37 protein-coding genes (1 of these 37 running past the window's edge) are annotated in these 57,671 nt (G+C 40.5%); 18 read left to right on the forward strand and 19 right to left on the reverse strand.

Translation table 11 applies throughout. From position 1 onward, the window contains the following. On the reverse strand, positions 1 to 527 hold the start of the coding sequence (locus DW640_RS03335) for a DUF3874 domain-containing protein (RefSeq protein ID WP_008766174.1). 769 nt of this gene lie to the left of the window's left edge; only the first 527 of its 1,296 coding nucleotides appear in the window; the start codon lies at positions 525 to 527; its stop codon lies beyond the left edge, outside the window. Between the two features lie 301 nt (positions 528 to 828). On the opposite strand from DW640_RS03335, the gene DW640_RS03340 reads away from it, so the two are divergent. Then, complete coding sequence (locus DW640_RS03340) at positions 829 to 1,470, forward strand: HU family DNA-binding protein (RefSeq protein WP_008760576.1); 642 nt, start codon at positions 829 to 831, stop codon at positions 1,468 to 1,470. Between the two features lie 105 nt (positions 1,471 to 1,575). Here DW640_RS03340 and DW640_RS03345 read toward each other — a convergent pair whose 3' ends face one another. The 14 genes from DW640_RS03345 to DW640_RS03410 form a co-directional block, all read right to left on the reverse strand. Beyond that, positions 1,576 to 2,328 (reverse strand): hypothetical protein, encoded by a 753-nt coding sequence (locus DW640_RS03345; protein WP_074858595.1) that lies wholly within the window; start codon positions 2,326 to 2,328, stop codon positions 1,576 to 1,578. A gap of 146 nt (positions 2,329 to 2,474) precedes the next feature. Beyond that, positions 2,475 to 4,247, reverse strand: coding sequence for an alkaline phosphatase family protein (locus DW640_RS03350; protein ID WP_022471869.1), 1,773 nt, complete (start codon positions 4,245 to 4,247; stop codon positions 2,475 to 2,477). 11 nt (positions 4,248 to 4,258) lie between these two features. Beyond that, positions 4,259 to 6,376 (reverse strand): M60 family peptidase N-terminal accessory domain-containing protein, encoded by a 2,118-nt coding sequence (locus DW640_RS03355; RefSeq protein WP_117577344.1) that lies wholly within the window; start codon positions 6,374 to 6,376, stop codon positions 4,259 to 4,261. A gap of 13 nt (positions 6,377 to 6,389) precedes the next feature. Beyond that, a complete protein-coding gene (locus tag DW640_RS03360) occupies positions 6,390 to 8,219 on the reverse strand; it encodes a LamG-like jellyroll fold domain-containing protein (protein ID WP_229072567.1) in 1,830 nt (609 codons plus the stop codon). A gap of 16 nt (positions 8,220 to 8,235) precedes the next feature. Beyond that, entirely contained in the window at positions 8,236 to 9,921 is a 1,686-nt protein-coding gene (locus DW640_RS03365; protein WP_117577345.1) for a DUF5124 domain-containing protein, read from the reverse strand. 20 nt (positions 9,922 to 9,941) lie between these two features. Continuing rightward, positions 9,942 to 10,664, reverse strand: a complete 723-nt coding sequence (locus DW640_RS03370) for a fasciclin domain-containing protein (protein ID WP_008766181.1) — start codon at positions 10,662 to 10,664, stop codon at positions 9,942 to 9,944. A 26-nt stretch (positions 10,665 to 10,690) separates the two neighbouring features. Further along, positions 10,691 to 12,202 (reverse strand): RagB/SusD family nutrient uptake outer membrane protein, encoded by a 1,512-nt coding sequence (locus DW640_RS03375; protein ID WP_055217368.1) that lies wholly within the window; start codon positions 12,200 to 12,202, stop codon positions 10,691 to 10,693. Positions 12,203 to 12,226: 24 nt separating this feature from the next. Next, a complete protein-coding gene (locus DW640_RS03380; RefSeq protein WP_117577347.1) occupies positions 12,227 to 15,397 on the reverse strand; it encodes a TonB-dependent receptor in 3,171 nt (1,056 codons plus the stop codon). A 23-nt stretch (positions 15,398 to 15,420) separates the two neighbouring features. Beyond that, positions 15,421 to 16,455, reverse strand: coding sequence for a DUF5007 domain-containing protein (locus tag DW640_RS03385; protein ID WP_016267929.1), 1,035 nt, complete (start codon positions 16,453 to 16,455; stop codon positions 15,421 to 15,423). After that, positions 16,439 to 17,233 (reverse strand): hypothetical protein, encoded by a 795-nt coding sequence (locus DW640_RS03390; protein WP_055299636.1) that lies wholly within the window; start codon positions 17,231 to 17,233, stop codon positions 16,439 to 16,441. Before DW640_RS03390 ends, DW640_RS03385 begins: the two co-directional genes overlap by 17 nt. A 13-nt stretch (positions 17,234 to 17,246) precedes the next feature. Beyond that, positions 17,247 to 18,806 carry a RagB/SusD family nutrient uptake outer membrane protein gene (locus DW640_RS03395; RefSeq protein WP_074858601.1) on the reverse strand — a complete coding sequence of 520 codons (1,560 nt, stop codon included), beginning with the start codon at positions 18,804 to 18,806 and terminating at the stop codon, positions 17,247 to 17,249. 131 nt (positions 18,807 to 18,937) lie between these two features. Then, positions 18,938 to 19,522, reverse strand: coding sequence for a hypothetical protein (locus DW640_RS03400; RefSeq protein ID WP_016267932.1), 585 nt, complete (start codon positions 19,520 to 19,522; stop codon positions 18,938 to 18,940). Between the two features lie 26 nt (positions 19,523 to 19,548). Next, complete coding sequence (locus DW640_RS03405; RefSeq protein ID WP_117577349.1) at positions 19,549 to 22,482, reverse strand: SusC/RagA family TonB-linked outer membrane protein; 2,934 nt, start codon at positions 22,480 to 22,482, stop codon at positions 19,549 to 19,551. A gap of 275 nt (positions 22,483 to 22,757) precedes the next feature. Beyond that, positions 22,758 to 26,810: a hybrid sensor histidine kinase/response regulator transcription factor gene (locus DW640_RS03410; protein WP_117577351.1), complete on the reverse strand. Its 4,053-nt coding sequence runs from the start codon at positions 26,808 to 26,810 to the stop codon at positions 22,758 to 22,760. Positions 26,811 to 27,105: 295 nt separating this feature from the next. Between DW640_RS03410 and DW640_RS03415 the strand changes: the two genes are divergently transcribed. The 3 genes from DW640_RS03415 to DW640_RS03425 are packed head-to-tail and all read left to right on the forward strand — an operon-like array spanning position 27,106 to position 31,850. Next, a complete protein-coding gene (locus tag DW640_RS03415; RefSeq protein ID WP_022471875.1) occupies positions 27,106 to 28,566 on the forward strand; it encodes a hypothetical protein in 1,461 nt (486 codons plus the stop codon). 12 nt (positions 28,567 to 28,578) lie between these two features. After that, on the forward strand, positions 28,579 to 30,060 hold the full coding sequence (locus DW640_RS03420; protein WP_117577353.1) for a family 43 glycosylhydrolase: 1,482 nt from the start codon (positions 28,579 to 28,581) through the stop codon (positions 30,058 to 30,060). Positions 30,061 to 30,101: 41 nt separating this feature from the next. Continuing rightward, positions 30,102 to 31,850, forward strand: coding sequence for a family 43 glycosylhydrolase (locus DW640_RS03425; protein ID WP_117577355.1), 1,749 nt, complete (start codon positions 30,102 to 30,104; stop codon positions 31,848 to 31,850). Positions 31,851 to 31,974: 124 nt separating this feature from the next. Here DW640_RS03425 and DW640_RS03430 read toward each other — a convergent pair whose 3' ends face one another. After that, a complete protein-coding gene (locus DW640_RS03430; protein WP_187323714.1) occupies positions 31,975 to 34,059 on the reverse strand; it encodes a six-hairpin glycosidase in 2,085 nt (694 codons plus the stop codon). Positions 34,060 to 34,478: 419 nt separating this feature from the next. Between DW640_RS03430 and DW640_RS03440 the strand changes: the two genes are divergently transcribed. From DW640_RS03440 to DW640_RS03475, 8 genes are all read left to right on the forward strand, one after another. After that, positions 34,479 to 34,748, forward strand: coding sequence for a hypothetical protein (locus tag DW640_RS03440; RefSeq protein WP_008766192.1), 270 nt, complete (start codon positions 34,479 to 34,481; stop codon positions 34,746 to 34,748). An 8-nt stretch (positions 34,749 to 34,756) separates the two neighbouring features. Then, a complete protein-coding gene (locus tag DW640_RS03445; RefSeq protein WP_008760558.1) occupies positions 34,757 to 35,311 on the forward strand; it encodes a 1-acyl-sn-glycerol-3-phosphate acyltransferase in 555 nt (184 codons plus the stop codon). 115 nt (positions 35,312 to 35,426) lie between these two features. Next, positions 35,427 to 36,212 carry an amidohydrolase gene (locus tag DW640_RS03450; RefSeq protein ID WP_117577357.1) on the forward strand — a complete coding sequence of 262 codons (786 nt, stop codon included), beginning with the start codon at positions 35,427 to 35,429 and terminating at the stop codon, positions 36,210 to 36,212. A 139-nt stretch (positions 36,213 to 36,351) separates the two neighbouring features. Then, positions 36,352 to 38,343: a glucosamine-6-phosphate deaminase gene (locus DW640_RS03455; RefSeq protein ID WP_008766195.1), complete on the forward strand. Its 1,992-nt coding sequence runs from the start codon at positions 36,352 to 36,354 to the stop codon at positions 38,341 to 38,343. Positions 38,344 to 38,571: 228 nt separating this feature from the next. Continuing rightward, positions 38,572 to 41,484: a xanthan lyase gene (locus DW640_RS03460; protein ID WP_117577359.1), complete on the forward strand. Its 2,913-nt coding sequence runs from the start codon at positions 38,572 to 38,574 to the stop codon at positions 41,482 to 41,484. 124 nt (positions 41,485 to 41,608) lie between these two features. Beyond that, positions 41,609 to 41,926: a hypothetical protein gene (locus DW640_RS03465; protein ID WP_008760554.1), complete on the forward strand. Its 318-nt coding sequence runs from the start codon at positions 41,609 to 41,611 to the stop codon at positions 41,924 to 41,926. Continuing rightward, positions 41,926 to 42,150, forward strand: coding sequence for a sulfurtransferase TusA family protein (locus tag DW640_RS03470; protein WP_008760553.1), 225 nt, complete (start codon positions 41,926 to 41,928; stop codon positions 42,148 to 42,150). Before DW640_RS03465 ends, DW640_RS03470 begins: the two co-directional genes overlap by 1 nt. Positions 42,151 to 42,233: 83 nt before the next feature. Beyond that, on the forward strand, positions 42,234 to 44,096 hold the full coding sequence (locus DW640_RS03475; RefSeq protein ID WP_117577361.1) for a YgiQ family radical SAM protein: 1,863 nt from the start codon (positions 42,234 to 42,236) through the stop codon (positions 44,094 to 44,096). Positions 44,097 to 44,521: 425 nt separating this feature from the next. Here the strand turns inward: DW640_RS03475 and mfd are convergent, their stop codons facing one another. Next, complete coding sequence (gene mfd, locus DW640_RS03480) at positions 44,522 to 47,905, reverse strand: transcription-repair coupling factor (RefSeq protein WP_072066560.1); 3,384 nt, start codon at positions 47,903 to 47,905, stop codon at positions 44,522 to 44,524. 244 nt (positions 47,906 to 48,149) lie between these two features. Between mfd and DW640_RS03485 the strand changes: the two genes are divergently transcribed. The 6 genes from DW640_RS03485 to DW640_RS03510 all read left to right on the forward strand — a co-directional run bounded on the left by DW640_RS03485 (position 48,150) and on the right by DW640_RS03510 (position 53,539). After that, positions 48,150 to 48,893: a polyprenol monophosphomannose synthase gene (locus tag DW640_RS03485; protein WP_008760550.1), complete on the forward strand. Its 744-nt coding sequence runs from the start codon at positions 48,150 to 48,152 to the stop codon at positions 48,891 to 48,893. Further along, a complete protein-coding gene (locus tag DW640_RS03490) occupies positions 48,890 to 50,227 on the forward strand; it encodes a dihydroorotase (RefSeq protein ID WP_117577363.1) in 1,338 nt (445 codons plus the stop codon). Before DW640_RS03485 ends, DW640_RS03490 begins: the two co-directional genes overlap by 4 nt. A gap of 25 nt (positions 50,228 to 50,252) precedes the next feature. Beyond that, positions 50,253 to 51,155, forward strand: coding sequence for a vitamin B12 dependent-methionine synthase activation domain-containing protein (locus DW640_RS03495; RefSeq protein ID WP_022471886.1), 903 nt, complete (start codon positions 50,253 to 50,255; stop codon positions 51,153 to 51,155). Between the two features lie 69 nt (positions 51,156 to 51,224). Further along, entirely contained in the window at positions 51,225 to 51,734 is a 510-nt protein-coding gene (locus tag DW640_RS03500; protein WP_008760547.1) for an RNA polymerase sigma factor, read from the forward strand. 6 nt (positions 51,735 to 51,740) lie between these two features. After that, complete coding sequence (locus tag DW640_RS03505; RefSeq protein ID WP_008760546.1) at positions 51,741 to 52,319, forward strand: membrane protein; 579 nt, start codon at positions 51,741 to 51,743, stop codon at positions 52,317 to 52,319. 53 nt (positions 52,320 to 52,372) lie between these two features. Next, complete coding sequence (locus DW640_RS03510; protein ID WP_117577365.1) at positions 52,373 to 53,539, forward strand: metallophosphoesterase; 1,167 nt, start codon at positions 52,373 to 52,375, stop codon at positions 53,537 to 53,539. Here the strand turns inward: DW640_RS03510 and DW640_RS03515 are convergent. Then, entirely contained in the window at positions 53,523 to 56,387 is a 2,865-nt protein-coding gene (locus tag DW640_RS03515; RefSeq protein WP_117577367.1) for an AAA family ATPase, read from the reverse strand. The two genes, DW640_RS03510 and DW640_RS03515, sit on opposite strands and share 17 nt — an antisense overlap. Then, the gene (locus DW640_RS03520; RefSeq protein ID WP_117577369.1) at positions 56,384 to 57,634 is read right to left on the reverse strand and encodes an exonuclease SbcCD subunit D C-terminal domain-containing protein; all 1,251 of its coding nucleotides are present in this window, start codon (positions 57,632 to 57,634) and stop codon (positions 56,384 to 56,386) included. The genes DW640_RS03515 and DW640_RS03520 overlap by 4 nt, the downstream gene beginning before the upstream one ends. Positions 57,635 to 57,671 lie beyond the last annotated feature (37 nt).

Consider the following 57,671-nt stretch of genomic DNA (forward strand, 5'->3'; position numbering starts at 1 on the left):
ATACCCCGCATCCATATATGGAATTCTTTCACCCACAATTGGTCTCTCGAAACTCTGCGTGCCAAAGCCGCCAAACGGTCCACTCCATCCCATACCGGCAATTCTTCCAAATAAAGTTTGAAAGGATGATACTCTGCAATACGGGTGGAGAAAATACAGCGTGAAAGATCACGATCCCAACAAGAAATACCTGATTCGTGAGCTTCCAGGCAGAATGTATTTAAGACACGCTGATTCACAGGTGCAAATCCTTCCTCCATTCGTTCCAACAAACGATATTCCGTTTCTTCTGTCAGCACATTGTAGCGGAAATCATAGCGGGATTTTAAAAAAGTATCTACGCTCTCAGTTAGTGACTTCACTTTCGATGAGTCTTTTTCTTTAGACGATGATACCCCCTTAATCGACTGAATAATAGTATTGACAGGTGCTACACTTTTTGTATCCCCTACTCCCGTTTCATCTTGTTTTGAAAGACACTTCATCAATTTTTGCCAAAAGGCAAACCAACCATTTTTTTGTTCCATTTTCTTCTTTTTTTTATGATTAATGGATGCGAATATAATATCAAAAAAAAGCCATTTGCAACTTTTCATCCTATTCATTTTTTGAAAACCAGACTTATCATTAATATCCTATCATTTCTTGTTTATCATACTATTAAACCTTATCTTTGTCACCGACAAATTATATTTATCACCAATGTGATAAGATATTATCACTACTATGATAAAATAACATCATTATTGTGATAAGATCTTATCATAGTAATGATAAGTATAAAATATCAGCACTAAAAACAAGAAATCATTTAAAGATAAAGCAGAAATGGCAGTACAATTTGAATTATATAAGACTCCGATGCCAAAGGAGAAAAAGAACAAGACGCGTTATCATGCCCGTCCGGTAAGTTTTGAGACCGTCAATACCGAGAAACTGGCTTATCGCATCCATGATCGCTCCACATTAAGAGTATCGGACATTATTTCAACCTTGGAAGAACTGAAAAATGAAGTAGCTCAGTGCCTCCTGGAAGGTAAAAAGGTGCATGTCGATGGATTAGGATTCTTTCAGGTCACTCTTTCCTGCGAAGAAGAAATACGTAACCCGAAAGACAAACGTGTGCACCGGGTAAAATTGAAAGCTATAAAGTTTAAAGCTGATAAAGAATTGAAAGGGGAATTGTGTCACATGAAATTCCAGCGTTCTAAAATCAGACCGCACTCCGCCAATTTATCAGAAGTAGAAATAGACATGAAACTAACTGAATATTTTGCTGAAAATCAGATTATCACCCGGAAAGATTTTCAATATCTCTGCGGAATGACACAAATCACTGCATATCGCCATATCAAGAGGTTAATGGCAGAAAAGAAATTGCAAAATAAAGGGACGATCTATCAACCGATATATACTCCGGTTCCGGGTAATTACAGGGTGTCGGTGGATTTAAAATATAAAGAACGATGAAAGAGCCATGAAACAGGAAGCCCTTCACCCGCTCTTCCCCATTTGATAAGGGATGTAGAGAGAAGGTGAAGGGCTGATAAATTATACAGAACTATTCCGTATTAACTATGGTTTCAAATAATTTTCCAAAGGTTCCATAGACAATTCATCTTGATTTGCTCCCCAACAATAATAAGGCTTTTTATCCTTAAAGAAACATATATGAGGATAAGTATTTTCTCGAGTTAAAATAAAAAATGTCCCATCATCAGAATGCTCTCTAGCATATTCAAACTTCTTTGTTTCATTTTTCTGCGGTGTAAACGACATAATTTCCCATCTTTCCGCTTCTGTCCTCTTTATACTACTTTCTACCATCTTGTCCGCAGCTTCCTTCCCAAACACTTCAACATATCCTTGATAATAACTTTTCGGATTCGTGTCTTTCATAAAGTTTTCAGCATGATATATAGCATAAAAATATATTGTTTCCCCATTATCATTCTGCCCATAAAAACAAGCAAACTTTTCTGGAATTCTAAATACCTTTTCTGAATCGTTCACTAAATATAATCTTGAAGGCGAATCAATAACCGGTACAAACTTTATAGTGGACTTCATCAAAGTTAAGGACAAGGATGAATCATTCCATCTCCCTGCAATATTCATGTTTAATCGTTCAAGTATGGTATCCTGAACATTTTTATTAATCTCCTCTACAAGCAGTTTGTTTTGGGGTGTAAGTTGGCTGATAGCCTGAGTAATCATCTTATATCTTTTTATAACTTGCTTGGAAGTACCATCGACATACACTTGTTCGCTACATGAAAGTAATAGTATCTGGACAAGAAATAGGATTGATAATTTAATTGTTTTCATAATATTTCTTACAGATGTCTTTTATGATTGATAAAAAACTATAATCACAACTTTATTAATTGAGTGAGAAGAGTACCGACATAAATATTTAATCGATACTCCTCCATTAATTCCAGCATCAAACAAAGTTTTCTTTTTTCGTCAAATTATTCCGTATCCACCTCTTCGCGCCATTCTTCTGAAAGCGCATAGTTATTGATAAACACGTATCCATCTAATGTGGATGGCACCGAGATGCCTAACCAATAGAGAATTTGCGGTACTATCAGCGTATTCTCAACACAGATTCTTTCAGCATTGACATTGGTAGGCAATGTATTTGCAAACATGGCAGAAGCTTTCTGTTCGATATCCGGAGAACTGCTTGTTTTATCTTTAATATAATACATATTGAGTCCACCTTGTATCTGATTTTTAATTACTAATGTATCCTCCTCTAATTTCTCAAGTTGCTCTGTTGGCTTGAATTTCCAATAGCCGAGCATATCACTAGAAGGTTCAATATCAATTTCTCCCGATAGTTGCAAAAATTCTCTTTCAGCAAGATCCTTTTTCCATAGACGTACTTCCGATATATAATAGGAAGTTGGCACAGAATAACCACCTATCGCCAAAAGGCTTGAATCCGGAGCCAATCCTTGGGTATCCGTAGTTCCAGATCCCTGCAACTTACCATCTAAAGTAATGAGCCAATTTCTCCTTCCGGAGGCAGCGGAACTTATGCTAACACCATAGTGATGCCATTTAGAATCATTGTATCCGGTAATAGCTTGCTCAAGAGCAGGACCTTCCTTAGGATTTGTTCTCATGGATACAGTTCCTCTCTGCCTATATAGTCCCCAGCCGGCTTTTCCAAGTATGCGATCCCAATTGTTACCATTATATGTACCGTCCTGCCTAGGAACCATACGCATTATGATCTCCATTGAAAATGCATCCATACCTAAAGAATAATATTTACCTATACTATCAAAAACGACAGCCTTGTATTCATTCTGAGAATCAAAATATGCACCGTATAGTCTATTACCATTCAATTGTTTTTCCGTATAATGATTGTAGTAAAACAGACCAAACGTGTTACGCTCCACTTCCGAAGTGCCACCATAACGACCGTCAGCCGATCCACCGTGATTGGAAGTTACAACAATAAGCCAGTCTTCGTAAAATGCATTCTCACGGGCATCAATCGCTGACAAAAATTCACCAATGTATCCGTCTATAGTTTTAAGTGCACTGACATAAGCGGCGTTGTCCGCTTTGAATCCCCCACTCTTCCCAGCCTCCAACATTCCTGAAAAATCGGCCAGAATGAATGTGTAATCTTCATTCGCAATATGATTGAGAACCACATCCCGAGTTTGAACGTCATTTTCTGAAGTAATGGTAGTCTTAGCATTGTTAAGCATATTTTTGTTCAGTTTCGCCCAAGGTGTCACACACAATGAAAGCATATTCACGTCATTATTCGAAATATAGCTAATAATGTTTTGATAGTGAATTACCTTTTCATTCGGATTGTTCGGATTGTACTCCACATTAGCAGTATAAGATTCATCGGTTATACTGTGCTTTTCGGGTATGACCCCAGTGAGCATGGTTGCCCACGTTACAGGGTCTTCGTTCCTCTCGACAGACAGGGTTCGATTGTCACTAACTCCTGTCCACGAATATTTACTATTTTTCAACATCTTAGCAATGGCACCATCGGCAGGAAGGGAGTTCTTCACCACTTCACCAACCGCACCATCTATATTTATCCATAATACTTTACGATGGATTTTGGTAGATATGCCGGTATCTATAGTTCCATCGTCTGCTATTTCAGCAGGTGTATCGTATTCCGTGCAAGCATAGTTAAATGCCAGGACACAAACAACAAGCAAGCTGTATGTGAGAATATTTAATAGTTTATTCATCTGATATAAATTTACGGTTTATAATAAAATGTACCAAACTCGGTAAACGACTGTACTCTGAACCTAAAACGAGACATATCTGTTTCATTCCAGTTATCATTACGATTAGGTTCAGGAAGTTTTATACGCAGATATCTCACTTGTTCTTTTGACGGAAAATCATAGAAACCCTCACTTTTAATATTGGGCAACTCGGGATGTGCAATGGAATCAATCTGCACAATTTCCCTCCAAACTATATTTTCGTCAAGCGGATCATTAATAATATCCTGATTGACAGGAGTCTCGATAATCAGCTTAGTTGCCGCAAAGTCTGAGTTGTTGCCAGCCAGAAATACACCATTAACATCTGTCGTCTCTTTCATATCAATAAACAAATAATACGGAAGTGGCGGAGTACTTGTATCGTTGTTGTAATATGAAGTCCATCCTGTTGATTTGTCGCTGTCCAGCAATCGGTCTGGCGACTGCCCTGAATTAAAGTTATCGCTTCCATTTGCATCCAGTGCATAAATCTCCCAGTCAGCGCGATTATGACGGTAGTGATACCCGTTACTTGGGAAATCAACCACACCACTTGATGGATTTTCTGCCAGAGGCGAGTATTTCCATATGGCTTTATCCATCAGCGGATATTTCGATGCATAACTACGGGCTTCGTCTGTCAGCGAATAGCCCCAATGCTCAAAGAATGGTGAAAAATCTTCCTTAAAATAGTCACATAAAGCCTTAAAGAAATAGGTAGAAGTAGAATGATCTATGGAAATTTTATCTTTAATCATACGGTTCAACTCTATATAAAAAGCCCAATCGTCATCTTTGTAGTTAGCTAATTGAACGAGGCTTGCCAATGCGTATGTCGGCCGTACTTCCGACTTTATATCAGATACAAACCAGCGGCTACTATCGGTATCTGCATATGCCAATGCTTTGGGGAATTGCTCCGCAATGCTACTGCCTTCTTCCGGGAAAATCGGTCCCATCGGATACCCATCCTCTCTTAATCCTTTCTCAGCCATGCGATATAGGGGAATTGCTTTTACCGCATCAGATACTTCGCTCCACCAGGGTGATTTTATATCTCTGAAAGAGTAATTTCTATATAACGCATTAAAAATAGCAACAGAATTACCGGATTTCAACGTTTGATAGCTAGCCAGCTCATTCAACAGATAATTTGTATTCAATGCCACTACACCATAATCGGCATTACGAATATACAGATTGTCCAACAACTCCACATCCAGCACCACACGCTCAGGAAAATCGGGAGCACGCATTGAAAAATCCTGTGCCCCAACCTGCAAACTGTAATAGTTATAATAATAGGTCTCGACAGCATTGTCCCATGCTTCCAGTGTGTTCGGCATCTTTTCAGCAATGGTAGGATCATCATTTATCATATCCAATAATCGCTCACGCTGAACGGAAAAAGCGACATGCCGGCCACGCAACTCGAGCCACGGTACAGTCGTTGTACGCAACTGCTCAACCCACGCTGTTACATCAGTAGAACCGACAATAAAATCAGGCGAACGATAAGCCCCGTTAATCTCCATAACAAAATCCGCACTGCCATTCACATCCTTGCTTTTTTCGATCCATATCATACCTCCCAAAGGATTACGAATCGTGTTTTTTCCCGGGAACAGTTGCTTCGAAGTAGTAACTACCGGCAAACGCAAGTAGGGAGAAATATCCGTCAAATCATCTAAATGAGAACCGATGATAACCGTCAACCCCATAGTGTTGTCATTAATGGTTATAGTAATCAATTCACCTGCTCCGGCATAAAGCCCGGTGCTGTATATCGGACGAGGAACTTGTTGCACGTCAAGATCGTATGCAGGAATGTATCTCTTGCTTAAATCAAGCGCAAGCAGTGTATTGACAGTATTATCGACTAAAGTATCTACCAAACCCGGAAAAATACGGGCACTTTCATACATACTGACATCGATTCCTTCACCTGTTACTATGGTTACATTGGTAGAATCGGCGGTATCATCCTCTGTCCCGCTTTCGATATCATATTGATAAGCAATGTTGCAGCTTCCCATAAAAAACATACAGGAAATGAATGACAGCAAAACTGCATAGTCGGCTTTTAGTTTATTAAAGCATTTCATATTGCATTCTAATTTAATTATTTAAAGAAACGTAATCTAATGCCCAGCCTTCACCATCGAAATTCCAGGAAGAATCAACCGGCTCTCCAAACCATTGAAAAATCTGATAGGATAAATCGACTGTATTAAGAACCGTTTTATAGTAGGAATCGTCTATAAGTGGGCATACCTTATCCGTTACAATACTCTCCTGCCTGCGCGTTACGTAATCATCGGTAGGCGCAAACGTACCAACCGGTTTATTGAAGTATAATCTTTTATCTTTTGATGTATATTTCGAATAATCTTCCAAATAAGATAATCCGATATCATCTTCGCGATCGTTGGGGTAATAACCCACCAGATTATTCCAATACGGATATAATTCACCCAAAAGGTCCAGTTTTGTAGTACAATGATACTCCGCAATAATATCAGCAGGTAGAGCAACGTTGTAAAACTGGAGATCGTTTATATATAGATTTGCCTGACTAGGTCTGTCCGGAGAAAACGTATGTCCGATGGCAAGAGGCGCATCTGTCCACATATCTTTACTGCCGTCTATCTTACATCCCATCTGATACTTACCGTCAAGATAAAATAAGATGGAGTCACCTTTCTGGGTATCATCAACCTCTTTTATAACTAGCGTATAAGAATGCCATGATCCGTCACGTCTCGTAGATGGTAAGCGGAAAACCGAAGAACCCTCTTTAAAATTAGCAGCAAATTCGACTTGCGTATTATTAGAAAACATTAGCTGCCAACCTGTACCCGCTTTTTGATATCTTTTCGATATTATATTTCTATTACCCCAGGGGTCGCCGTGCTTATCAAACATTTTAAACTGAATGGTATATCCACTTTTATCCACCTCTTCATCCGGATTGGAACTCCATCGTTTACCCATATTAAAAAACTCGGTATTTCCAGTCATAACGGCATTTGTTGTCGCTTTTTGTCCGGGACCGACGAAATAAGGACTATAGAATTTGTATTGTAGTTCATCCGAGCCCGGCCTTTGCAACAATTTGGATGCAAACCGACTGTTATAGAGCATCATGAAAGAATTGAGACGCGGATCATCATACAACGATGCCGGAGTTACATTACCTTCATAAACACCACCATAAGAAGATGTAATAACTACAAGCCAGTTTTCCTGAACGTAACGCGGACGCGCTTCAAGTGCTTTCATTATTTTACCGATGAAAGCATCTACATTGTAAATCGCATCAATAACCTCACTGGTAGGAGTTGTCTCATTGCTCCAGAATCCATGTTGCTCACCAGTCTGTTGAACACCGCCGAACTGTGCAACTACGATATCCGAGATTGTTTCATCATTGATTTCAGCAATAAGAGCATCAGCGGTTTCACTGTCGGCCGAAGTCTTTCTTTTAGTATCGGCAACACTCCCGAAAGCTCCGAAAAACTCCGTATCGGAAGAATAAAAGCTAACTTTCAGATTTTCATCCGCCTCTTTCAATCGTTGAAGAAAAGAAGGCGTTTCGAGTTCGTCAATTCCTTGATTGACATCAAGCCCGTTCTTTGTTGTTCCGGTCAGCAAATTTGCCCATCCACGTTCTTTACTTACCCCTTCTTCATTGTCGGCAAGTCCGTAAAAAGTAAACAAAGATTTATCCGTCATGGAGCGGATAACTGGAGCCTTTCGTGTATTGTACGCCTCATTAACGGCTATTCCGGATGCACCATCGATAACCACCATCAATACGTGTCCCGTAGTATATTCAGTACCCGACTCCGGATAATCATCAGTCAAAAGCCTTTCCATCTCCTCATTGCACGAGAATGCAAATACAGCAAACAGGCAAAGCATTATATTTTTTATCAACTTTTCCATTGTATTTCATAATAAGTTATTCATAATCAACTTCTATCATTATCGCATTGCGAACCATATTACCATCAAAACGACTGAAATCACCAAGCAGCAGCAATCCGTTTGAATTGGTCGAAGTACGAGTTTCAATTACTTTGTAGAGTTCACCCTGGAAGATGCCCGGTACATTAAATTGTTGCAGCGCCTTTCCATCACGACCCAATATAAGGAAACCACGGCGAGTTACACCATCGTATTTCGTAAACGCACCTGAAACAACAATATTATCATTATCAAGCAGACAGGCAAAATTGGCCAATCCTCCTTCCATTTTTCCGATCTTGAAAATTTCATCACGTGTGCCATCATCATTCAACATAACTACACTCTGTGCAGGAATACCGTTGAACTCAGAAAACTCCCCAGTTATAAGGATTTTCTTTTTGTTTTTATTGTACCGGATTTTAGTAATACTTCCATTTGCGCCCGTACCGATGTTTTTCATAAAAGTTTCATCAAGGGTACCTTCGGCATTCAACTTCACAATATTCTTCACAGACTGTCCATCGAAACTGCTGAATGTCCCTACTATGACAATACCGTCACTTTCGACCATACAAGCATCTAAAATCTGCCCGATAACTCCTTCTGCATCCCTGCGATAGCTATCATCAAGTTCTCCAGTCCTTGACATACGCAATACACTTGCAACCTTCGAATAATCCAAAACCATACTCTCAGCATAGGATTTTTCGGTATTAATACGACAGTAGTTTGTAATATTTCCTACTGCTACCACCTTCTCATTGGAAGTTATAAATGTACGGACAGGCGCTTCAAGAGTTCCCCCGTTGAATACCGGTATCTTACAATTTATGCTTGTATTATTCTTTTTCGAAGGCAGCGCTACAATTTTATAATACGAGGCTACTTCATTAGTAGCTATCGTGATGTTATTGACCGGCAACTTATCCCAGCCGTATTCTGAAAATTTACCCGACAGAAGAACCCTGTGGTCACTAGGAAAATAAGTAAATGAATTAAGGTAACATTCAATATCTGTCACTCCCGGATTGGCCAGATCAATGCCGGCTCCCTGACCAGGATCAAGTTTGAAGTCAGTTACCCATTTTCCCGATACAGAGCCGTCTGTCAAAACCATAGATATACAAGAAAAACTCTGCGAGCTATTTTCATTGTAGTAGGCCTGCATATAGTCGCCAACTGGATAATATACCCGTGCTTTTGAATAATGTTCCGCACAATCGTAAATAGGCCCCGAAGTGCCTTTAAAGCCGTATGACTGATCTATCTTAATATTTCCTAATACAGTGAGACGAGGTCCATAGAAAACCTGTTCTTTCAATACAATATAAGCCGTACCCGAACTAAGATTTCCAGGTACTTTCACGGTGATTGTCGTGTCGGTAGCAGTTACAATTTTAGTTTCTTCATCAGAAATATAGAACTTGAAATCGTAACGTCCTGATTGCGGATCACACCAGTTCAACATCCCTTTTGCTTTGAATACAACCGTATCATTGGGATAAGCGCTTTCCGGAGAAGGAGATTCAGCCAGCAAACCGATTCCAAGCGGAGCTTTTCCACCACTGTACGGATCATCTTTAATATTGCTGTTCAGATCACTGTTACAGGATGTTACCAATAACGAAGTGAATACGGAGCAAACAATCATTAACGAATAGATGGTAATATGTTTCATTGTACTATCTTTATTTATAGTTAATTATCCGGTTCTGTTTCTATTGTCGCATTTATAGCTTTGGTAGCGAAAAGATATGGTTCAAAACCAAATGCATGATCGGTTAATCTGAGTACATGTACCACTCCGTTGGTCGGTTGTATATCAGATGTTGCTACATAAGCGTTTTTCATATCTCCTATAGTGAAATCATAGACATAAGAGTATATGATTTGTCTTGCACCGGCATATTTTACATTGTTTGCATCATAATAAACAACACCCATATTCATAGGCTGCTGACCATAAGATAAAAATGCCTGTCCCGGATAGGCTGCTATGGCAGTCGTATCAATTTGAGGTATATCTTTCAGCAAATATTTATCTTTTACAATGTACATTGACAGCATTTCACGCCAGACTTCCGGTTTTATCTGACTAAAACTCTTGATGCTATCATGCCCCATACGATACCAAATACGGTTCAGATAATTAAAACTACCACGGATTGACCAATCGGTAGGTGCAAAAAAGGTAATTTGTTCGTCTTCAAAAACATCTTCCATACCGGACAGCCGGATGACTTCCACCAAATCTTTAAAATAATCGGGTCTTGATTCCAAATATTGCATCATATTCCCATTATAATAAGGGTTTGCTTTTCCACCATCAATTAAATAACTATCATCGGCACAATTGTACATGAGTACTGCCAAAAGGCAACATCCGACAATTTTCTTCCATAATTTGATATTATTTTTCATATCTATACATTTTAAGTTTATCAGAGTTACTCCCAAAATAAATTCAATCCAATCTGTGTGTTGTTTTTCAACGCATTACGATGAATAGGCCATGTCCATGCCCCCACATTGAAATTAGTACGCGTCATCGGATTCATACAATAGTTTCTGTTATACACTTTTCCTGTACGAACCAAATCATAATAGTAATGTCCTTCACCGATTAGCTCTCTGCAGCGTTCCCAGAAAATAGCATCCATCAGTTCACTACCCGAGGTATTTATTTCGGAAGCATGTGCCCTATTGCGGACCCGGTTGAGTAATTCGCAGGCTTTCGTATCGTTAGTCCCCAAAGCGGCAAGAGCTTCAGCATACAACAAAAGTGCACCTGCATAACGGAATACTATTTGATTGCCGGAGTTGGACGTAATTGTTCCGTTTCCATAAGTATCAATATTCCAAAATTTCTTGATTTCCTTAGGAGCAGAACTTGAAACCGAAGTAGAATATATCTTTTCGTCAAACCATAATTCTTTTCTCGCATCATCTTCATACATAGGGAACAGACTCATTAGATAATCTCCTGAATAACAGAACACTGGTGTAGACTTGTTCAGACAGGAATAGGAAACATTATCAGAAAACTTTGCATTCATCATAAATATCTCATTGAAATTTATATTTTGTGCAATCTCAAACAAGCCTTCGTCTGACCCTCCTGCGAAAATCACGGAACTTCTATTTATATCAAGTAATGAATAAGCTCCATTGTTACGTTCCAGTTCCTCGCCTAGCGAAACAACATTCCTATAATATTGCTCTTTATTTTGTGCATCAAACTGTACAAGCCACAAGTTTATATGCATCATCAGCGCAATGACAGAACCTCTGGAGGCTCTAATCCCTTTGCTCGAATAAGATGAATATGACCATGGTAGTACTTCCGCTCCCGGATCATCGTCAAGCAAAGGTTGTAAGTCAGCAAGGCAATTTTGCAAAACTATAACCATATTGGTTCTTGGCAAGGGAGCTTCATTATAGGCATTTGTATAATAAGGCACATCTCCAAAAGCCCTTACGATGAAGAAATAAGACAAGTTACGCATGAAAATAGCTTCTGCCTTAAAACGACTCCGTTTCAATTCATCCATGCCGGGCACTTTGTCTATTTCAGCAAGCAGAATATTGGCATCCTGAATAGCAGTATAAAACACATCCCATTGCATTATTAAACCGCCCCTAGCATCATCGGGATATGTATTACGCAATTCACCCATATCGTTGTTAGCTAAATAAGCTACATATTTATCCCCAGTGCTGTAGGCTGTTATTGGAGCGCACCGCATATCTCCGCTATACGTAAGGAAAGGACGTTGTGACATTGTTGCATTCCGAAACGAATTGTATATGCTCAACAAAAAAGCTTCCGCATTCGTCTCATTTCCCTGCGCCCAAAAATCATCACCCGATAATTTATCTTCACTCTTATTTGCAAGCGAGTCACAACCGGCAAACAGGCAAGATACTATCAAAGTCATTATTAAAACTATATTTTTCATATTCTTCTATATTTAATCGTTCATCTAAAAATCCATTGAGACACCAAATGTCACAGTACGACCATTGGGATAACCACCGGATGTGTCATATCCCAAATTGTTTACATTTTCGGGATTGATGCCTGAATATTTGGAGAAAGTATAAATATTGTTCATACTAAAATTAAGCTGACATCGGCTGATCCTAAAAAAATCCAGCATTTTCTTTGGAATAGTATAAGCCACAGATATACCGTTAATTTTAAAATAAGAGCCATCTTCCATAAACAATGTCTGGTCGTATCTGAAAGGCTGAATAATACTTGAACGGGTATAATCAAACGGATTAGGATATTGGGCATAGATATTATCTTCTGTCCAGAAATTATATGCCTCAATAGGTGTTAAAGCTCCACTACCTGTAAGGTTCACCTTACCTGCTACAGGTGTTCCATAAGCCCTAAAACGGTCTGCCAGAGCCTTGTTGATAATATCACGTCTCAACGTAAACGAGCAGTTAGTGTTGATAGAAAACGCTTTATAACGAAGATTGATACTAATACCACCGGTCATTCGCGGCTGTGAATTACCTACAATCACTTTGTCTTTTTCATCGATGATATAATCACCATTTACATCCACCCAAATAGGGTCTCCCGCCTTAAAGTATGCTTGAGTAGAAGTATTCCCTCCCATCCGCAAGCGTTCTCCGGTCAGCGGATTAACAGGCACGTCTTCGTCAGTCGCATATACGCCTTTATACACATAGAGATAATTCCCCATCGCGTTAGAACCTAATTTATTCACCACTTCCGCATCACTGTTAATAATCTGCCGCACCTCGTTAGGCAGCTTTGCGATCACGTCTTTATTAATTGCCAGTGAAGTCGCTACATTCAAATCCCAATTACTTTGCCTTGACAACGGACGGACGTTCAACGAAAACTCCAATCCATAGTTAACCAGACTCGTTTTCGTACTTCTTACGGAATTAAAAGCATTGTGGTTAGCCAACTCTATCGAACTTAGCTGATTGTCAATTTGTTTGTAATACGCCTCGGCAACGAACATAATTTTATTATTAAGGAATGATAAGTCTGTTCCGAGATTCCATGATGTTGACGTTACCGGCTTCAAATCCGGATTCGGCATAGCGTTTTTATCAATAGGAATAATAGAAACTCCATTATAAGTATCTTTGCTCAGATTGTAACTTCCCCATATATCATAAATACTAGCTTTATAAGTGGTACTACGTCCCCAAGTTACACGAAGAGCTCCGGCATCCAGAAACTTCCATTTTTTAGCAAAAGATTCACGGCTGAAGTTCCAGCGAAATCCTAATGAAGGATTTATTGCCCATTTCGCCTGCGACCCATAAGATGAATTTATTTCAGGACGAATATTGGGAGTAAATACGTATTTCCCACCAGGCAGCGATAACTGAGGATCTATAATAAGTGCAAACGTATTCTTTTTATCTGAAAAATTCGACCTTCCAGCTGCCATGGACGGCATACCGGACGACCATATATGGTCACTTGCCAATCCATTCAGCATAATAAAGTTACCGCTATACTTTTCGGATGAAAGTTCAAAACCTCCCTGTAAATCAAAATTTACAATTCCCAATTTTACGGTTCTTGACAACAATGAACGAACATACATATTATAACTATATTCACTACCGTTATTCCAAGTAGCCCTATTGGCATTCAAAATACCCGGCGTAAATTTCTCATTCTCCACAGTTCCGTATTTATATCCTAAAGTACTTCTCCATCTTATATCAAATGGCAACAGATACATGATATTCATACTTGCATCATAGACTACATTCTGATTATCTGCCTGGACAGAAAAAACAGACAATGCAGAATTGGAAGCTGTATACATAGACGGTGGAGGCAACAAGGAAGAAGCTGCCGAACCTGCGGCTACGCCGGATTGTGAGAAAGCATTTCCGCTACCATTACTATTTCGGGTTAATGTAGTGGCAAGATTTAGATCCAAATGAAATCTATCATTAGGCTTATATCCTACTGCTGCCCTGATACCGTATCGGTTAAAGTCCGTGTTTTTCACAATTCCTTTTTCCGTATAATAGTTTGCATTGATCTTATAGTCAAATTTCTCATTGGGTTTACCAGAGAAACTAAGATTATGAGTTTGATTGTAAGTCGTCTGATAAAAGACACCCTGCCAATCCGTATTATTATTGTAATAAGGATTCAAGCTATCTGACAGTGCCTGCAATTTATGGATTTCATTATATCCGTGATAGGCGGATGTATCATTTCCCAAAATTTGCATAATTCTAAGCGCTCTCTCCGCCCCGCCTGCAAGTACATCTCTCAACCTCGGTGGGGTTTTGACTACAAAGTTAGCTGAATAAGAAACTTTCGGTTTGGCTGTTTCTCCTCTTTTGGTCTCTATAAGAATTACTCCGTAAGCACCTTTTGAACCATACAGAGAGGTTGCAGCTGCATCTTTCAATACTTGGATATTCGCAATATCTTCAAGTGGAATCATAGCCAACGGACTGACTGTCGCACCTGACAGCAAACCAGCTGCATCATAGCCCGTTACGTCTTCCTGCGGTATACCGTCAACAACAAACAAAGGAGGAGTCAGTCCCATCATAAACTCGCCATCACCGGAAGATTGAACGGAAATATCCGAGACTCCTCGAATTGAAAAACTTGGAAGACCTCCGGGAGTACCATTATTCACCTGGATATTTAACCCGGGAACACGCCCTTGAAGCAACTCCATCGGATTGGCAACAGGGGTATTAACCAAGTCTTCCGCTTTAATAACCGTAACCGATGCTGTTACCGCAGCTTTGCTAACTCTTTTAAATCCGACCACAACCGTTTCCTCAATCATGTTCTCAACCGGACTCAAATATATTTGCATGCGTTCTGAGGGTTTAGTTACTTTGACTGAAAGACTGTCGAACGCCAGAAAAGAGAATACAAGTCGATAACCACTCTTTACTTTTGTAGAAAATCTTCCGTCGTCATCAGTTGTAGTTGAAAGTTGAGGCACAGTTTTTCCACTTTCATTTTTAACAATAACAGAAGCATAAGGCAATGTAGTATTATTGCTTTTATCTTTGACTACACCACTGACAGGAATATCCTGAGCCCGAACACCAACTGAGGTGACGGCAATCGCCATAGCCAATAAGCCATATTTAAATATATTTCTCATATTAGAATCATGGTATTAATTAGTTATTTTCCATCTTCAAACAAGGGGGCTCCTGCTGTAAATACAACTATTATCTCCCAATGAGCTTCCTTGTATATCGCAAATTCAAATGACATAGTGGATGTCATACGATAACCACTTGCTGTAATACGGTCGTATAAGAAATTGACATTTATTCTATTACCATCTTTATTGGTATATTTTGATTTCATTTCAACCAATGGCATCGGATAAACGACATCGTACTTTACATATTCATCGGTTTTCTCCATATTAAAACCATGAATCAGATTAGCCCAGTCTGTCTGATTAAAAGATGATGGTGAGATCGGTGTATAATCCGGTCCATAAAAACGGAAAGTCAAACTTTTTACATCATCGTCATTATCCTGATTCTCACGAAAATAAATATGTACATCTTCAGGAAACATATAGTCTCCACTTTCTGTTTGAAAAAGGGTTAACGAATTGGGTGTAACATAGTCCTGTCCCTGCACCAACCCTGTTTCCGGATCGTATATACTCGGTTCGTAATCACTTTCTCTGACAGGTATAAGCTGCATATCGGTAAAAGTTTTATATCCTCCAGAGTTTTTCACCAGCACATCAAAAATATAACCGTCACTCGGAGCACACTGCACAAAAGAAGATTCGGCATTGGACCACATCATAAATTCTCCGGAATGCTTTTTAACCTGAAAAAGAGTACGATATTCTATTTCTCTTTTAGCTTCTATTTCTTCTATAGACTTTTCGGTACCCATATATGGAGTTTTCCAAACTTTTACCGGGAAATATTCCGTCAATTCAGGTGCAGGACTTCCATCGGCCCTCACGATTCGTGATATTTCGAAAGTAAGAGGAAGCGTTGAATTACCCGATGAAAAGTTGTCGGACATCAAAGAGTTTTTTCCTAGCTGAGGACGATATAGTTTTGTAGTAAAATTGACGTCTCTGTCGAAAGCATCCAAACTATCCGGCAAATATTTATCGACACACGATATGCTTAATAATACGCAGGAAAACAGCAGCGCAATATTTTTACTTCTTATATTCATTGCCATAATTATTAAATACGTAAATAAATTCATCAAAACCGAAACTGTGTTGTGGAGAAAGGATGTGAATGATACCATTATTTGTATAAACATCATTCCATACTGTAGAAACTCTGTTCCAGTTATCTTTCACCTGAGAGCTTTTCATATCACTGAAAATAAGCTGTTTGACTCCTCCACCCACAAATCCGGATGCCGGTTTACGAGAACATTCTATATTCATTTGATAATTGTACTTCAAAGAATTTAAGGAGACATTTCCTTCATTGGCTAGAATATTATCGGTATCGTAACTACCTTTAATAATGTACTTGCATAACATTCGCTCAAGGTCAGCTCTATAATCGTAATGATATTCGTTAATGATCGTATCATTTAAAGTCGGTGTTACAACATTAACGATCGTATCTTTAACAACAAACGGTTCAATTAATAAATCACTCAAATAAATCGCTTCACCCAACTCCTTTTGTTTACGGTACTCGTTAAGTTGCGCCAACGAGGAACGGATACATGCATCCGGTATGGCAAAAACTGTATATTGCACATCCGTCTGTTCCATCTGCTGTATGAAATCGGGAATATTGTTGACAAGAACCATCATAGAATCAAATTTCAAATTCAGCCTTTCATTCCCTGTGGACAAATAATCCAGAACGGTTCCATTAAATACTTCGGTTTCATTTTCCTCAGGATATGAAGCCACTTCGTAATCTGTACAAGACAGCATCCAAAGGGAAGCCGAAGTCAGACATAAAATAAATAGTATCTTATTCATTGTCGTTTTCTTTTTATTTCCAAAACTCATTTTGTTCAATCTGTGAATTAGCAGTAATGATATCTTCCGATACCGGCCAGTAGATTCCACCACTGCTGATCAGTCGCAAGAATGTCTCATTATCTTTCATCAGCTTTTGCCGACGGACAAGGTCATACCATCTCCAGCCTTCTCCCATAAGCTCTCTGCGACGCTCTTCAAATATCTCGGCAATTAAGCTTTCGCGATTATTCCCAAAATCCTTTTTAAAGGATACTTCTCTCAATCCACGATTTGTTCGGACCATATTCAGGTAGGATACAGCTTCTGTGCTTCTATTTAGTGCGCATAATGCTTCAGCCCGTAGTAAGGTGATATCTTCAAGACGAGTGAAAACAATTGACGAACCAAAGACTCCAAAATCATTGTCTTTCGCCGATCCATCCTGAATAATCTTTATTTTACTGAACACCGGAATTTCTTCATTCAAATTCTGAACATAATAGGATGAATATTTGATGGTGTCCATGATTCCAAACCGCAAGTCATCGAAATTGGTAAAAATCGAAAATAAGCTGTCCTTTGAAACGTATATTTCAGGATAGGATTTTTGTACCAACGGATAAGCTAAAGTCAACTGTTCAAGATGTCCGCTTTGAGTTGCTTCGTTATCATTGTGAGCAAAATTAAATCCAAGAATCCTCGAACCTTTTACACTCGCATTCGAGTAAAACAGCCCTGTTTCTGAAGTCAAATCGGTAATGGAAGTATATTTTGCATTAATCTCAGATGCATGGTCTATTATAAATGCAGAATATGTCTCGGCTTCTGCATAATTTCCCTGCCAAGCACAGATGTGAGCTAATACAGAGTATGCAGATAACTTATTGAACAGTTTTCCCTGCCATTGGGCCCCATATGAACCATAATATAAATTCGTTTGAGTACCATATTGATAGGGTAAATCCTTTATAGCTGTCAACAGTTCTGCCTTAGCATAACTCAGCACCGTTTGAGCGTCTGTACGAGGCATAGACGGAAAAGTTCCGTTATCATAAGAATAGGTGACTAACGGCACATCTCCCCAAATTCTTACCATATAAAAATAAGCAAATGCCCTCAAAGCGCGTACTTGAGCAATGTCATATTTCAAGTTTTGTTCAGAATACGACCGGTCAAGTTCGACAGTTCGTGGAGCTTTTTCCATAAAAACAGATGCCGCATTGATTACCGCATAAAATCTTCTCCAGTTAGATACTTTCTTCAACAAGTCGTATGGCTTGTTCAATTCATTATCAGACACAGCTTGTAAGTCACTACGCTTATAAACCGTAAAATCCCCCTTCCGCAAATCACCACATATCCAATGAGTATTGTTATCGGCTAAGGCTGCGCGTGTCAAGCCATATACTCCCATCAATGCTGATCGAGTATCTTCAAGGGTCTTCCATTGTTGGGTTTCCGAAGCTGCATGTTTGGGATCTACATCTAGAAAGTCATTGCAGGACTGCAGAAATAGACAAACAAGTGCGGAGAAAAGAGCTAACCGCAATGTAGCCACATTATTCACTTTTATTATACTATAATTCTTCATAAGTATTATTTTTTTAATCTATCCTTTTAGGTATTCCATATCGATAAATCTTTGCAGACATGGTAAAATTATGACCACCTCGTGCAGTACCAAATAAAAGAGTTTATATCATTCTAACAATTGGTTTAAATTTAAAATTCTATCTTCCCGCCACTAACTTTTCTAATAAGTTTAGGCTTTTGTACATTTTTTTGTTCATACACTCGAAAAAGTTGCAAAAATGCCTTAATACGTCTAGATCGAACATTTTCAGATATACCCGCTATAGAATCTTGCTTCCATACAGTTCGTATATATTCTGGAAAAAACTTGTGGCGATCACCTTCTTCATTTATCTCTAAAAGACGTTTTACAAATGCAGAAGATTCTTTTGGCGGCAACACACCACGCACCCATCTAATTCTTAAACTATCCGACCGTTGACGAATAACAGCCAGCTTTTTATTCCTCATTTCCAAAGAATCTTTCTCTACTGCAATCTTTTTACGGAGTTCTTTTTCTTCATCGGAAGTTATATTATTTTTCTGCTTCTTTGCAAATAACTCTTTTTCTAATTCTACACGCCTATTATTATGTTTCTCATACATTTGCCAAAGATCTTCAGTTCGGACTTTTAATAATTTATCAATCTCAGAATCAAATTCCTCATCACTTATTTGCGCATAACCAGAAGAAATACAGCTGAATAATATTAATGCTGTTACAAATAATTTCATATTCTTATTCTTTAATTAAACGTAAATTAGAATTTAAATCTCAATCCAAGTGAAACTGAGCGAGGAATGGGAAGCGAATACCCGTCATAGGTGCCATTGAAGTTTACTAATTCCGGATCACCTGCTGAAAAATTACTGAAAGATAACAGATTAGATCCTGTCAGATAGAAATACAAACTTTTAGGTATATTACTACCAACTTTCTTTATAGGAAGTGTGTAACCAACAGTTATATTTCTCAGTTTCAGGTATGACAGCTTTTCAAGGAACAAATCCTGTTCTGCACGGTAAGGATGAACACTGCTTTGCGGATTGTATATAGGATAATCGTCACACTGATTAGTGTTTTGCCAAAAGAAAATCTCTTTAACAGACTGCAAGGACTGAATATTATCCAAAGTCGCAAAGTCGTAACGTTGTTGATCGCGCAGATTTAAAGCACTATGCCCCAAAGCAAAGAAGAGATTGAAGCTGAAATCGAATCTTTTATAAGCAAACTGGTTAGTCAATCCTCCTGTATAGGGTGGAATGGCATGTCCGGTCAGCACACGGTCATTGTCGTTAATCTGATTGTTTCCGTCAACGTCTGTCCAAACAGGATCTCCTGCTTTAAAAGGAACTCCATTTACGTTCAGTGGTTTCCCATTCATAACAGGAACTTCTGAGTCGTTTGTATAAATGCCTTTATTTTGATACACCCAAAAGGCATCAACTGACTGTCCTACTTGTAGTTTATGGTCGCCTATCACAGTTGTCTTCTGGTTTTCGGGAAGTTTCTCTAGTTTGTTCTTATTATAACTTGCATTGAAAGACAAATCCCACTTCAACGGAGTGTTCTTCAAAATGGATGCCGAAAGATTTAATTCCAATCCCTGATTACTGATATCCATTCCACTGGCCAGTTTATACTCATATCCCATTTCTTGAGTGACAGGCAAATATGTCAATAAATTCTTTTCATAATTCTTATACAGACTTATTTCCGCAATAATGCGATTGTCGAAAAAAGAACCTTTCAAAGCAAGCTCCATTTTATCAGAATAGGGAAGCTTTAAATCATAACCAACCCAACCCGATGCATACGGACGAGTGATTGTTGCAAATCCATTAGCTGAGGAAAGTAACGGTTCGCCACTCCATGTGATACTTGTAGCCAAGTATTGAGGACCTAATTCATATCTATCGGACTGGACTGATTTGGCTATTCGTGCATAAGATGCACGCAAAGACAATCCAGACAATGCAGTACTACCTGTAAAAAATTGATTCTTTAAATTCCATTCAGCAGAGGCAGCGGGTGTAAACATCCATCTGTGATCCGACTGGATAGCGGAATTTCCGTCGTATCTTGCCAATAATCCCACATTAAGCAAGTTCTTATACTTATAATCTAAAGCTATTGAAGTCGATACCCACCTATTCTCCAAACGATCAACATAACGATACTGCTTGAAGTTCCCGGTACTTGTTGTCGGCTTCATATCATCATCACCATCATAGGCACGAGTATAATTATAGTGATACAAATCGCTGGTTATAGAGCCATTCCACTGAATATTCAACTTATGAATATCAGCTAAAGGCAACAAATAGCTCGCTGAAGTTTCACCTATAATCCGTTGATTGTATCCTGAATAGTTAGAGACAAAGTTGACGGACTCCAACAAAGCCATAGGCCAAAAAGCGCGACGAACATTTGTTGTATAATCAAGTTTGATGCTGGCTGTAGCATTGAATCTTTGCTTAGTATAGCTCAAAGCCAACAATCCATTCAGTAAATTGTTATAATTATCATCTTTAGTCAAATCATTGGATATTAAAAAGTCATTATACAAATTGCCGGCAGGTGCAAGCGGAGTTGAAAAATCAACCATATACTCCATCTCAGCAAACCTGTCTCTGAAATTCCGATTCCTGACACGGTCTATCTTAGCGGCATTAATAATTGTACTAACATTCAAGCCATCCAAAGGAACCATATTCAAGGCAAAGCCAATATTATATTTCGTATAAGAGGTATTGTCCGCTGCTCCCGCATCTTTTGTCGTTGCGAGTGTAAATACATAATTCGCTTTTTTTGAACCACCACCGATAGAAGCATTTACATTATATAAGAGTGATGACTGATAATAATCGTCTGCCCAGTCCGGTTTACCAAAATAACGTACATCTCTTGTATCCATAAGATAATCGGGTTGTTTGCCCGGTGTAAGAGAATACGTATCATAGAAACGTTGACGGAATGCTTTTTCGTATGATCCATTCGTCATACGAACCGAAGACGGAGCAAAGGCCATCCCTGCCGAAACTCCGATAGAGACGTTTTCACCACCATAATAACCGTCTTTGGTTGTTATCCAGATGGCACCATTAGCAGCTAAAGGACCTAATTTGGCAAGCTGAAGCGGATCTTTGATAATTTCGATTGACTCTATGAAAGATATATCCAATCCCGCCAGCATATTGGCAGCGGCTCCTATCGGATTAATATCAAACTGTTTGATATCGTACACATAGCTATTTTCCAGCATCAATGGAACGCCATTCAAATAAACTGTCGGCTGAACACCGGACACATCTTTATTAGAAAAGACAGGTGAAGATAAGCCACGAACCAGCATGCTTTGAATGGTACCAGGCTCTCCATTATTTTCCTGTACATATACACCGGGCACATTCCCTTTCAGTAATTGCTGAATAGATAAAAATTGAGAGCGCTGCAACATCCTGATATCAACAGTATCACTCACCCCAAAGGAGTCTATACTACGATTAGTAACGAAACGAGATCCTACATTCTTCTCAAAAGAGTCTTTTTTCATATAGGTCTCCACAGAATCAATATTCACAGGCGAACTTGATTGAGACGCTATCGCTCCACTAAATCCTAAAAAGCCCATGACAGCCAGCAAACGACAAACAGGCTTCTGCAAAAAGAAATTAGGTAAAATTATCACCATACTATTAGATTTATAAAGTTATTTAGACCAAATAAGTATTAGTTGTGCATCAAATGCATCACAAAAGTGCGAGTTATCCAGTAGAAAGAAGTTCTCTAATCATTCAAAAACCTCCAAAATTGGACCATAATCGCTATTAACTATCATAGGTCTAAAAATCGTTCAATATAAGTTCAGAAATCATTCAAAAGGGATAGATCATTGATATATAGAAAAGTACGCATCTTCCATTAAGATACGTACTTGTGCATTTTAAGTTCATATTATTTTTTATCCTAACAAGATTTTTGATATTCCTTTGGAGTTACACCAAATTCTTCTTTAAAACAAGTTGCAAAATATTTAGGATTAGAAAATCCACATTCATAAGCTACCTCTGCTACAGATATTGATTTATCCTTCAATAACTGACTACCATGTTTTAGTCTTATATTTCGAATAAACTCAATGGGGGACAGCCCTGTTGCTATTTTCATTTTCCTATATAGAGAAGACTTAGACACAGCTAATGCATCCGCTAATTGAACCACATCAAAATCTCCTTCCGACATATTTGATTTTATAACAGAAATCACTTTATCCAAAAACTCTTTATCCATAGAAGAAGGTTCTAAAGAATCAATATTGACTTCTACATTAGATCGAAACTCTTCTTGTTTGTTTTTCTTATGCATTATAAAATTATTAATACGAGCCTCTAATATTTTTAATTCAAATGGCTTGGATATATATCCATCCGCTCCCGCATTATAACATTCAATGCGATCTTCCACGGTATTTTTAGCTGTTAATAATATGATAGGAATGTGACTGGTTTCCAAATTTGACTTTAAAGCGCGACAAAACTCTAAACCATCCATTTCAGGCATCATCACATCACTTATAATAATATCTATTTCATTATCTTTTATAACGTTCAGAGCTTCTAATCCATCTTTTGCAATAAGTACATGATAATGCTTGGACAGAATCTTCTCCATCAAAAACAACAATTCTTCATTATCCTCCACCAATAACAAATGAACGTCAGCTATTTGCATATCTTCGCCTTCGCCAACCTTTGAATCAATCAATTCTTCTTTCTCTAAAATAAGATCCGTATTTATGCCATTTACCGAAATATGTTCTGATATTAATTCATCTTCCTGATAACTATCTTTATTAATGGGAAGATCTACAGTAAAAGTACTTCCTTTACCTAATTCACTTTCAACATTAATAGTGCCATGATGTAACTCCACTAAATCCTTTGTTAAGGATAACCCAATCCCATTAGATTCACTTTCATCTCCTTTATTTATTGTATAAAATCTTTTGAAAACATTCTCCAAATCAGCAGGAGCAATACCTTCTCCGGTATCAACGACCTGTATTCGTAAATGATGATATTCAGACTCCCAATATGAATCTACTATTAATTTTATATCTCCACCATTAGCTGTATATTTACAAGCATTAGATAATAAATTAGATACTATCTTATCTAATTTATCTCTATCAAAATAAGCCATCAAATGTCTATCTTCAGTCAAAAATGTAAAGGTTTGATTTTTCTTTCTCATCAATGGAGTAAAGTGTATCTTACAAACATCATCTATAAATGATATGACATCACTTTTTAATACAGATAATTTCATGTTCCCACTTTCCACCTTACGGAAATCTAAAATTTGCTGTAATAGTCTACGTAATTTATTCACATTAGAACGAATCATAGTTAACTGCGAAATCCGACTACCATTCGTCATTTCCGCATCATCAATCAAACAAGTAATAATAGTTAAGGGAGTTAATAAATCGTGCGATATATTTGTGAAATAACGTAATTTTGTTTGCACCAATTCTTCTGACTTCTCTTTATCTATCTGAGCTATTCTCAGTTCGTGCCGCAACTGAATACGACGCTTCATCCTGTGATAGAAAAGATACAGACATAAAAGTGTAAACACAATATAAAATAAATAAGCCCACAATGTTTCATAGAAAGCAGGCTGTTTAAACACCTGAACTTCTGCTATATAATTGCTCCATAAACCATTTACATCAGTTGTCTTTAGATAAAAAGTACGTTTACCTTTAGGTAATTGATTGTAAAATGCAAATTGACGATCGCCTCTGACATACACCCAATCATTATCAACTCCATCCATTTTATATGCATATTTAATTTTGTCAGGAAACGCATAATTTAAAGAAGAAAAATCTATCTCAATATTTTTATCTCCTGCATTTAAAGAAATGATCTGACTTCTTAAATTAAAACGTTGGTTGTTTTTCTCCAAAAGACTAGAAACACCATCTATCTTAACATCTGCCACCATCGTTCTAATTCTACGAGGATTATCAGACAAATGATCATAAGGAGTAAATACTGAGATTCCCTTATTTCCTCCATATAATATTTTCCCAGCACGAGTTTTATAATAAGAATTAGGCATAAAAGAATTTACCATCACATCAGTCATTGTCGAGTAATCCATGATACCACCATTTTTAGGGTCGTATTCAATTACCCGCTTATTGGTAGAAATCCAAATATGTCCCAACTGATCTGTTATAATATTAAAAATACCTTCTTCAAGCATATCAAACATATCAGATAAGTTTTCCACTTTATTGGTTTGAGGGTCATAAGTGAATACATCCCCATCCTGGCTACCCATCCACACCAAGCCATTATCATCCACACAGATTGCTCCAATATTATCACTTATTACTCCCTCTGCGTGAGTCTTCAGATTTCTTAAATTCTTCTCTTCTAATGTCAGATCAGAGGATATTTTTGCATTATACACGCCTTGCTTTCTTGTACTAATCCATAGAGAACCATCTTTACCTTCTCCAATTCCTATTATATCTACAAATGGAAACTTAGCATCTTGAAGTATCTTTTCGTTTGCCGGTTTAACCAAAATACCTTTAGTTGTTCCCACCCAAAGGTTATGGTTACTATCAGTATAAAATAAACGCGGGAATCCTGAATTATCCACATAATCAGTTAATTTCAAAGTCCCCAATAGTTCTATTTCTTTTTTATCCTTCTTCACCCTGTAAATTTCCGGATAATACTCAGACCCCAGCCATATCTCATTAAGCAATGGAGCAGAAGTAATGCAGCTTACATTTCTCAAATTAGTAATGTTTTTTAGAGAAGGAATATCTTTATAAAAGAGAAGTTTATTAGAATCCGGATTGTAAATTCCTATTCCCCAACGATTCTGGTCTATCCATAAATCTCCTTCCTTATCTTCATATATGTTCTTTATATTTGTAACAAATCCCGTCTTTTCCCGAATAACTGGAAAAGAGTAATTTTGTACTAAAGGTTTATTTAAATCAATCATTGATACTCCTTCATTAAAGGCAGCAATCCATAAATTACCTGACTTATCTTTTACTATTTCACTAAAAATATTATTTAACTTAGAAGAAATATGAGATATATCCACAGTATTAATTATATTTCCAGGACGTTTTTGAAGTGCATAAAGTCCCTGTGTAGATACAATCCATATATAACCATACTTATCATCCTGAGTAATACTAAAGCAACCATTCATGTCCCAATGCTCATTACTTTTAATATCCACATGACTATACATTAAATCATCTTTCTCCTCCGGATAAAGTAAAAAGATCCCGCTTTCCCATGTTAAAATCCAATGTTGCTTCTTATTATCTTGAAAAACTTTAAATGGATTATTTAAAACTCCAATATGAGGCATAGCAATAAATGAGTCTGTTTTTGAATTATATCGATGTAATCCCCTTTCCCATAAAGTTACCCAAATATTCTTATCTGCATCTTCATAAATAGAATTCACACTAGTAACAGGTAAAGTAGAATCATATCTTTTGCAAAATGAGAAATCGGCAGAACAACGAAAAACAGAAGTTAACGTCCCAACCCATATCCATCCATCACTATCCACTATCATTGTCCGAATCTCTTGATCTTTCAAATCATTGTGTATAACTGGTATTATCTGATAAGTTCGCTTATCCAGTATATTAATCCCTTTTTTAGTTCCTATAAATAAATATCCATTTTTATTTTCCGCAATACAAGTAATTTCATTATTCGTCAAAAGATCCGGTGATTTCAACCCAGAACGAAAAACAAGTAATCGATAGCCATCATAACGACACAAGCCATCTTTGGTTCCTAGCCACAAAAAGCCTTCCCGGTCACAATGAACCCGTAAAACAGTACTTGACGGCAAATAATTATTTAATGGAAGTGTAGATACCGACATTTGTTGTGCAAAGGCACACGAAAACAATTGAATAAAAAACAGTACTATATAGAATTTTATTTGATGTTTCATAGTAGAATTAAATATAAAGACGTATTTTCTATGCAATATTAAAATAAAGAAAGCTATCACTGTTCATAAATCCCTTAAAATATATTAATTTAAGACTAACACAAACATATGTGGTCTATTTTTAAACCTTTCTGAATGATTTTTATCCCACTTTGAACAGATAACTTAAAATTATACGTATTTGAATCATTCCAGCACCTATATATGAATATGATTCAGCAACTTTGCAAACAAGAAGTAAACACTGATTATCAGTTCAATCATAAATAATTAATTTATAAAACATTTCTGTATCATGAAAAAAAAATATGTAAAGATTATGTTTTTATCATTGTCATTGCTGACAATTAGCACAACAGCTACTTATGCAGTTCAACCCGAAGATGATAAAAAAGAAAATGAAGCCTTACAAACCTCAACAGAGGAACATCTACCATTACTAACGATTAATGGTACAAACGCATCATCATCCTTCATTGTCAATTCCGAGGCTTTACTCGGCAAAGAAATAACAATTACAGCTCCAAACGGTTTCACCGTAACTCCGACTGTTATAGCAGCCAACTCTGGGAAACAAAAAGTGAAAGTGACCTTAAACAGTACTAAAAGACTGACTGAAGGGAAAATTATTCTGCGAAGTGGAGATATCCGTTCATATATAAAAGTAAAAGGATTTGGAACTGCCCTTCCAGTGAAAGACATTGCAGCATCTCCTGTTTATAAGAAAGGGAATGATACGGAATTTACCAAAGCATTCACTCCAAATTCAAAAGGATATACTATTGAGTTCAAAATAAAAACAGATGACTCGGAGAAAAACTTTTATCCTTATTTTGTAAACGAAAAAGGTTATGGATTCAAAGCGTATATTACCTCTAATGAAATTGGATTATTCAATGCCTACAAAAAAGAGATCAATAATCCTGCAACAAATGGAAAAGCAGGGGGAAAAGGCAAGTTCTATAATAATGATGGACAAGCACATGTTTATCGTTTTGCCATAACACCAGATAACCGTGCCTTCATTTATAGAGATGGAATTCCTGTAGATTCCGTTAGAATTATAGACTACGCTCCCCAGCCAAACTTTGCAGAGAAAGTTGGCAAACCAGTAGAAAATCTTTTGAAGAACCCAAACTTCGAAGGAGAATTTGATGTAAATCCAGAAACAAAGTTAGTTAGTAGAGTTGAGGGGTGGGATGTTGTTATTGGCGACCGTTGGAATTCAGAACAACAAATTCTTCCTGAAGAAATTGATAATAATCAGGACCTGGACAATCATGTTTTTGAAATTAGACCCTATAAATGGGCAGCTGGCTGGAGTGATGGTATCCTAATGCAAGTGGTAGATGTTGTACCGAATGAAAGTTACACACTATCTGCTCTATTAAAAGGAGGAATAGCAAAAAAAGAAGGAAAACTCACCGGTAAAATGATCATAGAAGAAGTGCAAGACCCTGAAAAAAAAGTCATCACAGAAATTGCCAGTGACAACTGGGAAACTTATTCAATGGACTATACTACTTCTGCCGAATGTAACCAAATTCGTGTATCCTTTACAGTAGGACGTGGAGGATGGGGAAATGATATCGGAGCTGTCCGTGTAGACAACGCTAAACTGACCGGCACATCACGTACATACTCGCCCAAATTCGGTTTTATAGATAATACTGCCGATGTGGAATATTTCACAATTGATGAATCCGGAGCCTATGCACCAGCACAGCCTGAAATAACGATTAACATTGAAGACTAAAATAACGAAAACATGAGAATAACTCTATTTATCTGCTTTATGTTCTCATTCACCTCTGTATTTTCACAAAACACCCAGATCAGTCCGGGTGTTTTGTGGAATGACATAGATGGGGAGCAAATTAACGCACACGGTGGATGTGTCGTTTACGAAAAAGGAACTTATTATTGGTTTGGAGAAGATCGTACAGGTTTTAAATCAAATGGGGTAAGCTGTTATCAATCTAAAGACTTATACAACTGGAAACGGCTGGGGTTGTCGATGAAAACGACAGGTGAAGCCAGAGAAGACATGAATGATATATCGCAGGGACGTTTGTTTGAACGTCCTAAAGTAATTTATAATCCCCAAACTAAGAAATGGGTAATGTGGAGCCATTGGGAAAGTGGAGATGGATATGGAGCTGCACGTGTTTGTGTAGCAACAAGCGATAAGATAATGGGGCCTTATGTACTTTACAAAACATTTCGCCCTAATAAAAACGAGTCCCGTGATCAGACGTTATTCGTAGATACAGACGGAAAAGCATATCATTTCTGTTCTACGGATATGAATACCAACATGAATATTGCATTACTTAGAGACGATTATCTGGAGCCGACTCCAACAGAAACTAAAATTTTAAAGGGACTAAAATATGAGGCACCCGCTATTTTTAAGGTTGGGGATATGTATTTTGGATTGTTTTCCGGTTGCACAGGCTGGGAACCCAATCCCGGGAGAAGTGCCTACAGTACTGATATACTGGGGAACTGGACAACAGGGAATAATTTTGCTGTAGACAAACTCAAACAAGTTACTTACAACTCACAAAGCTGTTATGTATTTAAAGTGGAGGGTAAAGAAAAAGCTTATATATACATGGGTGACCGTTGGAACTCTAAGGATGTAGGAAAGTCTCATCATGTGTGGTTGCCCATTAGTATGCGCTCAGGCTATCCTGTCGTAAAATGGTATGATCAATGGGATTTAACCGTGTTTAATAGTATGTATCGTTATAAAAGAGCTGCAGAAATCATACCCGGTAATATATACTCATTATTAGAAAAGACCTCTGATCGTTTAGTGTCTAAACCTGCCAATGGTTTCAGTATAGCGGATGATGATGATGACATCAATCTAAGTCTGGAGTTTATAAAGACTAATATACCCAACGTATATAAAATAAAAGATACCAAAACCGGAAAGTTCTTGGAATCACTGTTCGGAACTTTACGCCTCAATCCCGAGAAGAAAGATGATGCTCAATGCTGGGTATTCAACCTACAGGAAGATGGTTATTATCAGATACAAAATCTGAAGGATAAGAAGTATGTTACAGTTTCCGGTTCAAATACATTTGCCGGAAGTAATTTATATCTGACTGAACTATCCAAGAAGTTAATGCAAGATTTTGCAGTATATTTCGATTCCAATAAATATAAATATAAGGAAGCAGATATATTCTCTGCTGCCTACAAGGCTAATAATCTAAAACAGATGGAAGCCCAATAAATTTCTCATATGTAATTCTGATAAATTAAATTTGTTACATTATGAACATAAAAAGTCAACAGGCAAAAAATAGTTTTCTATTCATATTTATATATCTATGCAGTCTGTCTTTGCAACCTGCTTTCGCAACTCAATCGAAAGAAGTTATAACAACAGATATCTGGGCAGCCACTGCCACTGTATTCAAACTTGTCGGTGAAAAAGCCGTCAACAATGTAAAACTGAATTGGATGCAACGAGAGGACGCTGACCTTTATAAAATCTACCGGGACGGAAATTGTATTGGAGAAGCTAAAGGAAATACATACGATGATTATAATCTGAAAGCAGATAAAACCTTTACCTACCATGTAGAAGCATTTAAAGAGGGGAAGAAAATAGCCACGTCCGCTTCTCAACAAGCAACAACCTTTACCCCTAGCGGCGAAACTAAAATTTATAATAATCTAAACGGGAAATATATCACCAAAGAATCTATCAAGAAACCTCAGGGTATGAAAATTGGAGATCTTTATTTCTCTTATAAAATGGAAAACGTTGAAAAGGAAATAGATGGACAAACACTCAAAGGATGGCTAGCTACAGAAAGCTTTTCTCCAACAGGACTCGATGGTAGTTGGAGTGCTTCCCGTGAACTGGCTTTTTACCCAAATGTAAAATTTGAGGGTATTGCTTTCAGATATAACGCAAAAACCGGCAAGGTAGTACTTTCAGCACATTATGAAGATCAAAGTGGATATGTTGCAGCTAAAATCTATCTGGCACAAATAACTCCCAAAGGTGAGCTCGAAGTAGGCACTATGGAACGACCATTGGGCCATGAGTCTAGAGACCAATCTCTTTTCATTGACGATGACGGTACAGCTTATCTCCTTTCAGCTACAAATATGAACAGAGATATAAATATCTATAAGCTAGACACTTCATGGACTAAGCCTGTTTTATTAGTTAATACAATATGTAAAGGACTGCATCGGGAAACTCCTGCAATCATCAAAAAAGACGGAGAATACTATTTCTTCAGTTCAAAGGCTTCCGGATGGTATCCGAGTCAAACCATGTATACATCTGCCACTGATTTAGGAGGTGAATGGACACCTATGAGAGAAATCGGCAACAATTCTACTTTTGATGCACAGTTTAATAGAATTAGTACAGTTGGAAAAACCTGCGGAGTATGGAGTTACCACTGGGGAGCGCAACGAAAATATAAAACTCCGGACGGTAATTTCCCGAGAATTTCAATAGCCGCATTTAACAAAGGATATGCTTCGATGGATTATTACAGATACCTGGAATTTAGTGACAAATATGGTATTATCCCTGTTCAGAACGGCAAAAACCTGACATTAAATGTACCGGTGACAGCCGCTGTCCCAGGAGCGAGAGGAATTAAAGCTGATTGTATCACGGATGGAGCTTGTACAGAATCTTCTGCTTATTTCCAGAAAACTTCAAATGCTGCTACAGGTTCTCCTTATATGTTTACCATAGATATGCAGAAAGAAGCCGTGATTTCTGAGATTAATCTTTCGACAAGATTGGTTAACGGTTCCGAGGCTGCCTACAAATATACCATTGAAGGAAGCCGGGATGGAAAAAGTTATAAAATGCTCGTAGACGGCAAATTAAACTGGCAGGTAGGATTTCTGATTCTGAATATTGAAGATCCGTCGCTCTACAGATATTTACGGCTCCGCGTATACGGTGTTGTCAATGTACATAAAAACAATTCTGCAATGTGGGCAGATGGCATTTATGAATTTGCTGCTTACGGAAAGCCACAGTAAATAAGAAAGCAAAATATTAGAAAAAGCCAGTTAACTATTTAAATGTTGACTGGCTTTTCATTTTACAATAGATCACTAAAAGTTACCCTATTAAGCTTTCTGTATTTAACGATTCCATTATTCGTTAATATATACCATTTTGTACAAGCAAATAATAAACTAAAGCCCAATCCTGATCATTTGCATATGGATCGTAGAATCCGCCCTTTACTCCGTTAACCTTATTTGGATAAATATAGGCGCAAGAAGCTTTTCCATCTTCAAAGAATAAACACAGATTATTTCTCACAATATTCTCTGCACGCTCTTTATATGAATGATCTCCCGTACATTGCGAATAAAGATAAAAAGCAGCTCCTGACAATGTACTCCAATAGTGTGGAAAAGTATCTCCCCACATTTCCCGCTTACCAAACCAATAACCATCCCAATGACGAACAGCTATTTCATTCAAATGATAACTGGGTTGTTTGCCATTGAAAGCTTCCAATACAGGCATTTGAATCTTTGCCCCATCCAAATATTTCTGCCTTCCGGTTTCCATATAAAGTTGAAGCAAGAACATGACTGATGGAGCTACAATGGCTTGTTCGTAGTTTACTTCACTAGCCGGATAATTCAAACCATTTTTCAAAAAAGTATCACCAACTGCAATATAATCATTCTCCAGCTCTTGATATTCTCTTTGCATATCAGCATTTTTTAAAGTTTGTAGTCCTAAGCGAACCGGTATACCTATGGCATAAAAACCATGTCCGAACTGTTTGAACATAGACCGCAAAGTCATATAACCATGTTTAGCATATTGTTTGTCATTGGTTATTTTATACATCTGGAAATAAAAATCCGCTACCCATACATAATTGTACGCCCTGTTACGTCCCTTCTGATCGACTGAAGAGAAAGTCTTATAGTCAGCATCTTGCAATCTATTACGCAAAAAACTTGCATATCGCAATAAAGACGCCTTTACTTCAGCAACAGGATGCAATTGATAATACTTTGCTAAAAGTACCCCCATACCGACTCTTTCAGCACCTTCATCCCTGTCAACCGGATTACAGTTATGCGTATTATTCAGATATATTTCATTCTTTTCATTATCATAAACCATATAAGCATCTCTACGCGTATTCGAACTTTTCATCTGTTGATTTGCAACTATAAACTCTACTCGTTTTTTAATCAAATCATTCACATTACTAATCACCAAACAATTTGCATGAGTTTTTTTCCCTGCGCCATATAGTATATCAAAACGCACTTCTCCCAACTGATCCATTACTACTTCAGCATACCATGCTGTTCCTTGTTTTTTCATAGGGATAGTGACATCATTCTTTTTAAGTATACAGTCTTTTACCATCTGCCCACCTGATATTTTCACAAGGGCAGTTTCTCCCTTCTCAAATACATACTTGTTGCAAGATACCCAGACACTCTCTCTTTCCAATAACTTTTGACGGAAATCATCTCCACCTTTATGCGAAAAGATATACCACGAAAATACTTGTTCATCACCCGGCATCAATTTCATATCCGGAAGATTCAAAGAAATAATTCCTCTTGTATGAGAGTTACCCTTATTTCTATCACGCTCTGATATTTCATAACTTTTAATTTCGCCTTCCCTCAAAACCAGTCCCAAATGTGGAGCATATCCTCCCATACGTGTTGCGTTTACATAAGCTGCATTATCACCCTCCCATATATGAGCATTAGCCCGCATATTTATACAAGCTTGTGCCCCTGGATAGTTATCGTTGAATGGAGTATAGATGCCTATATCCGATAAAAGTATTTCCTCTGTTCCATCATTTTGGAAAGTATACTCTTCTATTAAATCTTCTCCTCTCATACTCCTTTCTACAAGGATACATATATCTCCAACTCGATAAGTAACTTCTCTCCCATCCTGCTTTATACTGGCAGGAAGATTCCAAAACAACTTGTTTTTCTGATTTCTTCTCACCTCAGTGAAATAGCCAAGTCCCCAACCATAATTCTCCTTTATCCAAGGATATTGGCTACCATCTGTTGCAATCAGCCAATTCATATTCTGTTTATCATTATCAATATTCATTGATTGTATGGCTCCAGTTTTCGAATTCACTGTAAAGTTTACTTTTTGGGCTTTAACAGAAATACATATTACTGTCAACAACCCAATACCACAAAGCTTTAAAAAAGGATTCTTTACTTTTCCCATTGACATCATCCTATTTTTCTTAAAACAGGGCTTACTTCTTTTAGATAAATCTAAATCCATTGTTTTTCATTTAATTAATTATAGCTATTAAAAATCTTATTGCCAAGTAATTATTCAAAGATAATTCTTTTCAAAAGGGAAAAAGTACTATAATCATTCAAAAGGGAACAGTAATAAATAAAAATACCTCATCCTTGTCGAGGGCAATTCCCCGTTTGACTAAATTTCATTTAAATCTGTTCAATTTTAATTCAATATTTCAAAATCCGGTTGATTAATCAATTGTATATCCAAGCAGGATACACTTAGAGAGCAAATAGTAAAAAGAAAAAATTCAATCCATTTATTCGCTAGAATCAAAGAAAGTCCCTATCTTTACCCCAAGTAATTTTTATTATTCACCATTAAATGTAAATATTATGGCAAGTAGAAGAGAACTTAAAAAGAACGTAAACTATATCGCAGGAGAATTATTCACCGAGTGCTTAATCAATAGTATGTTTATCCCTGGTACTGACAAGGCTAAAGCTGATGAACTGATGGCTGAAGTTTTAAGAATGCAGGATGAATTTGTCAGCCGCATCAGCCATACAGAGCCGGGCAATGTGAAAGGCTTTTATAAGAAATTCCGAGTAGATTTCAATGCAAAAGTTAACGAGATTATTGAGGCCATCGGGAAATTGAATTAAAGATCAGAATGAAGAAAGCAATTTATAGCTTTATCTATTACCGCCTGTTAGGGTGGAAGACAAACGTTACGGTACCTAATTATGATAAATGCGTGATATGTGCCGCACCACACACAACGAACCTTGATTTATTTATTGGAAAACTGTTTTATGGAGCACTAGGCCGTAAAACAAGTTTCATGATGAAAAAAGAGTGGTTCTTTTTTCCGTTAGGAATTATTTTTAAAGCTGTAGGCGGAATTCCCGTAGACCGTAGTCGGAAAACTTCGTTGGTCGACCAGATGGTTCATCATTTTGCTGAATGCAAAAAGTTTCATCTGGCTATCACACCCGAAGGAACCCGCAAGGCGAACCCGAACTGGAAAAAAGGGTTTTATTACATCGCCCTTAAGGCTCAAGTGCCTATCGTTCTGATCGGTATTGACTATAGTACAAAGACCATAACGTCCACTAAAGCAATTATGCCGACGGGAGATCTTAATAAAGATATGCGGGAAATCAAACTGTACTTCAAGGATTTCAAAGGAAAACATCCTGAGAATTTTGCACTTGGAGAACTTTAAGAATAAAGTAATAAGTAATAGGTATTAATCGTAGCTGCTGAAATGCTGCTCCGCATGGTATATTACCTATTACTTATTACCTATTACTTATTCCCTATTACTTAAAACAGGCATCATGGATTCGATTCGTATTTCCATAGTACAAACCGATATCGTTTGGGAAAACAAACAAGAAAATCTCCGTTTGCTCCACGAGAAGCTGCAAAGTCTCCGTGGAACAACGGAGATTGTTGTTTTACCGGAGATGTTTTCTACAGGATTCAGTATGCAGAGTGATATGCTGGCGGAAGCAAATTCCGGTGAGACGATTACAGCACTGAAACAATGGGCTTCTTTGTTTCAAGTGGCCATCTGCGGGAGTTATATCACTGTAGACAACGGAAGATATTACAATCGCGCTTTCTTTCTGACGCCGGAAGGAGAAGAATTCTATTATGATAAACGCCATCTGTTCCGCATGGGACGTGAGGCAGAACATTTCTCGGCAGGCGATGAACGTCTGATTATCCCTTACCGTGGCTGGAATATCTGCCTGCTTGTATGCTACGATCTTCGTTTTCCGGTGTGGAGCCGGAACGTAGCCAATCAATATGACCTATTAATATATGTAGCAAATTGGCCTATCCCCCGCCGTCTGGCATGGGATACACTGCTTCGTGCCCGTGCCTTGGAAAATCAGTGTTACGTATGCGGGGTCAACAGAGTAGGTATAGACGGATATCATCTGAAATACAACGGAGGAAGTAAAATCTATTCAGCGCTCGGAGAAGAAGCGGCTTCCGTGCCCGACGAAACGGAGGGCATAGCAACCGCTACGCTTCATCTGACCGCACTTCATCAGTTCAGAGAAAAGTTTCCGGTATGGAAAGATGCAGACGAATTCCAACTCAGCCATTCGTGATAAAACAAATGTTAAAAACGATTTGAAGGTGCAACAATACCTAGAAGTTAGTAGTTAATTATATAGACTTCTTTTGTATCTTTGTCGTGAAAATACAGTCGTAAGGACTCTAATCTTACATAACTTAATTAACAACTTTATGAAAACAAATCTTAGTTCTCAAATCACTCTCCACAGGGTCTCCCCCAGATACTACAGACCGGAGAATGCATTTGAAAAATCAGTCTTGACAAGACTCGAGAAAATACCTACAGACATTTATGAGTCTGTAGAAGAAGGGGCTAACTACATTGCTTGCGAAATAGCACAAACCATCCGCGAAAAACAGAAAGCAGGACGCTTTTGCGTACTAGCACTCCCCGGAGGTAACTCACCCAGTCATGTCTATTCGGAACTGATCCGCATGCATAAGGAAGAAGGACTGAGCTTCCGTAACGTGATCGTATTTAATATGTATGAATACTATCCGTTGACAGCCGATGCTATCAACAGCAACTTCAATGCTTTGAAAGAAATGTTGCTGGATCATGTCGATATTGACAAACAGAATATATTCACTCCCGATGGAACCATCGCCAAAGATACCATCTTTGAATATTGCCGTCTGTACGAACAGCGCATCGAAAGTTTCGGAGGTATTGACATTGCCCTGCTGGGTATCGGTCGTGTAGGTAATATCGCATTCAACGAACCGGGTTCACGTCTGAACTCTACCACACGTCTGATCTTATTGGACAATGCATCGCGCAACGAAGCATCCAAGATTTTCGGAACGATAGAAAATACTCCGATCAGTTCTATCACAATGGGAGTATCTACCATTCTTGGCGCTAAAAAGGTATATTTGCTGGCATGGGGGGAAAATAAGGCAGCAATGATCAAAGAATGTGTGGAAGGTCCGATTAGCGACACTATTCCTGCATCTTATCTGCAAACTCACAACAATGCTCATGTAGCGATCGACCTTTCGGCTTCCATGAACTTAACACGCATCCAACGTCCATGGTTGGTAACATCCTGCGAGTGGAATGATAAACTGATCCGCAGCGCTATCGTATGGCTGTGCCAGTTGACAGGCAAACCGATTCTGAAGCTGACCAACAAGGACTACAACGAAAACGGTCTGAGCGAACTTCTGGCATTGTTTGGTTCTGCTTACAATGTAAATATCAAGATTTTCAATGACTTGCAGCATACCATCACCGGATGGCCGGGTGGCAAACCTAATGCTGATGATACCTACCGTCCGGAACGTGCCAAACCGTATCCGAAACGTGTGGTTATCTTCTCTCCGCATCCGGATGACGACGTTATCTCCATGGGTGGAACCCTCCGCCGCCTGGTAGAACAGAAGCATGAGGTACACGTAGCTTACGAAACTTCCGGTAACATTGCCGTAGGTGATGAGGAAGTGGTTCGTTTCATGCATTTCATTAACGGATTCAATCAGATTTTCAATAACAGCGAAGACTTGGTAATCAGCGAGAAATATGCAGAAATACGCAAATTCCTGAAAGAAAAGAAAGACGGTGATATGGACAGCCGTGACATTCTGACTATCAAAGGTTTGATTCGTCGTGGTGAAGCCCGTACCGCTTCTTCTTACAATAATATTCCGTTAGATCGGGTACATTTCCTTGACTTGCCGTTCTATGAAACCGGCAAGATTCAGAAAAATCCGATTAGCGAGGCTGACGTAGAGATCGTACGTAACCTGCTTCGTGAAATAAAGCCTCATCAGATTTTCGTAGCCGGTGATTTGGCTGACCCACACGGTACACACCGTGTATGTACGGATGCCGTATTCGCTGCTGTCGATCTTGAAAAAGAAGAAGGAGCCAAATGGTTGAAAGACTGTCGTATCTGGATGTACCGTGGTGCGTGGGCAGAATGGGAAATTGAGAACATCGAAATGGCTGTGCCTATCAGTCCGGAAGAGCTTCGTGCAAAACGTAATTCTATCCTGAAGCATCAGTCGCAGATGGAAAGCGCTCCGTTCTTAGGTAATGACGAACGTCTGTTCTGGCAACGTAGTGAAGACCGTAACCGTGGCACAGCAACGTTGTACGATCAGTTAGGACTGGCATCGTATGAAGCAATGGAGGCATTTGTAGAATACATTCCTCTATAAGAAAGAAGATTCTTAATTAATAGAATATAAAACAATCAAAGAAGAGTGGGCAGTTCGATACTTCCCACTCTTTTTTTGTTTATTTTTGCAGGAGATTTTGCCACAGAATGCAATGGACTTACATGAATGCGAGATTCATTTCGTATTCTCCTTCCAAAAGGGGAAATGCCATCAAGGGGAAAGTGGCGGACATAGATAATCATAGGATGCAACCTAAAGAGTGGAACGATGAAAAAAATAATAGTCTTTCTTCTGTGCCTGACAATGGGCACCAGTCTTCTCTTCGCTCAGGACATTGAGAGAAATATAAAAGAGCGGTTAACGGATTACTTTGCCAAATACACAGCGACAGCAAAAATCAGTACACCGAAACTGAACAGTTTCGATATTGATTATGACCGCAGAACCATTCAGATTTATGCTTCGGAAAGCTTCGCCTACCAGCCATTTCTGCCGGAAACGGTAGAAACCATCTACAATCAGATGAAAGAATTACTCCCCGGTCCGGTAAACTATTATCAGATCACCATTTATGCAGATGGAAAGCCCATTGAAGAATTAGTTCCCAACTTATACAGAAGCAAGAAAAAGGATAAAGAACGAATGGCGCTGAACACCGAATACAAAGGTGCTCCATGGGTGAAAAACACTTCCCGCCCCAATGAGATATCCCGAGGATTGCAGGACCGGCATATTGCCCTCTGGCAAAGTCACGGTAATTATTATAAGAATGACAAAGGCGAATGGGGATGGCAACGCCCCCGATTATTCTGCACTACAGAAGATATGTTCACTCAATCTTTCATTCTTCCATATGTCATTCCGATGTTGGAAAATGCTGGTGCCATAGTGTATACTCCTCGCGAACGGGACACACAAAAGAATGAAATCATCGTTGACAACGATACTCCGAATGCTTCCCTTTACCTGGAAGCAGGCAGTAAGAAGGCACGCTGGACGACTACTTCCGTGAAAGGATTCGCCCAGAAAAAAGCCATTTACAAAGATGGGGAAAACCCTTTCACTGACGGTACCAGCCGATATATTCAAACAGAAAAGAAAAAAAAGAAGAATAAGGATCAGGCTTTTGCCGAATGGGTACCTACCCTGCCGGCAACCGGAAAATATGCGGTCTATGTTTCATATCAGACACTACCCAATAGCGTGAGCGATGCCAAATACCTCGTCTTTCATAATGGGGGTGTCACGGAATTTAAGGTCAATCAGAAAATAGGCGGCGGTACTTGGGTGTATCTCGGAACTTTTGAGTTTGACAAAGGAAATAATGACTACGGTATGGTTGTGCTTAGTAATGAAAGTAGCGAGCATGGCGTAGTGTGTGCAGATGCCGTACGCTTCGGAGGCGGAATGGGTAATATCTCACGAGGAGGAAAAATAAGCGGACTTCCCCGTTATCTGGAAGGAGCACGATATTCATCCCAGTGGGCCGGTATGCCATACGATGTATATGCCGGGCGTAAAGGAGAAAACGATTATACAGACGATATCAATACACGTTCCAATACAATCAACTATCTGTCGGGAGGCTCTGTCTATAATCCGGGACAAGCGGGTTTAGGTGTACCTCTGGAAATGACTATGGCACTTCATAGTGACGCAGGATGCAGTAAAGACGATGAAATCATCGGTTCGCTCGGTATCTATACCACCGATTTCAATAATGGCAAACTAAATTCGGGAATGGACAGATATGCTTCACGTGATCTTGCGGATATCCTGCTGACTCAAATTCAGAAAGATATTCGTACGAACTACAATCTACCATGGACACGCCGCAGCATGTGGAACCGGAATTACAGTGAGACACGACTTCCTGCTACTCCTTCCACGATTATCGAATTGCTCTCTCATCAGAACTTTGCAGATATGCAGCTCGGTCATAATCCGAATTTCAAGTTTACCGTAGGACGTGCTATCTACAAAGGTATCCTGCAATTTATAAACAGTCAACATGGCAAAGACTATGTAGTGCAACCTCTGCCGGTCAGCAACTTCGCTATCCATTTCGGAAAAAAGAAAAATACACTGGAACTTACTTGGAAAGGGGAAGACGATCCACTGGAACCGACAGCCCGTCCACGGGAATATATGGTATATACACGCATCGGATACGGAGGATTCGACAACGGAACTCTGGTCAGCAGACCCTATTACAGTGTCAAAGTAGAACCGGGACTTGTCTATTCATTCAAAGTGACAGCCGTAAACCGGGGAGGAGAAAGTTTTCCTTCTGAAATCCTTTCGGCTTATAAGGCAAAACGTGAACGAGAGAGAATCTTGATTATCAATGGATTCGACAGAATCAGCGGTCCGGCTGTCATTAACACACCGGACAAAGCCGGATTTGATTTGGAACAGGATCCGGGAGTGCCTTATTTGTCCAATATCTCTTTTTGTGGGGCACAAAGCGGATTCAACCGTTCACAAGCCGGAAAAGAAGGAGAAGGCAGCCTGGGACATAGCGGCAGAGAACTGGAAGGCATGGAGATAGCAGGAAATACGTTTGATTATCCTTTCATCCATGGAAAAGCCATTCAGGCAGCAGGGAAATACAGTTTTGTTTCGTGCAGCGACGAAGCGGTAGAAAATGGAATCGTCACTTTAGAAGATTACCCGATCGTAGACTATATACTCGGACTTGAAAAGGAAGACCCGATAGCCAAAGCATATTACAAAACATTCTCTTCACCGATGCAAAGACTGATTACAAGCTATTGCCAGTCAGGAGGTAATTTGTTCGTCAGCGGTGCGTATGTGGGAAGTGACATGAGCGGAACACAAGGGAACCGGGAGTTTACAGAAAAAGTTTTGAAATACGGTTATCAGAACAGTCTGACAGACAAAAGTTCCGGTCAAATCAATGGATTAGGACGCAGCATCACGATCCCCCGCCTGCCCAATGAAAACAGTTATGCTGTTACAGCACCGGATTGTATTGTTCCGGTAGCTCCCGCATTTCCAGTATTTACTTATGCACGTGGCAATCAGTCGGCAGGCATTGCTTACAAAGGGGCGGACTATCGTACCTTTATACTCGGCTTTCCTTTCGAAAGCATTCAGTCCGAAACAGATCGAGCCAGCATTATGGCAGGGATACTAGGTTTCTTTACTCAGAAATAAAGTACTCACGGATATAAGATTTATTTTCTGAAAGCCCGGATAAAAATATCCGGGCTTTTTTAATCCGTTTTTCATTTTAAATTCTATCTTTGCTCCTAGTAATAACCCTTAAAACTAAAAAACGATGTATACTATACAAGCAAACCCTAGCGGTACACGCAGCATAGAGGTGTCCAGCGAAAATCTGAAAACAATCGAAAAATATGCCTTATTCCGCCATCTCATTGATAGTACCGGAATTGTAGACGAACCCGTACTGGATAAACTGAAACTAAATATTCGTTCCCTGATTGCCAGTCAGGAAGAGGACAGTAAAGAATTGCTGGATCTTTGCATAGATGTTATTTATCACAATAACATGAAAGCATTTGGCCTGCAACAACTCATCAAGCTCTATCTCACCTGGCTTTCCACTCAGGATGCGGAAGAGGAGGAAGAATAATGATTACGGTAGATACCTGCGGAACAACAGCTTACAGTCCTTTGATTCCTGCAATCAAAGCTATATGCGAGGCTCCTTTCGGTGAAACGCTCGAAATTATCATGAATCATGCAGATGCTTTCCAAGACTTAAAGGAATATCTTTCCGAGCAAAGCATCGGTTTTCGTGAAATCTATGACGGAGAGCAAATGACATTGCAATTTACAATCAATGAGAAGTTTTAAAAAACATCTTAATGATTGAAGTTAAACATCCCAATGAATAAAAAAATCATTGGGATGTTTTTTATTATCCGTATCTTTGCGGCATGAAAGAATATCGATTGACCGATTGGTTACCTACCACCAAGAAAGAAGTGGAACTCCGCGGATGGGATGAACTGGATGTCATTCTTTTCAGCGGTGATGCTTACGTAGACCATCCCTCATTTGGCGCTGCCGTCATCGGACGTATCCTCGAAGCGGAAGGTTTGAAAGTTGCGATCATCCCCCAGCCCAACTGGCGTGATGACCTGCGTGACTTCAGAAAGCTGGGTCGTCCCCGATTATTCTTCGGCATCTCTGCCGGAAGTATGGACTCGATGGTTAACAAATACACTGCCAACAAGCGTCTGCGCAGTGAGGATGCGTACACTCCGGACGGTCGTCCGGATATGCGTCCGGAGTATCCCTCCATCGTATACAGTCAGATTCTAAAAAGACTCTATCCGGACGTTCCTGTTATATTAGGAAGTATTGAAGCGAGTTTGCGCCGTCTGAGTCATTATGATTACTGGCAGAATAAAGTTCAGAAAAGTATCTTATGCGATAGTGGCGCAGACTTGCTGATCTATGGTATGGGAGAAAAGCCGATAGTAGAGCTAACCCGGAAAATGAAGGAACTGCTTCCTATGGAAGATGCTTCATTGACAGCCGGCGAACTCAAGAAAATAGCGGGAACCATCCCTCAGACAGCCTATCTCTGCCGTGCGACAGAGTGGACTCCTGCCGCAGACGATATTCAGCTTTACTCACATGAAGAGTGTCTGGCTGATAAAAAGAAACAGGCCAGCAATTTCCGGCACATCGAAGAAGAATCCAATAAATATGCGGCTTCCCGTATCACACAAGAGGTAGATAATAAAGTAGTCATTGTCAATCCTCCTTATCCTCCGATGAGTCAGGAAGAGCTTGATCATTCGTACGATCTACCCTATACCCGCCTTCCCCATCCTAAATACAAAGGAAAGCGGATTCCCGCATATGATATGATAAAGTTCTCCGTCAACATCCATCGGGGATGCTTCGGCGGTTGTGCATTCTGCACCATTTCCGCACATCAGGGAAAGTTTATCGTCAGCCGCAGCAAGGAGTCTATCTTGAATGAAGTAAAGGAGGTGATGCAGTTGCCCGACTTCAAAGGGTATTTAAGTGACCTTGGAGGTCCTTCCGCCAATATGTATCAGATGAAGGGTAAAGATGAAGCAATATGCAAAAAGTGCAAACGCCCGTCATGTATTCATCCCAAAGTATGCCCGAATCTTAATTCGGACCATCGCCCGTTATTGGACATATACAAAGCGGTAGATGCCATCCCCGGCATAAAAAAATCATTTATCGGCAGTGGAGTGCGCTACGACTTATTGCTCCATCAGAGTAAAGACGCCGCCACCAATCGCAGCACGGCTGAATACACACGCGAGTTGATTGTCAATCATGTGAGCGGACGATTGAAAGTAGCTCCAGAGCATACCAGCGACCGGGTGTTATCCATCATGCGCAAACCTTCATTCGAACAGTTTGAAACTTTCAAAAAAATATTTGACCGTATCAACCGGGAAGAGAATCTGCGTCAGCAACTTATACCGTACTTTATCTCTTCACACCCCGGCTGCAAGGAAGAAGACATGGCGGAACTGGCTGTTATCACCAAACGGCTGGACTTTCATCTGGAGCAAGTACAGGACTTTACCCCTACTCCGATGACTGTAGCCACCGAAGCATGGTACAGCGGATTTCATCCCTATACACTGGAGCCTGTATTCAGTGCCAAAACACAACAGGAGAAACTGGCACAACGACAATTCTTCTTCTGGTATAAGCCGGAAGAACGAAAGAATATTCTGAATGAGTTAAGACGTATCGGCCGACAGGATCTGATAGACAAGTTATACGGAAAGAGAAACAAATGAAACCATTAAAACGGCTTCCCTATTGACTTTGCCTTTTAAATTTCGTATATTTGTAGAAACAAATCCGGAATTAAAAGCATGAAACGTACAAATATAAAGACATAAAGATATAATTTACATGTATGAGAGTACATTGTAAGGAGTAAGAATGGGGTGAAGTCCGCAAGGATTTCACCCCATTTTGTTTAATTAATTCCTCTCATTCCGAAGAATTTGGCAAAATATAGTTTATAATAAACTTGGGACCCGTTTATAATAAACGTCCTCACTATTTATTATAAATGTGATGCGAGTTTATGAAGTAACTTGTATAAGAAAGAGAAAACAAAAATCACAGATGACAGAAAAAAGGCATCAGACGAAAATATATTCATACATTTATAACAAACAATATACTGATTGTATTTCTCCTTCTTTATTGACAATTAATGATCATCCTGTTCTTTCACCGGCAACGCTACAATCTCCTGCAACACACTAACGGCAGTTTCCACATTAGTCACATCCTTTATCAGCATACTCCGTCGGCCGTTCTGCTCACGCAGGTCACAGCGCCGGGTATATTTCATCATGTAATCTATCATTTTGCCAAACGCCTGACTCTGATAGAACGGACTATCCGCATTGGAGACAAAGAATAGCGTCATACGTCCGCCCTTCAAGAAGACTTTCTCCACTCCCAATCGCGCCGCCAAGCGACGGAGGGGAACGATGCGAAGCAATTCCTGCGTTTCCGGCGGAACAGGTCCGAAGCGGTCTTCCAGGCGGAAACGGAAGGCATCTACGTCTTTATCCAGCGTCAGCCCGTCCAGTTCGCGGTAAAGCAACATACGCTCGCTGCTGCCTGTTACATAAGTGGCCGGCAACAGAAGTTCAAGATCGCTTTCTATCTGACATTCGTCTACAAATTCTTCTCCACTGATCTGACCTTCTCCCTTTATTTCATCTGCATACAATTCTGCAAACTCATCATTCCTCAGTTCATGAACTGCTTCGGCTAGGATTTTCTGATACGTTTCGTACCCCAGATCGGCAATGAAGCCACTCTGCTCTGCTCCGAGCAGGTTTCCGGCTCCACGTATATCCAAATCCTGCATAGCGATATGGATGCCACTCCCCAAATCACTGAAGTTCTCAATCGCCTGCAAGCGTCGTTTTCCTTCTGCCGTCAGACTGCTCAACGGAGGTGCCAGCAGATAGCAGAAAGCCTTTTTGTTACTGCGCCCTACCCGTCCACGCATCTGATGGAGGTCACTCAGACCAAAGTTCTGCGCTTGGTTGATGATGATCGTATTGGCATTCGGGATATCGATACCGCTCTCTATAATAGTAGTCGCCAAAAGCACATCATAGTCATAATTGACAAAGTCAAAAATGATCTGTTCCAGTTGTGTGGGTTCCATCTGTCCATGCCCGATAGCAACACGGCAATCGGGAATATGACGTTCGATCATCGCTTTCAGTTCCGGAAGGTTCGCAATCCGGTTGTTGACAAAGAAAACCTGACCGTTGCGACTCATCTCAAAATTAATCGCGTCCGTAATCACTTCCTCATTGAAGGTATGTACTTCTGTCTGAATCGGATAGCGGTTAGGCGGGGGCGTAGAGATTACACTCAGGTCGCGGGCTCCCATCAGCGAGAACTGAAGCGTACGCGGAATCGGTGTGGCAGTCATGGTCAATGTATCCACATTCACCTTTAACTGTCGCAGCTTCTCCTTCACAGAGACTCCGAATTTCTGCTCTTCATCAATGATCAGCAAGCCTAAATCTTTAAACTGAACATCTTTTCCTAAAATACGGTGGGTGCCGATAAGAATACTGACTTCTCCTTCCCTCAGTCCTTTCAATACGGTTTTGGACTGAGCTGCCGTACGGGCACGGCTCAAATATTCCACCCGGCAGGGCAGATCCTTCAAACGTTCACGGAATGTCTGGAAATGCTGATAGGCAAGGACGGTCGTCGGCACAAGGACCGCCACCTGTTTATTATCGGCTACGGCTTTGAACGCTGCACGGATCGCTACTTCTGTCTTTCCGAAACCCACATCTCCGCACACCAAGCGATCCATCGGACGGTCGCTTTCCATATCGGCCTTCACCTCCATCGTCGCCTTGCTTTGGTCGGGTGTATCTTCATAGATAAAGGAGGCTTCCAGTTCACGCTGCAAGAAGCTGTCGGGGCTGTAAGAGAAACCCTTTTCCTGACGGCGCTGCGAATATAGTTTAATGAGGTCGCGGGCAATATCTTTAATTTTCGCCTTCGTACGGTCTTTCAGTTTCTCCCAGGCACCGGTACCCAGTTTGTTCAGTCGCGGAGCTTCTCCGTCCTTACCTTTATATTTGGAAACTTTATGAAGGGAATGGATGGAAACGAACACGACATCCTCATTCTGAAAGACAAGTTTCAGCACTTCCTGCGTAGTATCTCCATTCGGAATACGTACCAAACCGGAGAAACGACCGATACCATGATCCGTGTGAACCACATAATCGCCCGGAGTAAACTGATTTAATTCTTTGAGGGACAGAGCGACCTTACCCGAACGGGCCTTGTCACTTTTCAAGTTGTACTTATGGAAACGGTCGAACAGCTGATGATCCGTAAAAATACACAGATGCAGCGTATGATCCACAAAGCCTTCATGTATCGTACGTACTACAGGAGTAAACTGAATCTTATCTCCCCGGTCTTCAAAAATGGCTCTGATACGGTCGGTCTGCTTGGTACTGTCGCTACAGATATAAAGTGAATATCCCTGTTCAAGGTAGTCCTTGAAAGAACCGGCCACCAGATCAAAGTTCTTATGAAAAATAGGTTGTACGGAAGTATGGAAAGAGATCTTTGCATCCGGCGTACCGGTCGGTTTATTCCCAAATTCCATCCGGCGGAAATCGAGGGCACGTACCGTAAATTCACTGCCGTCAATCAGCTTGCCTTCCAGCGTGATACCGCCATTTTCTTCGGCTTCCTGTACGGCAATAGCCTGTGGCGTCAAAGCCTCATCGTGCACTACCTGGATACGCTCGCGCAACCAAAGGAAGTCACGCATTGCCAAAACGGTTTCTTTAGGAATGAAATCAAGAAAAGAAGTTGTCACATCTCCCGTCACTGCCAGGTCAGGGACTATAGCCACTCCCTGTTTCCTCTCACGGGACAACTGCGACTCTACTTCAAATGTACGGATACTCTCTACTTCGTCACCGAAAAAGTCAATACGATAAGGATATTCCGAAGCAAACGAAAAGACATCAATGATACTACCCCGAACGGCATATTGTCCCGGCTCGTACACATAATCCACATATTCGAAACCATAGCTATGCAGCACGTCTGTGATAAAAGTAGTGTCCAGCTTCTCTCCCACATTCAGTTTCAAGGTCTTATCGCTCAATTCCTTGCGGGATACCACTTTCTCTGCCAGCGCATCCGGATAGGTAACGATGCACAAACCTTCTTCTCCTTTCTGCAACCGGCTCAGTACTTCTGTACGCAGAATCTCGTTGGCCGCATCCTTTTGTCCGTACTTGATGGAACGGCGGAATGAAGACGGGAAGAACAACACTTTCTCTGTTCCCAGTACTTGTGTCAGGTCATGATAAAAATAGCCCGCCTCTTCCAGATCGCCCAGTACAAAGACAAACGGACACACATCTTGTTTCACCAATACAGAAGAGAAAAGAGAAGCGGAAGAAGCACATAAGCCCCCGCAAAAAATAGTTTGAACGGACGCATCCTTCAGCAGTCGTTCCATGACTGCCGTATTAGGATGAGCAGCATATTGTTGTTGCAACTCAGTTATTGTCATAGCTATAAAATTTCACCGCAAAAGTACGAAAAAAGAACCGGGATTGATATAGTCACACCGAAGTTTTCTTCTTCAAGATTGTTTCAAGCCTTGAAACTATTGGTTTCAAACAATGAAACTAAAAGTTTCAAGGCATGAAACCAATAGTTTCACACCGGGGAACAAATACAAACGCGTTAAATTATCCTTAGTCCCTCTATAACTAAAGGAAAAGCGCTACATTTGTCTTAAAAATAGGACTTCTATGCAATTATCAGATAGCATCGTTATTATCCCGACCTATAATGAACGGGAGAACATAGAAAATATTATCCGTGCCGTTTTCGGTTTAGACAAGGTATTCCACATACTGGTTATAGAAGACGGATCTCCGGACGGCACTGCAAGCATTGTGAAAACTTTGCAACAGGAATTCCCCGAACGCCTCTTTATGATCGAGCGCAAAGGGAAGTTAGGATTGGGTACTGCTTACATCGCAGGATTCAAGTGGGCGTTGGAGCACGCATACGAATATATCTTCGAGATGGATGCCGATTTCAGCCATAACCCGAATGATCTGCCCCGTTTGTACGCAGCTTGTGCAAAAGAAGGAGGAGACGTATCTGTCGGCTCCCGTTATGTAAGTGGTGTGAATGTAGTCAACTGGCCGATGGGACGGGTGCTGATGTCTTATTTTGCCTCCAAGTACGTCCGCTTCATTACCGGTATTCCGGTGCATGATACGACTGCCGGATTTGTATGCTACCGCCGTCAGGTGCTGGAAACAATCGATCTGGACCATGTTCGCTTCAAAGGATATGCTTTTCAGATCGAGATGAAGTTCACTGCTTACAAATGCGGATTCAAAATCATAGAAGTCCCCGTCATCTTCATTAACCGTGAGTTGGGAACTTCCAAGATGAACAGCAGTATCTTTGGAGAAGCCATATTCGGAGTGATCAAGTTAAAAATAAATAGTTGGTTCCATAAATTCCCGCAAAAGAAATGAAACGTATACTGATAAAAAACGCCGTAATTGTCAACGAAGGAAGAAAAGTTCCGGGATCTGTTGTTATTGAAGGTGAGAAGATTGCTGAGATCTTAGTTGACAGACAAGAGGCTGCCATGCCTTGTGACGAAACGATTGACGCATCCGGCTGTTATCTTTTGCCGGGGGCTATTGACGAGCACGTACATTTCCGCGATCCGGGGCTGACTCATAAAGCAGATATCACAACGGAAAGCCATGCTGCGGCAGCCGGAGGAGTTACCTCGATCATGGATATGCCGAACACAAATCCTCAGACCACAACTTTGGAGGCGCTGAATGACAAACTGGCTTTGCTGGCGGAAAAATCATCTGTCAACTTCTCCTGTTATTTCGGAGCGACTAACAATAATTATCCGTTATTCAGTCAGCTGGACAAAAACCGGGTATGTGGGGTGAAGTTATTTATGGGTTCCAGTACGGGAAATATGCTGGTAGACCGGATGGCAAGTCTGCGCAATATCTTCGGAGGTACGGATTTACTGATTGCAGCACACTGTGAAGATCAGGGAATCATCAAAGAGAATACGGATAAATATAAAAAAGAATACGGTGACGATGTACCTTTGTCACTTCATCCGGTCATCCGCTCGGAAGAGGCTTGCTACCGTTCTTCCGCTTTGGCGGTACAATTGGCACGCGAGACCAATGCGCGTCTGCATATTATGCATATTTCTACTGCCAGAGAACTGAGTTTATTCTCCAAAGCACCTTTGGCAGAGAAGCGTATTACTGCCGAAGCGTGTGTGTCTCATCTAATTTTTACCGAAGAAGATTATCAGACCTTAGGAGCGCGCATCAAATGTAATCCTGCCATCAAAACGGCAGAAGACCGGAAGGCTTTGCAGGAGGCAGTCAACAGCGGTCTGATCGACGCTATTGCGACCGACCATGCTCCGCACTTACTGAGCGAAAAAGAAGGAGGTGCATTAAAAGCCATGTCCGGCATGCCGACCATACAATTCTCTTTGGTTAGTATGCTCGAATTGGCAGACAAAGGCGCTTTCAGCATCGAAAAGGTAGTAGAGAAGATGTCTCATGCTCCTGCACAAATGTATGAGATACGTAATCGCGGATTTATCCGGAAAGGATATCAGGCGGATCTGGTTTTGGTTCGTCCCGACAGTGCGTGGACTGTTACCACAGACTGCATCCTGAGCAAATGTAAATGGAGCCCGCTGGAAGGTCATACTTTCCACTGGAAAGTAGAAAAAACATTTGTGAACGGTCATCTGTTATATGATAACGGAACCATTGACGAGAATTATCGTGGACAGGAGTTAAGATTCAGATAAACAGCAACTCGTCACTTATAAACATATGATTTTATCTTATAAGATACATAACGTCGCCCCCTACATCAATTGGATTTACTTTTTCCATGCATGGGGATTCCAACCTCGTTTCGCAGCGATCGCCAACATTCACGGTTGCGATGTCTGCCGTGCTTCATGGCTGACTACTTTTCCGGAAGAAGACCGCAACAAGGCTTCCGAAGCTATGCAACTGTTTAAGGAGGCCAACCGGATGCTGGATTTACTTGACAAGGATTATGAAGTGAGAACTATCTTCAAACTTTGCAAAGCAAACTCGGACGGAGATAACCTGGTGATTGAAAAAGAAACCGGTCAATTCCTAGTTTTCCCTTTGCTCCGCCAGCAGACGCCTAAACGGGATGGAAGCCCGTTCCTTTGCCTGAGTGACTTTATCCGCCCTCTTTCTTCTGGCATTCCGGATACAATAGGTGCCTTTGCTTCTTGCATAGATGCAGATATGGAAGGCCTGTACGAGCAGGATCCCTACAAACATTTACTCGTCCAGACTCTTTCCGACCGTCTGGCAGAAGCTGCTACGGAAAAGATGCACGAATATGTACGCAAAGAAGCGTGGGGATACGCCAAAGATGAAAGTCTGTCAATGCCCGATCTGTTGGTCGAGAAATATCAAGGGATTCGCCCTGCCGTAGGCTACCCGTCCCTGCCCGATCAATCCATCAATTTCCTGTTGGACGAACTGCTGGATATGAAACAGATAGGCATCACACTGACCGAGAATGGTGCCATGTACCCTCATGCTTCGGTCTGCGGTCTGATGTTTGCCCATCCGGCTGCCGAATACTTCTCTGTCGGAAAGATAGGAGAAGACCAGCTCGAAGACTATGCCCGCCGTCGGGGAAAAAGTACGGAGGAAATGCGAAAATTCCTGGCTGCCAATCTGCAATAACTTTCGTTTACTTGTGATTTTTCTCCTTTTCGCACGACTAACTAACCAGAAAAGTAACCCATTTAATTCATGAGAGAACGAACAACAGAGGCAACCAACCCTATTGAACAGGAGTTCTTATCGGTCATCCGCGAATATGAACGGGTGATCTACAAGGTATGTTACTTATATACCAATCCTAACGCCCCGCTCAATGACCTCTATCAGGATGTAATACTCAACCTCTGGAAAGCCTATCCCAAGTTCAGAAGAGAATGCAAAATGTCCACATGGATTTACCGCATCGCTCTGAACACGTGTATCAGCTTTTTCCGCAAAGAAAAGAATGTACCGGAAATCGTCACCCTCACCCGCGAAGCGGACTGGATGATAGAGGAACATGACCCGATCCACGAAATGCTGAGGCAACTTTATCAAATGATCAATCAGCTGGGACAACTCGACAAATCAATTATCCTGCTTTATCTTGAAGACAAAAGTTACGAAGATATTGCGGAGATCACCGGACTGACGGTGACCAATGTGGCTACCAAACTGAGCCGTATCAAAGACAAACTAAAAAAAATGAAAAAGGAGTAATCATATATGGAACTGGAAGAACTGAAAAAATCATGGAATGCCCTGGATGAGCACTTAAAAGACAAGGAGCTGATCAAAGAGGAAGAACTTGGCAAACTGATAGGACATGCAGACAAAGGTATCCATGCCATTGCCCGGCTGAATATCAAACTAATCCTGATTTCTTTGCCGGTATTGGTCTTATTCCTGCTGGAAGTCCTGTTGCACGGCAGACTGAATCCGATCTATATCATTATCATTCTATCGTGGATTCCCGCACTCTACTGGGACATCACCACCACCCGTTTTCTACAACAGACGAAAGTGGACGAAATGCCTCTGATAGAAGTGATCAGTCGTGTCAACCGCATCCACCGATGGATGATTCGGGAACGTCTGATTGCTACTGCTTTCCTTCTTATACTGGCAGTACTCTCATTTATTTATTGGCAGATATGGCAATATGGAATAGCCATCATTCTGTTTTTTATCCTGCTTTGGGGAGCTGGGCTGGGGCTGATCTTGTGGATTTATCGCAAGAAATTCCTGAACCGTATTCAGGAAATCAAGAAGAACCTGGACGAACTTAAAATCATAGACAGTTGACCAGAGTCAGATGCTTCGCATATTTCAACTAAAAATTTAATATCCGTGCTGTTATGTTGCAACGCCTATTTATATTTTTACTTATTTTCCTTATTCTACCAGACATTTATCTGTATCTCAGATTTATCGTTCATCTGACGGCAAAACGCTGGCTGAGAATCCTCTACTGGCTGCCTGCTTTCCTGTTATCCACAGGATTACTTTATCTGGTTTACTTCTCCAATAACGCCTTTGCCGAACGCCATACACAGGCTATTGGATGGTTTTCCATCTTTTTCTTCCTGTTTACGGCTCCTAAACTATTGCTGTCTCTCTGCACGATTATCGGGGTACCTTTCCACAAATGGCTACGGTGGCCCCGAACTCCCTTTATCTGTACCGGGCTGACATTAGCCGTGATTTCTATCGCAATGATCATCTACGGGTCTTTTATCGGACGCACGCAGTTTGACGTCAAAGAGGTAACTTATTCCTCGCCCAAGCTTCCATCGGCTTTCGATGGATACCGTATTGTCCAGTTATCAGATATTCACATCGGAAGTTGGCAGGGAAATACTTCCGCTATTCAGAAGTTAGTAAAACTGGTGAATGAGCAACAGGCCGATCTTATTGTCTTTACCGGAGATCTGGTTAATCATCGTGCAGTCGAACTAAATGATTTTCAAGATATACTGTCCGGACTGAAAGCCAAAGATGGAGTCTACTCCATTTTAGGAAATCATGATTACGGCCCTTATTTCCGCTGGAAAAGCCAGCAAGAGCAAGACGATAATCTGAATGATCTCCTGCAAAGACAAGCCGCTATGGGCTGGAAGTTATTGAATAATTCTCATACGATTCTGATTCAGGGCAGCGACAGTATCGCCCTTATTGGAGTTGAAAACGAAGGAGAACCGCCTTTCTCCCAATATGCTGACCTCCCCGAAGCGATGCGGGGAACCGAAGGAATGTTCCAGATACTTTTAAGCCATAACCCTACCCACTGGAGACGGGAAGTACTCCCACAAACAGACATCGATTTAATGCTGGCAGGGCATACCCACGCTATGCAGTTAAAATTCGGGAATCATTCTCCTTCCTCTTATATCTATCCCGAATGGAGCGGGATGTATCTGGAAGGGACACGTGGTTTGTACGTAAATGAAGGCATCGGCTATGTCGGACTTCCTTTTCGCTTCGGTGCATGGCCGGAAATAACGGTGCTTACCCTACGACGGTAAGCACGCTTTTTCCATTGATCTTCTTATGTACCTGCACCTGAACTGAAATACGTTCACTCATTTCCTGTACATGGGAAATGACGCCGATTTTCCGTCCCTGCATCTGTAGCTGCTCCAAAGCTTCCATGGCTGTTCTCAGGCTGTCAGCATCCAACGAGCCGAATCCTTCGTCGATAAACAGGGATTCTACTTTCAAATTATTGCTCGAAAGCGAAGATAAGCCCAATGCAAGTGCCAGTGAAATCAAGAAAGATTCACCTCCCGAAAGCGAATATACCGTACGTATCTCGTCACACATATCGCAATCAATCACCTGAAGCGCCAGTGTATCGGGAACTTGCTGTAACTTATACCGTTTGGAAAGATAAGCCAGATGTTTGTTGGCATGAAGCAATAACAGATTTAAAGTATAACTTTGGGCTATGACTTTAAATTTAGCACCGTCGGCACTACCAATCAATTTATTCAATTTAGCCCAACGTACGGCAACTGCCTGTTTTTCGGTAAGTTCTTTGGTTATCTGCTCAAAGATTGTTTTATTCTTTGCCTGCTGCAACAGACGTGCCTCCGCAGTCGACAACGTACGTTCCGTATTAAGATTATCTTCCTGCTGTTTCGCTATAGCCTGAGGAAGCTGTTCCGGAAATTCAATACCTTTCTGTTGCTCCCGAAGTTCTTCAATGACAACGGACAACTGTTTCATTTCTCCCTGCAGGCCGGAAAGATGGTTTTGTACTCCCTCCACTTGTTTACGAGCCTTTTCCAACGCCTCATTCAATTCTTTTTCTCTTCGGGCAACAGCAGCCTCAGCTTCGTCCGCACTCTTCCCTTTTAATAACAAAGAACGTTCCTGTCGGAGTGCATCCAACGCTTTAGCGATCACTTCGAATCTTTGTTGCTCATCAACAGCTGCTTTTTGTAAAATAGCCGACTGTTCTTTAGCGGCTGATACCTTTTGCGCAGCCAAACGACACTGCGAGACATTCTCACGCAGAGCATCACAGTGTGTCCGCAATTTCTTTATTTTCTCATCGTTCTGCTGCCATTCCGCATACAGATGCTGATAAGCTGAAATACGTTCCGCCAACTCATTTAACCGATTCTGTATCTGTTCTTCCTCTCCAGCCGGCAATCCTTCTTGTTGCAAAACGGACAACTGTTCTTTTATCTGTACCTCAGTTGCCCTTTGATGGGTTAAGTCTCGTTGCAGGACAATGCTGCGATTATTTATCTGCTGATAAGCAGACACTGCGGTATTATATTCCTGTTCCATATTCCGGTAAAGAGTATCCACTACCTCTTGTTCCCGATGATAAGGATGTGTCGTACTTCCACAAACCGGACAAGCCTCCCCTTCCTGCAACTGCTGACGCAATGCTTTCACATCCTTTCCTACCGCCATACGGGCATTTTCATAAAGCCGCTGCAAGGCTTTAACTACAGCATCCTGCTCTGCCAACTGCTGTGTACAAGCAGTCACTTCCTTTTCTAGTTTCTCTATATCCTGCTTCGCATTCGATTGTTCTTCAGTCAATTTCTTTATATTCTGCAAGCGCGTCAGTTCTTTTTGAATTTTACCCTGTTCATCTACCAAAGAAGGATAACCGAAAGAATTTAACCGGCCAAGGCGTTCTTCATTCACCTTTGTCCATGTTTCCAGTGTATCCTTTTCCTCATTAAGGATGACTTCAATCTGTTCCAGCTGCAGTGACTCCACATCCGTACGATTCAACAGACGACTCAAAGAATGATAGGAGATCCGTAACTGCTCTACCGCAGATTCAGATTTCTTCTCCTGATCCGCCACCTGCTGACGGGCAGCCTGCAAAATTTGTTGAGACTGTATATACCCCGCCTGCTGCGACTGTATTTGTACATCCAGCTGACGTGCCTTTTTCAGATCCGGCTGTATCGCTTCCCACTGTGCTTTAAAATGAATCAGTCCTTCTTCCTGAACAACCAAAGCATCCTGTAGATTCTTTTGTTTATTCAGTTCCTCCTGCTCTTCCTGCTGCTTTTTCATCCAAAGAGTTTCCTGCGTTTTCAATGAACGGACCACATTCAATTGCGCATTCAGTTCTGCCAGCAATTTAATCCCTGCCGCACGTTTCTCAACTAACTGTTCTTTCTCATTCTGCAAGGTTAAAAGTTCTTCCTCCGGCAACAACTCAATCACACTCATCTTACTTTGAATCATCGTCACCTCTTCTTGTGCAGCCTTATTCCGGGCAAAAATCTCCTGAGAGATGCGGGAATAAACTCCTGTTCCCGTCAATTTCTCCAGTAGTTCCGCTTTCGCTGCCCCTCTGGATTTCAAAAAAGTTGCAAAGTCGTTTTGTGCCAGCAATACGGTACGGGTAAATTGCTCATACGTCAAACCGACCAACTCCACTAACTGTGCCAGCAGTTCTTTCTTCGTTCCCTGAAATTCTTTTTCCGTATCCAGGTCTTTCACCTCCAACACTTGAGGCTGTAAAGAACCGCTCGCCTTATTCCTTGTCCGTCTGACCGACCACCGGGAACGGTATCGATGTCCGTTCACTCCTTGAAAATCGACCTCCGCATATCCGTCACTCGTCCCCCGACGAAGCAGATTTCTCACATCTGACTGATTGATCTGGTTATCTCCCACATCTGCCAGATTGATACTCTCCACCGAAGCCGCAAAACGGGGAGCCTTATCATATAATGCCAGACACAGAGCATCCAACAAAGTCGACTTTCCCGCTCCTGTAGCACCGGAAATTGCAAATATACCAGCCGAAGATAACGGTTCCACCGTAAAATCTATTTCAACACTGCCTTCTATCGAAGTCAGATTCTTCAATCTTATTGCTATAATTTTCATTCTCCTTCCTCCTCTTCTTTACGAGTTGCGGAAATATATGCTTCCTGAAATAAATCAGTCAAGTCTACAGGCATTTCCGTCTGATAAACCTTTTCGAATGCAGATTGAGCAATCTGCAACGGAGACATTTCCTGCAATCCCTTTTTCCAGCCATCAGCCTCCTTTTCCACTCTTTCTTCCTGACGATAAGCAGAAACGATACGTGCCAGACGATATTTCTTACCAGCCAATGCCTCTTCTATTTCCTGACGAAGCATAGGTTCCGGTTCTTCAAGCAAAACCTTGACTTCCAGATAAGGAGCTTCTCCATCCACCTCCGGTAAGTCTCTTATTATTTCTATTATTTTTTCCGGTGAAGCAGCCTCTCCACCCGGCACACTGATAAGAGGTATGGATTGTGGACACTCTATCCTTCTGATATCAACCGCACAGCCTTCATCTAAAGTCACCATCACCACTCCGTGATGATAATGCTTCTCGGCAAAAGACATAGGAATCGGACTTCCGGCATATCTTACATTCTCCCTGCCGGATACCCGCTGTGCTTTATGGATATGTCCCAAAGCCGTATACGCTATCTTTTCCGAAAAAGTATCGGGTGATACACATTCCAAACCACCAATCACTGTCCGTTCGCTATAATCCTTCTCGGCAATCTCTGATCCGGTAGCCTGTAAATGACCGACAGCAAGAATAGCCTGATTCGTTTCCCGGCGTGCCCACAATCTTTGCAAAAGTCGCGCATAAAGTTCTCGAACTCCTTCCATATATGGATTTCCTTCTGTCTCCACTACCGGATAATCTCCCTGCCGCAAAAAAGGAACAGCCATACAAAGTACTTCTGCTTCCCCTTCTCTATTCTTCAATTCTATTGTCAAATGATCATAGTCAATCTCTCCGCCCTCCAATTTGCGCACTACCCCTCTGACTTCCGTCCGCATCGCCTGCAACAAAGGCAGAGGAGCTTCCAAACGCGCCGCAGAGTCATGATTACCGGCAACAATCACAATTTGCAGTTTCGGATTCTCCGCAGTCACCCGATAAATAAACTCATAATATATGCGCTGAGACGCAGCAGAAGGATTGGAAACATCAAACACGTCTCCGGCTATAACCAATGCATCAATCTCGTTTTGTCGGATTTCTTCGGCCAGCCAATCAAGAAAAGCCTTATGTTCTTCCGCGCGGTCGTAACCAAAAAATGTCTGTCCTAAATGCCAATCGGCAGTATGTAGTATACGTATCATATCATTATCTGTCTATAACAGAAGACAAAAATAACAT

Source organism: Bacteroides sp. AM23-12, from assembly GCF_003434395.1.
Taxonomy (GTDB): Bacteria; Bacteroidota; Bacteroidia; order Bacteroidales; family Bacteroidaceae; genus Bacteroides; species Bacteroides thetaiotaomicron.

Coding starts and splice junctions, on each gene's coding strand:
- DW640_RS03380 (WP_117577347.1), bottom strand. CDS start 15,397: ATGAGAAATATATTTAAATATGGCTTATTGGCTATGGCGATTGCCGTC.
- DW640_RS03410 (WP_117577351.1), bottom strand. CDS start 26,810: ATGAAACATCAAATAAAATTCTATATAGTACTGTTTTTTATTCAATTG.
- DW640_RS03490 (WP_117577363.1), top strand. CDS start 48,890: ATGAAACGTATACTGATAAAAAACGCCGTAATTGTCAACGAAGGAAGA.
- DW640_RS03460 (WP_117577359.1), top strand. CDS start 38,572: ATGAAAAAAATAATAGTCTTTCTTCTGTGCCTGACAATGGGCACCAGT.
- DW640_RS03350 (WP_022471869.1), bottom strand. CDS start 4,247: ATGAATAAACTATTAAATATTCTCACATACAGCTTGCTTGTTGTTTGT.
- DW640_RS03455 (WP_008766195.1), top strand. CDS start 36,352: ATGAAAACAAATCTTAGTTCTCAAATCACTCTCCACAGGGTCTCCCCC.
- DW640_RS03345 (WP_074858595.1), bottom strand. CDS start 2,328: ATGAAAACAATTAAATTATCAATCCTATTTCTTGTCCAGATACTATTA.
- DW640_RS03505 (WP_008760546.1), top strand. CDS start 51,741: ATGGAACTGGAAGAACTGAAAAAATCATGGAATGCCCTGGATGAGCAC.
- DW640_RS03425 (WP_117577355.1), top strand. CDS start 30,102: ATGAACATAAAAAGTCAACAGGCAAAAAATAGTTTTCTATTCATATTT.
- DW640_RS03495 (WP_022471886.1), top strand. CDS start 50,253: ATGATTTTATCTTATAAGATACATAACGTCGCCCCCTACATCAATTGG.
- DW640_RS03430 (WP_187323714.1), bottom strand. CDS start 34,059: ATGGGAAAAGTAAAGAATCCTTTTTTAAAGCTTTGTGGTATTGGGTTG.
- DW640_RS03515 (WP_117577367.1), bottom strand. CDS start 56,387: ATGAAAATTATAGCAATAAGATTGAAGAATCTGACTTCGATAGAAGGC.
- DW640_RS03475 (WP_117577361.1), top strand. CDS start 42,234: ATGAAAGAATATCGATTGACCGATTGGTTACCTACCACCAAGAAAGAA.
- DW640_RS03445 (WP_008760558.1), top strand. CDS start 34,757: ATGAAGAAAGCAATTTATAGCTTTATCTATTACCGCCTGTTAGGGTGG.
- DW640_RS03420 (WP_117577353.1), top strand. CDS start 28,579: ATGAGAATAACTCTATTTATCTGCTTTATGTTCTCATTCACCTCTGTA.
- DW640_RS03340 (WP_008760576.1), top strand. CDS start 829: ATGGCAGTACAATTTGAATTATATAAGACTCCGATGCCAAAGGAGAAA.
- DW640_RS03465 (WP_008760554.1), top strand. CDS start 41,609: ATGTATACTATACAAGCAAACCCTAGCGGTACACGCAGCATAGAGGTG.
- DW640_RS03370 (WP_008766181.1), bottom strand. CDS start 10,664: ATGAAAAATAATATCAAATTATGGAAGAAAATTGTCGGATGTTGCCTT.
- DW640_RS03415 (WP_022471875.1), top strand. CDS start 27,106: ATGAAAAAAAAATATGTAAAGATTATGTTTTTATCATTGTCATTGCTG.
- DW640_RS03485 (WP_008760550.1), top strand. CDS start 48,150: ATGCAATTATCAGATAGCATCGTTATTATCCCGACCTATAATGAACGG.
- DW640_RS03520 (WP_117577369.1), bottom strand. CDS start 57,634: ATGATACGTATACTACATACTGCCGATTGGCATTTAGGACAGACATTT.
- DW640_RS03510 (WP_117577365.1), top strand. CDS start 52,373: ATGTTGCAACGCCTATTTATATTTTTACTTATTTTCCTTATTCTACCA.
- DW640_RS03450 (WP_117577357.1), top strand. CDS start 35,427: ATGGATTCGATTCGTATTTCCATAGTACAAACCGATATCGTTTGGGAA.
- DW640_RS03395 (WP_074858601.1), bottom strand. CDS start 18,806: ATGAAGAATTATAGTATAATAAAAGTGAATAATGTGGCTACATTGCGG.
- DW640_RS03390 (WP_055299636.1), bottom strand. CDS start 17,233: ATGAATAAGATACTATTTATTTTATGTCTGACTTCGGCTTCCCTTTGG.
- DW640_RS03365 (WP_117577345.1), bottom strand. CDS start 9,921: ATGAAACATATTACCATCTATTCGTTAATGATTGTTTGCTCCGTATTC.
- DW640_RS03440 (WP_008766192.1), top strand. CDS start 34,479: ATGGCAAGTAGAAGAGAACTTAAAAAGAACGTAAACTATATCGCAGGA.
- DW640_RS03355 (WP_117577344.1), bottom strand. CDS start 6,376: ATGAAATGCTTTAATAAACTAAAAGCCGACTATGCAGTTTTGCTGTCA.
- DW640_RS03500 (WP_008760547.1), top strand. CDS start 51,225: ATGAGAGAACGAACAACAGAGGCAACCAACCCTATTGAACAGGAGTTC.
- DW640_RS03360 (WP_229072567.1), bottom strand. CDS start 8,219: ATGGAAAAGTTGATAAAAAATATAATGCTTTGCCTGTTTGCTGTATTT.
- DW640_RS03470 (WP_008760553.1), top strand. CDS start 41,926: ATGATTACGGTAGATACCTGCGGAACAACAGCTTACAGTCCTTTGATT.
- DW640_RS03400 (WP_016267932.1), bottom strand. CDS start 19,522: ATGAAATTATTTGTAACAGCATTAATATTATTCAGCTGTATTTCTTCT.
- DW640_RS03385 (WP_016267929.1), bottom strand. CDS start 16,455: ATGAATATAAGAAGTAAAAATATTGCGCTGCTGTTTTCCTGCGTATTA.
- DW640_RS03375 (WP_055217368.1), bottom strand. CDS start 12,202: ATGAAAAATATAGTTTTAATAATGACTTTGATAGTATCTTGCCTGTTT.
- mfd (WP_072066560.1), bottom strand. CDS start 47,905: ATGACAATAACTGAGTTGCAACAACAATATGCTGCTCATCCTAATACG.
- DW640_RS03405 (WP_117577349.1), bottom strand. CDS start 22,482: ATGGTGATAATTTTACCTAATTTCTTTTTGCAGAAGCCTGTTTGTCGT.